This is a genomic window from Methylobacterium sp. J-043, from assembly GCF_022829505.1.
GTDB classification, from domain to species: domain Bacteria; phylum Pseudomonadota; class Alphaproteobacteria; order Rhizobiales; family Beijerinckiaceae; genus Methylobacterium; species Methylobacterium extorquens_A.
In genome coordinates this window covers 57397-114236 of sequence record NZ_JAKSYB010000074.1, presented here as the reverse complement: position 1 = coordinate 114236, position 56840 = coordinate 57397, and the positions used below count along the sequence as shown (strand labels likewise).

Below are 56840 nucleotides of genomic sequence, written 5' to 3'. Positions count from 1 at the left end.
CCGGCGCGCCCCTTCCGGCTGCGCCTGATCGACGCCGTGACCCTGGCGGCGATCGGGCTTCTCGTGCTCAAGCTCACCGCGCTGGTCGCCGCAGACGAGCCGGTGCCCGGCGCGCCGCTGCCGGATTTCGCCCGTGTGCTGGCCAAGGCACGCACCAATTACGAGCCGACGGACCCGACGACCACGGGCTCCGTCTCGGCGCCGCCGAAGAAAGCGGAACCCGCCCCGCCGCCGGTCTACCAGCCGCAGGTGCCTGAGCCGGTGTCGGACAGCGAGCGGGCGATCCTGGAAAAGCTCGCGGCGCGACGCGACACCCTCAAGCAACGCCGTGACGAACTCGACCTGCGCGAGCAGATGCTCAAGGACGCCGAGCGCAAGCTCGAAACCGGTGTCGCCGACCTGAAGGGGGCCGAGGACAAGGTCGGGTCCGAGGGGACCAAGCGCGCCGAGGCCGAGAAGGCCGGGATGAAGGGCATCGTCCTCATGTACGAGACGATGAAGCCGAAGGACGCAGCTCGGGTCTTCGACCGCCTGAACCTCGAAACGCTGGTGCCGATCGTGCTGGCGATGAACCCGCGCAAGATGGCCGAGGTGCTGGCCCTGATGGGCTCGGACCCCGCCGAGAAGCTGACCGTGGCACTTGCCAACCGCGCTCGCGGCGTTGAGGCGCCGCAGGCGTCCGCCGCGATCCCTGGCCTCCCCCCCGGCGAGTTGCCGGCGATCGATCCGGCGCGGGCGGGGCGTTAAGGGTTACTCACCCGCCTCCGCCAGGGCCCGCTCGATCGCACCGTCCAGGGCCTCGGGCTTCGTGGACGGCGAGAAGCGGTCGATCACCCGGCCGTCCCGGCCGATCAGGAACTTCGTGAAGTTCCACTTGATGGCTTGGGTGCCGAACAGGCCGGGCTTCTCGCGCTTGAGATCGACGTAGAGCGGGTCGGCGCCGGGGCCGTTGACCTCGACCTTGGCGAGGACCGGAAAGGTCACGTCGTAGGTCAGCGAGCAGAACTGCTCGATGGCGGCGGCATCGCCCGGCTCCTGGGCGCCGAACTGGTTGCAGGGCAGGCCGAGTACCACGAGGCCGCGGGCACGATGGCGCCGCCACAGGGTCTCGAGGCCCTGATATTGCGGTGTGAACCCGCATTTCGAGGCGGTGTTGACCACCAGGACCACCTTGCCGCGGTATTGCGACAGGGGATGGGGGATACCGCGCGCATCGCGCGGGACGTGATCGTAGAGGCTGCTCATGACCGTTCCCAACGCCATCGATTGCTCAATAGTCCCACCCTCAGATGCGATATTGTCCTGATTTTTGTGGAATCATTCCAGGCTCGACCGCAAAGTCCATTGTCGCAGTGCTGTGCGGCGTTCATGCAATTGCATCCTCGGGCAAGCGGAGCTAGAGCGCTAGCCGCCGAAGTGGATACGGTTCGGCACAAGAGAGCACGATAAAACAAGGGCTTAGTGGTTCTCACGACCCGCCTGCCGCGCCGCTGTCCCCGCAAAGGAGACGATCGGTGCTGTAGCATTTTGTGAGGTACCCCCAGAGCCCCGGACGACACTCGCAGGAGCTCCACCATGCCGTCCCTGTCCCGCGGAACCGCGTCCTCCACGGCGCTTCTGCTCGCCGGATTGATGGCCCTGGTCGGGCCGGACATGGCCGTCGCTCAGGATGGCGCCGCCGAGACCACTCCGGAGGCCGCCCCCGCCGAGCCGGCCGCGCGACCGAAGCCGCGCCCGCGCAAGCCGGCCCCGAAGAAGGAAGAGGCGAAAGAGCCGGCGAGCACCGCCCCCTCCGGTACGGTGCTGGAGCCCGCGGCCGCCTCCGGATCGGCCCAGTGGCCCCCCGGCGCCAGCTCGGTCAGCGAGAGCTACGGCGATTGGACGATGAACTGCAACCGCGCCGAGGCGCGCACCGATTGCGTGATCATCCAGTCGCAGGGCGATCGACGCACGGGCAAGCGGCTGTTCAGCCTCGAGTTGAGGCCGCCCAAGGACGGGAAGAGCGAGGGGCTGATCCTGATGCCGTTCGGCCTTCAGATCGAGCCCGGCGTCTCGTTCAAGCTCGACGACCGGCAACTCGGCAAGGGTGCGCCCTACTCGTTCTGCGTCAGCGACGGCTGCCTCGTGCCGGTCAGCCTGCCGACGCTGGCCACCGACACGATGAAGACGGCGACCAGCCTCACCATCTCGGCGACGAAGCCGGACGCCAAGGAGCCGACGATCATCACCGTGCCGCTCTCCGGCTTCGCCGCCGCCTTCGCCCGGGCGAGCGCCTTCGGAAGCTGACGCGCCCGGCCTCGCGATCGGCCGGAGAAATGGTTAAGGCTGCCCCGATGCAGCCCTCTGCCAAAGCGCTCCTTCTCGCCACCGCGATCCTCGCCGGGCCGATCCCGGCGCGGGCCGAGGCACCGACCGATCCGGCGCCGCCGGATTTCGCGCGCTGCCTCGGTGAATTGAAGACGCTCGCCGAGGAGCGCGGCGTGCCTCGGACGGTGACCGAGCCGGCCCTGTCGGGGGTCGCACCCGATCCGGCCGTGGTGCCGGCGACCCGATCGCAGGCCGAGTTCGTGAAACCGGTCTGGGAGTATATCGAGGCGAGCGTCACGCCGGAGCGGATCGCGACGGGCCAAGCCAAGCTCGCCCAGTGGTCCGAGGTTCTCGGGCGGATCGAGCCGGCCTACGGCGTCGATCGGCATGTTCTCGTCGCCTTCTGGGGCGTCGAGTCGAATTACGGGGCCGCCCTCGAAGGCTCCGGCATCCGTCCCGTCGTGCCGGCGCTGGCGACGCTGGCCTGCGGCGATCCCGCCCGGCCCGGCCTCTGGCGCGACGAACTCGTCGCGGCCCTGAAGATTCTCGCCGACGGCGATGCCGACACGGAACGGATGCGCGGATCCTGGGCCGGCGCCATGGGCCATACCCAGTTCATGCCGACCGCCTTCCTGCGCCACGCGGTCGATTTCGACGGCGACGGCCGGCGCGACATCTGGCACTCGGTGCCCGACGCGCTCGCCTCGACCGCCAACTTCCTGAAGCAGTCCGGCTGGCGCGCGGGCGAGGGCTGGGGCTCTGAGGTCCTGCTGCCGGACGGGTTCGATTACCGGCTCGCCGACGAGACCACCGAGCGGCCCTTCTCCGAGTGGCGGACGCTCGGCCTTAAGCCCACCAACGGCGCCTTCCCGGACAATGTGGAGCGCCGCGCCGCCCTGCTGCTGCCGACGGGGGCGAAGGGGCCGGCCTTCCTGGTGGAGCCGAACTTCCGGGTGATCCTGCGCTACAACACGGCGCTCGCCTACGCGCTCACCGTGGCCCATCTCTCCGACCGGCTGCGCGGCGCGCCCGGTTTCAGCCGCGACTGGCCGCGGAGCGACCGCATGCTCACGACCGAGGAGCGCACCGACCTCCAGACGAGGCTCACGACGCTGGGCCATCCAGCCGGCGGCGCCGACGGCAAGATCGGCCCCAAGACCCGCACCGCGATCCGCGCCTTTCAGGAAGCGAAGGGCCTCGTGCCCGACGGCTACGCCGATGCCGCGCTGCTCGACCGGGTGCGGACGGCGGACGCGCCGGCCCCGTAACCGATGCGCGTCCTGCTGGTCCATTGCCATCCCCGCCGGGACAGCTTCAACGCGGCGCTGCGCGACACCGCCGCCGCGGCGCTCGAAGCGGCGGGCCACCGGGTCGAACGGCTCGATCTCTACGAGGAGAACTTCGATCCGCGGCTGAGAGCGGAGGAGCGGGGCGCCTATTACGACGAGGGCGCCGAGCGGCCGGACATCGCCGGCCATGTCGCCGCCCTGCGCCGGGCCGAGGCGTTGGTCCTCGTCTACCCGACATGGTGGTTCGGGCCGCCGGCGATGCTGAAGGGCTGGTTCGACCGGGTCTGGCTACCCGGCGTGGCCTTCGCGCTGGGTGGCGCGAAGGTGCTTCAGCCGCGCCTCACCAACATCCGCAGGATCGCGGTGGTGACGACCTACGGCTCGCCGCGCTGGCTGCTCTGGCTCGTCGGCTGGCCCGATTGGCGGCTGTTCCGCTTCGGCATCCGCCCACTCTGCGCCCGGCGCTGCTGGCTCGACTGGATCGCCCTCACCGGCATGGACGGCGCCACGGAGCCGATGCGCGCGCGTTTCGTCGAGCGGGTTCACCGACGGCTGCACGCGTTCTAAGCGACCTCAGCCAGCCGGAAACCGCTCGAAGCTCGGCAGCCGGTGCGCCTCCTCCATCCAGGCGAGGCGTTCGGCCACCTGGATATGCACCTGCGGCGGCAGGGCTTCGGGCGTGTCGAGGGTGCCGGTCAGCACGTCGATCATGCCCGGCAGCATCTGCTCGTTGACGTAGAACAGGCTGGTCCCGCATCGCCCGCAGAAATGCCGCCGTCCGTGCTCGGAGGAGGCGTAGACGGAGGGCTCGCCGGAGATCGTCACGCGCTCGGCCGGCACCATCGCCCAGCCGACCATCGGCGCACCGGAATGGCGCCGGCAATCCGAGCAGTGGCAGAGCGCGCTATGGGCCACCTCGGTCGGCATCTCGTAGGTGATGGCCTCGCAATGGCAGCGTCCCTTAAGCATGAAACCTCCCTAAATCGCGGCGCAGTGCCGCGACGCGCCGGTCTATAGAGCCTGGGGTGTGTCTCGAAAAGCGAGAAACCGCGGCAGCCCTATTCCGGCTGCCGCGGCTCCCATACCGGACGAAGGACGCAGGACGGTGCGCCCTCCTGACCGGATCACTCAGCCGGCTGGAGGACCGGGGCGAGGGCCGCCTCGGCGATCGGCTTGCCACCCAGCGCGGCGTGAAGCTTGGCCTCGTCGACCTCACCTTCCCAGCGGGCGACGACGATGCAGGCCACCGCGTTGCCGATGAAGTTGGTGAGGGCGCGGCACTCCGACATGAAGCGGTCGATGCCGAGGATCAGCGCCATGCCGACGACCGGCACGGAGGGGACGACGGCGAGCGTCGCGGCCAGCGTGATGAAGCCCGAGCCGGTCACGCCCGCCGCACCCTTCGAGGAGAGCATGGCAACCAGCAGAAGCAGGATCTGCTCGCCGTAGGTGATCGGGGTGTCGGTGGCCTGGGCGATGAACAGCGCCGCCATCGTCATGTAGATGTTGGTGCCGTCGAGGTTGAACGAGTAGCCGGTCGGGACCACGAGGCCGACGACGGGGCGCGAGCAGCCGGCCTTCTCCATCTTGTCGATGAGCGAGGGCAGGGCCGACTCCGAGGAGGAGGTGCCGAGCACCAGCATCAGCTCTTCCTTGATGTAGCGGATGAGCTTGAGGATGGAGAAGCCGTTGTAGCGGGCGACCGCGCCGAGCACGCCGAGCACGAAGATCGCCGAGGTCAGGTAGAAGGCGCCGACGAGGTAGGCGAGGTTGGCGAGCGACGAGATGCCGTACTTGCCGATTGTGAAGGCCATCGCGCCGAAGGCGCCGATGGGGGCGACCTTCATGATGATGTTGACGACGCCGAAGATGGCCTCCGACATCACCTTGATGATGTCGAGCACCGGCTTGCCGCGCTCGCCGAGAAAGGCGAGGCCGAAGCCGAACAGCACCGAGAAGAACAGAACCTGGAGGATCTCACCGCCCGCGAACGCGCCGACCGCCGTGGTCGGGATGATGTTCATCAGGAAGTCGGCGATGTTCTGCTCCTTGGCCTTGCCGGCATAGGTCGCGACCGCCTTGGGATCGAGCGAGTTCGGGTCGATATGCAGGCCGTGGCCGGGCTGGAGGATGTTGGCGACGATGAGGCCGACGATCAGCGCCAGCGTCGAGAAGGTAATGAAGTAGACGAGCGCCTTGCCGCCGACGCGGCCGACCTTCTCGAGGTTCGTCATGCCGGCAATGCCGGAGACCACGGTGAGGAAGATCACCGGCGCGATGATCATCTTGACGAGCTTGATGAAGGCATCGCCGAGCGGCTTCATGTCGGCGCCGAGCTTCGGGTAGAAATGCCCGAGGGCAATGCCGATGGCGACGGCGACCAGCACCTGGAAGTACAGCGTGCGGTAGAGCGGCTTGGGTGCGGGCGGCGCGTGAGGCGCGGTCAATGGGGACGGCACGGTGGCCATGGGCGTTGCTCCCTGTCGGACGATGGACGGTCCGTCGGATCGGTTCGTCGAACGCCTCCCGAGGAGGATTCCGGTACCGTCCGCTCTTGTTTTTGGCCTCTCGGCACACAGCTCTGCAGTTCAGTCATGGCTGCGTTACGATCAGGGAATGGCAACCGGCATGCCAATTCTTCGGCGGTGATAACTTTTTGTTAAAGCACTGAAATGAATGATATTTCACGTTCGCACGCACAAGGCGTCGGAAGGCCGGTTGCGGTGAACCGCACGCAGGGTCCCGGATCGTTCCGGAATTTCGGACTGGATTGGCCGCGGTGATCGTCGCCGCTCCGCTGTCCGCAAAGGATTACCGCCGCGCGCTCGTGGTGGTGGCAGGGCTCGCCGCTCTGGTGCTGGTGGGCTGGCTCGGCGGGCGGGTGGCGGAGCGGTGGGCGCTCGCCGATCTGAGGCGTTCGGCCTCCTCGACCCTCGGGCTCCAAGTCGCAGCGCTTCGGGCCGAGATGCAAACGCAGAGTTCACTGCCGCTCGCGCTCGCCGCGGACCCCGAAATCTCCCGCGTCGTGGAACCCACGCCCGAACGCAGCCTCGTGGAGGGGGTGAACGATCGCCTCGCGCAAATCGCCGAGGCGACCGGTGCGGCCGTGATCTACGTGATCAGCGCCGACGGCGTGACGGTCGCCGCGAGCAACGCCACGACCGAGAAGAGCTTCATCGGCCGCGACTACGGCTTTCGCCCGTATTTCAAGGAATCGATGGCGACCGGCTCCGGCTCGCAATTCGCCCTCGGCACGGTCAGCGGCCGGCCGGGCTACTATCTCGCCCGCCGGCTGCCCCGCGCAGCCGGCGTCGTCGTCGTCAAAATCGAGTTCGACGCGATCGAGGCGGCGTGGCGTGCGAGCCGCGAGAGCGTGTTCGTCACCGATGCCCGCGGCATCGTGCTGGTGGCGAGCGAGTCGAGCTGGCGCTTCAAGGCGCTGCGCACCGTCGATGAGGCGGAGCGCAAGCGCATCCGCGAAGCGCTCGAGTTCGGCGAGGCGCCGCTCTCGCCTCTGCCGCTCTACGCGGCCTCGGATGCAGGTGACCTCGTGCGGGTCGGCAGCGGCGCCAAGCCCGCTTGGCCGGCGCTGATGCTCGACGCCCCGATCCCCGGCACGGAATGGCGCCTCCACACCCTGACCCCGATCGCCGCCGCGGTTCAGCGCGAGCGGGCGCAGGGGCGGTTGATCGCCCTGCTGACGACGAGTCTCGCCTGGGCCGGGCTCGCCATGCTGATGGGCCGGCGGCGGCGGATGCGGACCCGGCTTGCCGAGGCCGCCGCCCGGCGCGAAGAGCTGGAGGCGCGGGTGGCCGAACGCACGCACGCGCTCAGCGAGGCCAACCGGCAGCTTCTCGCGGAAATCGAGGAGCGCCGCCGCGCCGAGGCCGAGCGCGAGCGCCTCGGCCGCGAACTGGCTCAGGCCGGGCGGCTCGCAGCACTCGGGCAATTCGCGGCCAGCATGGCTCACGAGATCAACCAGCCGCTCGCCGCGATCCGCTCCTATGCCGACAACACCGCGATTCTCGTGCGCCGCGGGCGCATCGAGGATGCGGCGGAGAACGTCTCCGCGATCGGTCGGCTGACCGAGCGCATCGGCACCCTGACCCGCCAGCTCAAGGGCTTCGCCCGCCGGGCCTCGGGCCGGCGCGAGCCGGTGCGCCTCGCCGACATCGTCCGCGGAAGCCTCGAAGTCGTCTCCTGGCGCGCCGCGCAAGCCGGCATCGCCCTCGATGCGCCGCCGCCTGCGCCCGATCTCGCCGTGCTCGGCGACGGGCCACGCCTGGAACAGGTCGTCGTCAATCTGCTGCAGAACGCCCTCGATGCCGTGACCGGCCGGCCGGAGCCGTGGGTCTCCCTACGGGTCGAGGCCGGCGAGGCGCGGATTGCCGTCGAGGTCGCCGATAACGGACCGGGCATTCCGGAAGCCGTGCGGGCGCAGGTGTTCGACCCGTTCTTCACCACGAAATCCGAAGGGCTCGGGCTCGGTCTGGCGATCTGCCGCGGCATCGTCGAGGAGTGCGGCGGAACGCTCGGGCTGCGCTCGGGCGTCGAGGGCACGACCTTCCGGATGGAGTTGACCCGCGCCCCCGCCCCGGCGGACGAGTCGGGCGACAAGCGGGACGCAAAGCCGGTCGGGAGCCTGGAGGCGATATGAGCAACGAGCCGGACGGCGCCGCCGAGCGGATCGTCTTCATCGACGACGAGGAGGATGTGCGGCGCGCCAACCGCCAGAGCCTCGAACTCGACGGTTTCCGGGTCGAAACCTTCGAGGCGGCCGAGCCCGCGCTCGCGGCGATCCGGGCCGAACCGCCGGGGGTGGTCGTCACCGACGTGCGCCTGCCGGGCCTCGACGGGCGCGCCCTGTTCGAGCGAATCCGGGCCGAGGACCCCGATCTGCCCGTGATCCTCATCACCGGGCACGGCGACATCTCGATGGCGGTCGCCGCGATGCGCTCGGGCGCCTACGATTTCCTCGCCAAGCCCTATCCGGCCGAAGCGTTGATGGGTTCGGTGCGCCGCGCCCTCGACCGCCGCCGGCTCGTTCTGGAAAACCGCCGGCTCATCGCCCGGCTCGACGCGGCGATCGAGGAGGATCCCGCCTTCCTCGGCATCTCGCCGGAGATCGTGCGCCTGCGCCGCCTCGTCCGCGACGTGGCCGGTGCCGACGTCGATGTGCTCGTCCTCGGCGAGACGGGCTCCGGCAAGGAGGTGGTGGCCAACGCCCTGCACCGCTGGAGCCGGCGGGCCTCGAAGAACTTCGTCGCGATGAATTGCGGCGCGCTGCCCGACAGCGTGGTGGAGAGCGAACTCTTCGGCCACGAGGCCGGCGCGTTCACCGGAGCGCTCAAGCGCCGGGTCGGGCGCATCGAGCACGCGCAGGGCGGCACGCTGTTCCTCGACGAGATCGAGAGCATGCCGCTGGCGCTTCAGGTGAAGTTGCTGCGGGTGCTGCAGGAGCGGGTGGTCGAGCCGCTGGGCACCAACGAGCAGCGGCCGGTCGATATGCGGGTCGTTTCGGCCACCAAGGTCGATCTCGGCCAGGAGGCCGCCGCCGGCACGTTCCGCGACGACCTCTTCCACCGGCTCAACGTGGTGACGGTCGTGATCCCACCCCTGCGGGAGCGGCGGGAAGACATCCTGCTGCTGTTCCAACACTTTCTGGCCCGCGCCGCCGCCCGGTTCGGCCGCGAGGCGCCCCCCGTGACGGCGGCGGTGCGCGACCACCTCCTGCGCCATTCCTGGCCGGGCAACGTGCGCGAACTCGATCATTTCGCCGAACGCTGCGCACTGGGCCTCGCCGGCCAAACCGCCCCGGAAGCAGCGCCGACGGCGGTCCTCAGCCTGTCCGACCAGGTCGAGCGGTTCGAGCGCGGCCTGATCCGCGAGGAGCTGATCATGGCCGGCGGCGACGTGCGGCTGGCCGCCGAATCCCTCGGCGTCCCGCGCAAGACCCTCTACGACAAGATCGCCCGCTACGGCCTCGCGCCGACCGATTTCCGCTAGAGCGTCATCCCGAAAGGTGGTCCCCGGCTTTCGGAAAGAGACGATGCAAAGTCAGAAGGCTCGAGCATCGGCCCCGGATCCGATATCCAGGACGATGCTCTGATTGCCGCGAGACCTCACGTGACCGCGGCCCGCGGCGTCGGGCAGACGCGGTCGCGGCCGGTCCGCTTGGCCTCGTAGAGCGCGCGGTCGGCCCGCTCGATCACGTCGCGGGCGGCCTCGCCCGGCCGGTATTGTGCGACGCCAGCCGAGATCGTGACCTGTGCCAGGACATCGCCGGTGCCGCGCTTGACCAGCCGCTGGCCCCGCAGCCGGCTGCAGATCTCCTGGGCGAGCGCGACGCCGGCACCGATGTCGGCCTCGCCGAGCACGATCGCGAATTCCTCGCCGCCGTAGCGCGCGGCGAGGTCGCGATCCGTCGTCTTCGCGCTGAGCAACCGTCCGACGAGGCGCAGCACCTGATCGCCGAAGCGATGGCCGTGCCGGTCGTTGAGACCCTTGAAGTGGTCGATGTCGAGCATGAGCAGGGAGAAGGTGCTGCCGGAATCGATCCGGGTCCGGGCGATCGAGTCGCGCAGGAACCCATCGAAGGCCTTGCGGTTGGCAAGCCCCGTCAGCGCATCGGTCGCCGCCGCGCGCTGCGTCTCGACGAGATCCTTGTGCAGCTTGGCGATGTAGGCGGCGGAGGCCGAGAGCTGCTCTTCGAGCAAGTGGTTTCGGGTCTGCGCCTGCTCGGTCTCGCCGATGAGCGCGACGAGCGCCGTCATCAGCTCATCGGCGGTCGGACGCGCATTCAGGCGGCCGGACCAATGGGTCAGGGCGTCACCATAGCCGGCAAGCGCCCTCCGGCTGCCCGCGACGCGTTCCGCCAGGGCACCGGCCGCCTCCGCGAGCCGGCCCGCCCCGTCGAGCACGGAGGCCTCCGACGCGGTCGCGGCGATGCAGGTGTCGTAGAGCGCGCTCGCCTGCTCCTCGGTCAGCGTCCCACCGGGTGCAAGGCAGGGCGCGAGGCGTTCACTCAGCGGTGGATTGGCACCGGTGAAGAAGACGTGCAGCAATTCGTAGTTCCGCGGGGAGGGCGGCAGGGCATGCTCCCGGAGCGCCTCCCAGGCGCGGTGCGCAGGAGCCAGGGCGCGGTCGAGGTCCGGATCCGCCTGCTGCATCTGTCCCGGCATCACCGCCCCTCGAGCGCTGTCCGACGAAGCGGGTCCCGGTTCGTCGAAAGAAAGCGCGGCAAAACAAGAGGATCGAGCGGTGCCCGGCCCAACGTGGGCGGGCACCGCTCTCACCCGCGACGTCACGACTGAAGGGATAGCCGATTACTCTTAAATTTCAGCCTTTCCCGTCGACGTACCGGTTCGCTCTCCGCTGAGGACTTACACACATCCGTCCTCGACAGGTACCGCCGTCGAGCCTCCTCGCGCATCGGCTCACGCCGCCGCCCACTCCGCGACGAGGATCATGGCCTCCGCGGCGGGCAGCGGCCGGCCGAGCAGGAAGCCCTGCACCTCGGTGCAGCCCTTGCGCCGCACCCGCGCCAACTGCTTCTGCGTCTCCACGCCCTCGGCGGTGATGGCCATGCCGAGACGCTCACCCAAGCCTACGACCGCCCGCACCACGGCCGCCGCCACGGGCTCGTCGATGTCGCGGACGAAGGAGCGGTCGATCTTGATCTTGTCGAAGGGGAACCGGCACAGGTAGCTCAGCGACGAGTAGCCGGTGCCGAAATCGTCGAGCGCGATCCGCACGCCCATGGCGCGCAGGCGGTGGAGGCAGCCGATCACGGCATCCGCATCCTGTATCAGCACGCTCTCGGTGATCTCCAGTTCGAGCCGGTCGGCCCGCAGGCCCGAGGCCGCGAGCGCGCGCACGACGCTCTGCTCCAGCCCGGGCTTGCGGAACTGCACCGCCGAGACGTTGACCGCGACCCGCAGATCGCCCGGCCACGAGGCCGCCTCGCGGCAGGCCTCGTGCAGCGCCCAGGCGCCGAGTTGGGTGATGAGGCCGGTCTCCTCCGCCAGCGGAATGAAGGTGCCCGGCGAGACCGGCCCGCGCACCGGATGATCCCAGCGCAGCAGCGCCTCGAAGCCCTGCGCCGCCCCGTCCGCGAGGGCGAAGATCGGTTGGTAGTGCAGCGCGAATCCGCCGGAGCGGATCGACTCGCGCATGTCGATCTCCAGCAGGTTGCGGGTCGCGACCGCGAGATCCATCCCGCTCTCGTAGAAGCGGAAGGTGTTGCGCCCGGAATCCTTGGCCCGGTAGAGCGCGATGTCGGCGTTCTTGAACAGGGTGTCGGCGCTGTCGCCGTGCTTCGGCCAGACCGCCACGCCGATGCTGATGCCGACGGTGGCGGCGGGGCCGCCGAGATCGACCGGCCGGCCGGCGGCCTGGGTCAACCGGCGGGTGACGGCGGCGATGCGGCGGGGCTCACCCCGGCCCGGCAGGATGATGGCGAACTCGTCGCCGCCGAGCCGGGCCACCACGTCGTCATCGCGCAAGGCACCGCGGAGGCGGCCCGCAACGACGCGGAGCAAAGCGTCGCCCGCGGGATGGCCGAACGTGTCGTTGACCGCCTTGAAGCGGTCGAGGTCGCAGCACAGCACCGCCACCCAGCCGCCGTCGCGCCGGGCCCCGTCGATCTCACGGCTCAGGGTTTCCTGGAACAGCCGGCGATTGGGCAGCCCGGTGAGCGCGTCGTAGCGGGCCATGTGCTCGATCAGCGCCTGGGCGCGCTTGCGCTCGGTCGCGTCGGCGACGGTGCCCTCGAACCAGACCGGCTTGCCCTCCGCGTCGCGCACGACCCAGGCGGTCTCCGCGACCCAGATGCGCTCGCCACCGACGTGACGGCGCACCTCGGACACGAAATCCTCGACATGGCCCTCCGCCTCCAGAGATTTCAGGAATGCGGCGTGCCGGCCCGGCTCGACATACCAATCGTGGTTGAAGCCCTCGGCCGGCGCGAGCCCGCCGTCATAGCCGTGCAGCCGGGCCAGCGCCCGGTTGGCCTGGATGATGCCGCCGTCGAGCCGGGCACGGTAGACGCCGATCACCGCGTTCTGGAACAGGGACTGGTAGTCGGTCTCGGCCGAGCGCAGGGCCGCTTCGCCCTGGCGGCGCTCGGTCAGGTCGGTGTAGGTGCAGACGAGGCCGCCGGAGGCCATCGGCGCGAGCCGCGTCTCCAAGATCGTCCCGTTGGGCCGCGTGCCCTCGTAGCTCTGTATCCCGGACGGAGGCGCACCGCGTTCCAGCCATTCCCGGGTTTCGGGCGGGGCCGTGCGGAACTCGCCGCGCTGCGCGAAGTGACGCCTGACCGCCTCGAAGGACGCGCCCTCGTGCAGAACCTCGTCCGACAGGTCGAGAAGGTCGCGGGCGCGCTGGTTGTGGACCTGGACCCGGTCGTCCGGGCCGATCATCACGAGGCCCTGGTCCATCGCTTCGAGGGTGGCGCGCATCGCCTCACCCGTCTGGCGCAGGCGCTGCTCGGAATGGACCAGTTCGGTCACGTCGAGGCAGACGCCGAAGATCGAGACGAGACGACCGGACTCGTCGTGCTCGCCGAGCCCGTGCACGGCCACAACCCGCACCTCGCCGTCGGGACGGAGGAGGCGGGAGCGGTGCTCGTAGCCTCCGCTGGAGCTCCGGCCGCGACCGGCGAGCGCCGCATCGATGGAAGCCCGGACCCGCACGAGGTCGTCCGGATGGTAGAAGCCGAAATGCGTTTCGAGCGGCAGCGTCGCGAGTCCGGCGTTGCGCCCGAAGATCCGGGCGATCCCTTCCGACCAAGCGATGGTGCGGCCGGCGACGTCGATCCGCCAGTGGCCGAAGGCGGCAATGCGCTCGGCCATGGCGTGCGCCGCCTCGGTCACCCGCAGGCGCGCTTCCCATTCCACGAGACGCGCCTCCGCCTGCCAGCGTTCCGCCGCTTCGGCCTCGCTCGCCAGTCGGGCTTCTTCCAGTCGGAGATGCGCCTCGGCGACGAGCGCCAACTCCCGCAGGATCCGCACTTGGTCGGGTGAGAAGTCGTGCCGCGGCACCCGATCCATCAGGCACATCGTGCCGATGGCCCGGCCCGCCTCTGAAGTGATCGCCAGACCCGCGTAGAAGCGGGCATACGGCGCGCCGACGACGAGGGGAGAGCGGACGAAGCGCTCGTCGCGGATCAGATCCGGCACCACGAGGGCGTCGCCGCGCTGCCGCCGGATCGTGTGATTGCAGAAGGCGCCCTCGCGGTCGATGCCGTCATCCTCGACACCGTAGCGGGCGCGGAAACGGAAGCGATCCTCGTCGACGAGTGCGATCGCCGCCATAGGGACGGCGAAGAATTCGGCGGCGGAGCGGCACAGAGCCTCGAGACGGCTCTCCAGGCCGGTCGCCCCCGGTACGCGCCGCACGGGTGCGGCGGCTCCACGGTCGCTGGGTGGCACCGGACGGGACGCTGTCATCGCTTGGCTTCCCCACAGGCGCCGGACCAAAACCGGCACCCGAGGCTGGTGGAATGAAGCGAAACGTCTCAGCTCGAGGTTAAAGGACGTTCGATGGCCGATGCTAATCCCGGAAAGGTCTTTTTCCCCGCCCAGGCGTCCTGACGCGGTCCTGATCGCCCGCCGCCAACCGCAAATTTCTTCGGCGGCGACCCGAAATCGCTATTTGCCGCGTAATCCCACGCGCGATTAGGCTCCGGCCCTACTCGATACCGAGCTTGTCCTTCAGCAGCGCATTGACGGCCGCTGGATTGGCCTTGCCACCGGTCGCCTTCATGGTCTGGCCGACGAACCAGCCGAGCAGGGTCGGCTTGGCCTTGGCCTGCTCGACCTTGTCGGGGTTGGCGGCGATGATGGCGTCCACCGCCGCCTCGATGGCTCCGGTATCGGTGACCTGCTTCATGCCGCGGGTCTCGACGATTTCGCGCGGGTCGCCGCCCTCGGACCAGACGATCTCGAACAGATCCTTGGCGATCTTGCCCGAGATCACGCCGTCGCCGATCAGATCGACGATGCCCCCGAGCTGCTCGGCGGAGACCGGCGTTTCCTCGATGCTGCGCCCTTCCTTGTTGAGACGGCCGAACAGCTCGTTGATGACCCAGTTCGCGGCGGCCTTGCCGTCGCGTCCGCGGGCCACCGCCTCGAAGTAGTCGGCCGAGGCGCGCTCGGCGACGAGCACGCCGGCATCGTAGGCGCTGAGGCCGAAATCCTTGATGAAGCGCGCCTTCTTGGCGTCCGGCAGTTCCGGCAGGCCCGAGGCCAGCGCATCGACGTAGGCCTGATCGAATTCGAGCGGCAGGAGGTCGGGATCGGGGAAGTAGCGATAGTCGTGCGCCTCTTCCTTCGAGCGCATCGAGCGGGTCTCGCCCTTGGCCGGGTCGTAGAGGCGCGTCTCCTGATCGATCTTGCCGCCATCCTCTAGGATCGCGATCTGGCGGCGCGCCTCGGTCTCGATGGCCTGGCCGATGAAGCGGATCGAGTTGACGTTCTTGATCTCGCAGCGCGTGCCGAGCGGCTCGCCGGGGCGGCGCACGGAGACGTTCACGTCGGCGCGGAGATTCCCCTTCTCCATGTCGCCGTCGCAGGTGCCGAGATAGCGCAGAATCGTGCGCAGCTTCGTCACGTAGGCCCTGGCCTCCTCCGAGGAGCGCAGATCGGGCCGGGAGACGATCTCCATCAGCGCCACGCCGGAGCGGTTGAGATCGACGAAGCTCTTGGTCGGATCCTGATCGTGCAGGGACTTGCCGGCATCCTGCTCGAGGTGCAGCCGCTCGACGCCGACCGTGATCGACTCGCCCTCGGGCAGATCGACCAGCACCTCGCCCTCACCGACGATCGGGTCCTTGTACTGCGAGATCTGGTAGCCCTGCGGCAGGTCCGGGTAGAAGTAGTTCTTCCGGTCGAAGACCGAACGAAGGTTGATCTGCGCCTTGAGCCCGAGGCCGGTGCGCACGGCCTGGGCGACGCATTCCTCGTTGATGACCGGCAGCATGCCGGGCATGGCCGCATCGACCAGCGAGACGTGGTCGTTGGGCTCGCCGCCGAAGGCGGTGGAGGCGCCGGAGAACAGCTTGGAGCGGCTCGTGACCTGAGCGTGGATCTCCATGCCGATCACGACCTCCCAGTCGTGCAGGCCGCCCTTGATGAGCTTCTTCGGATCGACGCGCTCGGTCATTCTCTTCGACTTCAGTGCCGGCACCGCCGGATCGGCGCCTGTCCGAGTGTGTAGGGAGCCCGTGCCGGACGGGTCAAGCGGGTGAAGCGGCGCCGGGCCGCTGCGCGGCAAGCGTCACGGCCGGGCCGTTCACGAAGTCGGGGTCGTCGGCGATGATCGTCGTCTCGGTCAGCCCGTGATGGGCGAGCACCCGGATGAGGTCGGGCAGCTCGATCCAGCGGGTCCGGCCCTGGTTGCCGCCCCAGAAGGTGGCGAGCCCGCGGTCGCGATAGGTCAGTTCGTGCAGGGTGAGGCGCAACCCCTCGTGCTCGACGGCGCGCGGCACGTGGCGGCGCAGGCGCGCCTGCGGGGCGTAGTAATGCGTCCAGATGAACAACCGGTCGGAGCGCGCGGCAGCGAGCCGGATCAGTTCGAGCGGGTCGAGCATGTGATAGAGGATGCCGCAGGCGAAGATCAGGTCGTAGCGCGGCCCCGGCGCGGCGAGATGCCGGCTGACGTCGCCGAGCAGGAAGGTCGAACGGTTGAGGCCGGCGATGTTCTTGACGATGAGCGACTTGAGGAAGGCCTCCGAGTTCGACTCCACCGCCGTGACGCTGCCCGCCCCCAGCGCTTCGAGCTGGCAGGTATGGGCCCCTTCGAGGGGCCCGAGTTCGAGGATGTCGTAGCCGTCGAAGCGGCCGTCGCGTCCCAGGATCTCCGCCGCCTGCCGCGGGCGCGGATCGGCACGGAAGCCCGGCAGCCCGCCGCCGACCGGAAGATCGGGCACGAGTTCGCTGAGATCGCTCGCCCAGCGGCCGTCGAACAGGTCGTAGGCGTTGCGGTGGCTCGGTGTGGAGGTGAGAAAGACCCGCTTCATGAGGGTCCCTATAACCGGGCGACGGGGCCAGCGTCTCGCCCGAAGCCGGCTTCATACAATATCCACGGGATCCCTTCGGGATGGCGGATGTCGACTTCGCTCGAGCGCCGCGCCGGCTGCATTACGACCTCTGCTTCGATCGAGCGGAAACCGTCTCAGATCACGGGGACGCCGCGCAGCTTGGCCTGATCGCTCGGCTCGACATGGATCACCACCACCGCGCCCTCGATCCCCGCCTCGATCACCCCCTCCAGCCGGTCGCAGATCGCGTGGGATTCGAACACGGTCATCTCGCCCGGCACGACGAGGTGGAAGTCGATGAAGGTGGCGCTGCCGGCATGGCGGGTGCGCACGTCGTGGGCCTCCAGGGCGCCCTCGCTGTGAGCCGAGATCAGGGCGCGGATGCGCGTGACCATTTCGGGTGAGGCCGCCTGATCCATCAGGCCGTTGACCGAATCGCGCACCATCGTCCAGCCCGACCAGAGGATGTTGAGGGCGACGAGGCCCGCCACCACGGGATCGAGCACCGGCGTTCCCGTGGCAAGGACGAGCCCGAGGCCGATCAGCACGCCGCCGGAGGTCACCACGTCGGCGAGGATATGGCGGGCATCGGCCAACAGGGCGGGCGAGCGCAGCCGCCGGCCGTGCCGGAACAGCAGCATCGCCCAGACCGCGTTGATGACGGTGGCGACGCCGTTGACGGCGAGACCCAGCGCGGGCGCGTCGAGCGGCTTCGGGTCGAGGATGCCGAAATACGCCTCGCGCAGAATCAGCAGGGCGGCGACGATGACCAGCGCGCCCTCGATCACCGCGGAGAAGTACTCCGCCTTGTGGTGTCCGTAGGGGTGGTCCTCGTCGGCCGGCTGCGCGGCGACGCGCACGGCCAGGAAGGCACAGGCCGCGGCCACGACGTTGATGATGCTCTCCAGCGCGTCGGAATAGAGCGCGAGGCTGCCGGTGAGCCAATAGGCGGCGAATTTCAGCGCCGTGACGAGCACGCCGACGGCGGCGCTCGCCAGGGCAGCCTTTTCGGTTCCTGTCATGCAGCTCAAGGGGGTGGGGAGGGGACGACCCCGCCCTTACGATCCGTGGCCCCGGAAGGCCACGGCAAAGGTTTTAGCTCGGGCTATCGCCGTCCCGATCGGCCGCTTGCGCGGGTGCGGGCAGGCGACCGCGGGCGACCTCCTTGGCACGGCTGCGTTCGGCCTTTTCGCGGGCACGCTGCGCCCGGCGGGCGTAGTTGCGGCTGATCCAGCCGAAGCTCGACCGCGCGGCCAGCTCGTCGAAGCGAGAGGCCTCCCGCTCCCAGTAGCGCACGAGTTGCGCGTCGAGCGTCTCGTGCGGCGGTTGTCTGCCGGTTTCGGTCATGGCGCGACGATCCCTGTGGCCGGCGGCACGGCTCACGCCTCCGGTGTGGGCGGCGTGTCGGTCTCCTCGACCACCAGCGCCTCCGCATCACCCCGGAAGCTGCCGGGTCCGGCGTCGCCGGTGGGGTGGCCCGGCGTGCCGAAGGGCTTGCTCGGATAGGCCTCCTCGAAGCGGCGGCGGGCATCATCCGCATTCTCGGCCTTGAGAGTGATCCGCGGCGTTTCCGGAAGCGGCCAGCGCGGATCGGCGGGATCGCGCGGGCTTATGGCAAACCAAGTCATCGTGGGCAGCGTCCTTACGTCGAATCGGGCCCTCAACGCGCGAAGAGGCACCTCGGCTGCACTGGGTTCAGGCCGATCCCAATTCTTTCAGGTAGTGCGCCGCGGCATCCCGGTCGGCGGCGGCAGCCGCAAGGCCGACATACCCGTCGGGGCGCACCAGATGCAGGCGCCCCGGCTCAGGGTTCGTTCGCGGGACGGGCTGAACCAGACCGGGGAAGCGGGCGGCGAGCGCCGTGCCGCGCTCGGCATCCGCCGCGTAGAGAACGAAGCGCGGGTCGGCGCCCGCGCCCGGCGGCGGGCCGGCGGCATCCTCCGGCCGCCAGCGCCGGCCGGCGCCGGTGCCGACCGAGAGCGGCGAGGAGGGATAGCCGATCGCGATCTCGCTCATCGTCGCCGCCATCCGCCGCCGCACGGCGTGAAGGCCGAGGAGCCAATGCAGCGCGCGGTTGCGGACGGCCTGGGCGAGGGGGTGGGTGAGCGTCGCCATGGCGGTGAGCCGCCCGGCATTGCGCAGGACGATCTCGCCGACGGCGTTGCGCTCCGAACTGTAGCTGTCGAGGAGCCTCGGCGCGGCCGCGCCGCGCCGCACCAGGGCGAGCTTCCAAGCGAGGTTCACCGCGTCCTGCATGCCGGTGTTCATGCCCTGGCCCCCGGCCGGGCTGTGGATATGCGCGGCGTCCCCCACCAGGAACACACGGCCCCGGCCGTACTCCGAGACCTTCCGCTCGTGGATGCGGAAGCGGCTGAGCCAGACCGGATCGGACACCCGGATGCCGGGCCCGGCCCGCGCGGCGACCAGGGCCTGCACCTCGGCCAGCGTCGGATCGGGCCGCGGCTGGCCGTCCGCGCCTCCCACCGTGGCGACCACCCGCGCCCGGCCGCCGGGGATCGGAAAGATCACGAACGGCCCGTCCCGGTGGAGATAGACCGCGATCCTGTCGTTAGAGCCGTGCCCGACCACGTTGGGTCGGATCACGCCTCTATCCTCTTGTTTTGAGGCGCTTTCTTTCGACGAACCGGAAACCGCTTCGTCGGAAAGCGCTCTAGGCGGGGCGCCTGCGCCGTCGAGGCGGATATCGGCGAGCAGCCACTCGTCGCCCTGCGCCGTGCCGCGGAAGGGCAGGCCGAGCCCATGGCGCACGACGCTGTGGGCGCCGTCGCAGCCAATCAGGAAGGCCGCCGCCGCCCGCTCCTCGCGCCCGTCGGCGTGGGAGAGCCGTGCCTCCACCCCGTCGGGCGTCTGCGAGAAGACCGTGAGTTCGACCTCGCGCTCGACCGCGACCCCGAAGCCGCGGAGGTGCTCGGCCAGCAGCCGCTCGGTGTCGCTCTGCGGGATCATCAGCCCGAAGGCGTAGGGGCTGGCGATGTCGGAGAAGTCCGGGCCGCCGAGCACTCGGCCGCCGCCGCGCAGGGTCGCACCGCGGGCGCGCAGACCCGCCGCGAGGAACGCCTCGGTGCAGCCCATCCGGTCCATCAATTCGAGGGTGCGCGACCAGACGACGAGGGCCTTCGAGGTCTGCGTCGCCTGTGGCGCGCGGTCGATCAGCCGGACGCCGACGCCGTAGCGTGCCAGCTCGCAGGCGAGCGTCAGGCCGACCGGCCCGGCGCCGACGATGAGGACGTCTGCCATTGGCGGTGCCTCCGGTGTCATGCTGCTCCGGCCGGCTCCTGCGATCAATCCGCCATTTGCGTCGGGCGCCCATCCGTGCTGATGGCCCTGGGATGCGTGTGGACCTGTTCGATTTCGAGTTGCCGGAGGCGGCGATCGCCCTGCGGCCAGCGAGCCCGCGCGACGCGAGCCGCCTGCTCGTGGTGCGCCCCGGCGCACCTCTGGCGGATCGCGGCGTGCGCGACCTGCCCGCCCTCCTGAGCCCCGGCGACGCCCTCGTTTTCAACGACACGCGGGTGATCCCCGCGCGCCTCTCCGGCATCCGCCATCGGGCCGGCGGCTCGGGGCAGCGCTGCGAGGCGATGCTGCATCTGCGCGAGGCGCCCGACCGCTGGCGCGCCTTCGCTCGGCCCGCCAAGCGCCTCGCCCCCGGCGACCGCATCCGCTTCGGCAGCGAGGGCGCCAGCCAAGGAGCCGGCGAAGTCTGCGCTCTAGCCGGGCTCGACGCCACGGTGGAGGAGCGGGGGGAGGGCGGCGAGATCCTGCTGCGCTTCGACCTGTCCGGGCCGGCGCTCGACGAGGCCATTGCCGGGCTCGGCGCCCTGCCGCTGCCCCCCTACATCGCCGGCAAGCGGCCCACCGACGCGAGGGACACGACCGACTACCAGACCGTCTATGCCCGCGAGCCCGGGGCGGTGGCCGCCCCCACCGCCGGCCTGCATTTCTCGGACGGGTTGCTCGCCGGGATGGATGCGGCAGGGGTCGAGCGGGTCCACGTCACCCTGCATGTCGGGGCCGGCACCTTCCTCCCCGTGAAGGCGGACGACACCGACGCCCACCGGATGCACGCCGAGATCGGCCTCCTCGATGCCGCGACCGCCGCGCGGCTCAACGCCGTGCGGGCGCGGGGCAACCGGGTCGTCGCCGTCGGCACCACCGCCCTGCGGCTGCTGGAGAGCGCGGCCGGGCCCGACGGCACGATCCGCCCGTTCTCCGGGGCCACCGACATCTTCATCACGCCGGGCTACCGCTTCCGCGCGGTCGATGCCCTGGTGACGAACTTCCACCTGCCGCGCTCGACCCTGTTCATGCTGGTCTCGGCCTTTGCCGGCCTCGACACCATGCGCGCGGCCTATGCCCACGCGATCCAAACCGGCTATCGCTTCTACTCCTACGGCGATGCCAGCCTGCTGTTTCCGGAGCGCGCACCATGAGCAGCCGGCGCCCGCCGCTCCGGGTCGATGTCGCCCGCACCGTCGATCGCTTCCTCGGCCTGATAGCGAGCGAGGGCGGCCCCAGGCTGCGCGGGCTCTACCTCGTCGGCTCGGTGGCGCTGGGCGATTTCCGGCCCGGCCGCAGCAACATCGATTTCGTCGCCCTCCTCGACGGCCCCCTCAGCGAGGCGGAGACGGACGCGCTGGCGCGGGTCCACGCCGCCCTGGCGCGCGCCGGCGGGCCGCCTTTCGACGGGTTCTACTTGGCCGTCGAGGCCCTGCGGCACCCACCGGAACCCGACGCCGTCGTGCCCTTCAGCCTGGACGGGCAGCTTCGCAGCGGCGAGCCCTGCCGCGGGGTGAACCCGGCCACCTGGCGCTGCCTCGCCCGGTCGAGCCGACCGATCCTCGGGGCGACGCCGGCGGCGCTGAACATCGCCGACGACGACGCGACGCTGCGCGCCTACGGCCTCGCCCACCTCGAAACCCATTGGCGCCCCTGGCTCGCGCATCACGAGACGGCGCTGGCCGGCAAGGCGCCGGACGATGCCGGCGATGCGGGGTCCCTCGAATGGGGCGTGCTGGGGGTGGGCCGCATCATCGAGACCCTCGCCAGCGGCCGGATCGTCTCGAAGACCGAGGCCGGACGCCGCCTGACGGCCCTGCTGCCGAAGCCCTATCACGAGGCGGTCGAGGACGCCCTGGCGGCCCGTTTCGGCGACTTGGAGGAGGTGTCGCAGGCGACGATGCGAGCGGGCCTCGATGCGATGCGTTTCCTGATCGATGCCGCACCGGGCTATCTCGCCCGCCCCGAGCCTCCCACATCCCCGGACCGATGACCGAACCGCTCGCTCCCCCGACCGACTTCTCCTTCACGGTCTCCGCCGCCGACGGCCAGGCCCGCACGGGACATATCTCAACGACGCGTGGAAGAATCCGCACGCCGGCCTTCATGCCGGTGGGCACAGCCGCGACCGTCAAGGCGATGTACGCGGATCAGGTGCGCGATCTGGGTGCCGACGTGGTGCTCGGCAACACCTACCACCTGATGCTGCGCCCCGGTGCCGAGCGCATGGCGCGGCTCGGCGGCCTCCACCGCTTCATGCGCTGGGACGGCCCGATCCTCACCGATTCCGGCGGCTTCCAGGTGATGTCGCTCTCCGCGCTCCGGAAGATCGACGAGGAGGGCGTCACCTTCCGCTCGCATATCGACGGCACCGCCCACCGGATGAGTCCGGAGCGCTCCATCGAGATCCAAGGCCTGCTCGGCTCCGACATCCAGATGCAGCTCGACGAATGCGTGCGCCTGCCGGCCGAGCGGCCGGAGATCGAGAAGGCGATGCACCTGTCCCTGCGCTGGGCCGAGCGCTGCCGCGTCGCCTTCGGCGAGCAGCCGGGCAAGGCACTGTTCGGCATCGTCCAGGGCGGGGACGTACCCGAATTACGCATAGAGAGCGCGCGGGCGCTGACCGATCTCGGCCTCAAGGGCTACGCCATCGGCGGGCTTGCCGTCGGCGAGCCGCAGGCGGTGATGCTGGCGATGATCGAGACGGTGGAGCCGCATCTGCCGTCCGCCAAGCCGCGCTACCTCATGGGCGTCGGCACCCCCGACGACCTGATGCAGTCGGTGATGCGCGGCATCGACATGTTCGATTGCGTGATGCCGACCCGCGCCGGCCGCCACGGCCTCGCCTATACGAGGCACGGCCGGATCAACCTGCGCAACGCCCGCCACGCCGAGGACACGCGGCCGCTGGACGAGGCCTCGGACTGCCCAGCGGCGCGGGACTATTCGCGCGCCTATCTCCACCACCTCGTCCGCTCCGACGAGATTCTGGGGATGATGCTGCTGACCTGGAACAACCTCGCCTATTATCAGGCGCTGATGGCCGGCATGCGCGCGGCGATTGCGGCCGGGCGGCTCGCGGATTTCGTCGCCGAGACCAAGGACGGCTGGGCGCGGGCGGAGGCCGCCGCAAAGGGCTGACGATGCTCAAGTTTTCTGTTTTGACGCGCATTCTTTCGACGAACCGGTGACCATTTCGTCGAGGTGCGCTCTGAACCGAGCCCGTCGCCGGCCTCAGCGGAGGTCGGCGCGCTTCTGGGCCTTGTTGTAGCTGGTGATGGCCGCCTGGCAGCCCGGCGAGAGCTTGGCCTTGTTCTGCTTGAAGCAGGCGCGCACCTCGGTGCTGTCGGGCGCGAACTCGCCGCAATAGCTCAGGTAATCCCCGGTGCAGTGCTGCCGCAGGGCGTCGCGGTCCCCCGCCGGTGACGCCGCCGGGCCGGCCAGAGCCGCGCTCGTGGTGATCATCAGGGCAATGGCTGTGCGTGCGATCATGGGACTCTCTGCAACTCCGATATCATGGCTCCCGTTCGCCTCCGCTTTCGGGGCGGGCGCGGCAGGAGGACGACCCGGCATGGCTGGGCCGCGGGGTGTAGAACCTGCCGATCGGGCGAGAGTGCGGCCGGCTCGTGGCAGGCCAAGCCACACGGGCCAAGCCACTTATCCGCCACCGAGAACCACCCGTTCCGGGGCGCGGTTCATCGATTTTTCGGCCAAGGCGGCGTCCTGCTCCGGCCTACGGAGCGTGCGCCAGAACCCGGTAGGTGCCCTCGGGATCGTCCCGCCCGCTCGCGTGGGCCGCCTTCAGGCCGGCCACGATCCGGCCTGCGATCGGCAGCCGGTAATGCAGCGGATCCCAGTAGTTCGCGTCCTGCGCCGTGATCGGCGACGGGATGCGGAAATCGACCACGGTCGCGCCGTGCGCGGCGCCGATCCGCGTCACCTGCGTCTTGCAGGCGGCCTCTCGCGCCGCGGCGAGTGAGCCGGGCGCAGCCTGCTGCGAGACGTGGACGGGCGGGAAGACCAGAAGCGTCCGGGTCTCGGGCGGGGCCTGCGCCAGGAGCGCGTCGAGCCAGCCGAGTGCCGGCATCGGCGCGTCGGCGGGCGTCGGCCGGTAGTCCGGCGCGGCCTCGGCGGCGGCCTGGATAGCCTGCGCGTTCCGGATATGCGCCTGCGCGCGGGCCGCGTCGTACAGCGCCTCGGGCGGGGTGAAGACCGCGTAGCCGTTGCCTGCAAGCCGCGCGCGCACGAACCCGAGCCGGTGCAATGCGCCCTCGACGGCGATGCCGAGGCTCTGCCAATTCACCTGCCGCAGGGCGTCCCACAGGGTAATGCGTTCGTAGAGCCACGCGGGAAAGGCGCGGAATGTCAGGCGGCGCTCGGCCGCATCCGGCTCGCACCAGGTCGGGTCGATGCCGAACAGCAGCGTCGTCGGCCGCTCGTGGCGCAGGTAGAGCCGGGCCAGCTCGCTCTGCTCGTAGGGGGTCGCCGCATTCATCGACAGGTTGGCGAAGCGCCCCGCGAAGGCGCGGCCAAGATCCGCCGGGTCGAGCAGGCGCAAGGTCGAGGTACCGAACACCGCCGCGTCGTAGGCGCCGCTACGCGCGATCTGCGGGTACATGAAGCGCTGGTTGCCATCCATCAACGGCCCCTGCACCCGCCCCGGCCCGGCCCGCAATCCGTAGGGGTCGAGGGCGGCCACGAAGCCGATGCAGACAGCGCCGAGAACCGCCGCCACAGCCAGGAACAGCAGGACGAAACGACGCCATTCCGGCGGCGCACCCGCCGGGTTCGCTCTCGTCATCGGGTTTCGCATCTACTCAGCGGTTGGCACCATGCGGAAGCCGTGTTGACCCTCCCGGCCCGACCCCCTATTGCGAGCCCCACGCCCCGAGCGCAACCGGCCCGCCCCACGGCGGCCCTGCGCGAACCGGGTGCGAGCGCGTAGCTCAGTTGGTAGAGCAACGGACTTTTAATCTGTAGGTCCTGGGTTCGAGTCCCAGCGCGCTCACCATTCTAATCAATAGGTTAGACGCAGTTCGTTTGACTCCCGATTAGGCCGGGTAACCCTGGGGGTAACCCGATCAGGTGCGACTCCCTGAAATGACGCATTCTTCTCAGAGCCCCCACCCGCCTTTCATTTACAGCGAGTTAAATTTCAGCATAAATTGTGACCGCGGCTCACGCCTCGGGATGGCATGCAGCTATTGCAATCCGTAAGCTCGTCATTTTTCAGTATTACCCAATAAGAGAATACAAAAATATGGCCAGACAGATTGGAAGAAACGCCTGGTCAATCGATGTTCATAGCGAGCCTGCAATTATACGTTCGTATAGGCAGAATTTATTAGTATTTGCTGATGACCTGTCTGCACAGGTCATCCGCCTCAGAAATTCCTATCAGGGCAATGCTGGAAAAAAAGTTGGCTCTACGCGAAAATTCCAAATATTTATCGAGCATTTTCGGCGGCAATATAAAAATTCTCGTCGACAGCGGGGATGACATTCATCTTGTGCTTGATTTTTTTGCTCGCGAGGCAGAAGAGTCAAACAAATCGCAGCAAAAGATCAGTTTTTAAAGAGGCCGCTTAGCAAGGACACTATTGGGGATCGCATCCTGCGGATCGTAGATGACATCAGAAATATCTATGCGCTCGTTTCTCACCAATATAGCCTTATAGAACAAAATAAAACATCTATTCCGAATGTTCCTGATCAGCAGCCCGCCCCGATCAAAGTCAACATCACTGATAACCATCTCTACCTAATATCATCTCAAACACAAATTGGGACAATATCTGCTGGTTCTCTAGAAAATCTTCGAGCGGCAATTCAAAATTTATTATCAAGAACTATAGATCAGATCGCATCCAACTCCAATGTTGATCCTAGGCTCGCCCCAAATCTCAGGGGCCTGAACTCTTATCTAGAATATAGAATGGACGCAATGCCAATTGAGGCACTGGGTTTGAATTATCAATTTGCACGCCGCAGCTTCGCTGCTACACGGGACACAGTACCGGATCTGGTGGTTGAGCAAATAGATCAAATATTATCTACAGTTAATGTAATTCTTAATCAATATGACGAGTGGCGTCTATATATTGCCACAGAAACTGCTCTGAACTTACCTCCATCTTCTATGCAAGCTGTCATGGAGATCGGCCAACAAGTAGAGGAGTTTTTCGAAGACAATGATGAATTGGTTGAACCAAAACTAATCAATAGGCTCAAGGAAATCACTGATGCCTATTCACAAGGCTTAGTAAACCTCAAGTCGGCTGCCGTCCCATTGATAGAAAGCCTCGGAAATATTTTTTCAGAGTTGTCACGCTTTATCATAAGCAACTCGCCAGTGGCACTAGATACCATTGGGTCATCAGGAACTATTATATTATTTCTTGGATTTGCCATAAAATCAATTGAAACTTTCACGCCAACTCTTTCGAGCTTTCCACCCTTAAGCTTCCTCATTGATGTTCAAAAGTTCGCACATAAACAATTCTCTCTTCTCAAAGACGATCTACCAAGTCAGGGCTAGGTTGGGGAGCGAACTACCCCTGCTACATCGAGATACTGATCGAGATTTATTTCCAGGTTCGCACAGCAGGCTAGCCGTAGGAGTCGGCTGCCACCATGAAGCAGACTAGATTCGATCGCCGGCCGGGAGCCGTCTGAGCTCTGCCACTGATGGGGCGAGGCGTGGAGGCGCCACAGGCCTACTGCCACCGTTTCAGGATCTTCGTGGAGATTCCCGCCCGGGTGAGCGTGGTGAGCTGGCAGAACTTGCCTGCTGCCAAATCTCCGCCCTGCGCAGGCTGGCCATCCTCGATATGCTCGAACAGGTGTCCACGTTGCGTCTCCATGACGTGGACGGCCAGAGTTGCCGGGTATTTGCGCAAGTCTTCCGCGTAGATCTCACCGAGTTTTAACTGAAAATTTGCATCACTTGGGGTGACAAGCAGGTTTTCTATTTTTGTCAGGCGCCAGGAAGGGATGCTATCCCATACAAAACTGGAGATGGTGCAAGCCTCCAATTGATCCCACTCGGACGAAAACCCTGCAATGATGAAGCGAGCGCGCCGCGGAGATTTGTCGCCGGATTTTTCCGCTACCTCCCAATACCGGTGGCACACGGCCTTTTAATCTGTAGGTCCTGGGTTCGAGTCCCAGCGCGCTCACCATCGATCTTGCTTCGCCATGGCCTGATCGTAGGGCCAATGCGATCAATCCAGGCATTTCTCGAAGTAGATCTGCCGGATGCGCTCCTTGTCGTCGAAACCGGCACTGCGGGAGCTGAGGAGTTCCGGCCCATCCGGCACCCGGCCGAAGCTTTTATCGGACAGATCGACCACGAAGCCGCGTTCGCCCGTGTAGAGCCCTTCTCTGTTCTTCACGTTGACCGACCCGCAGATCAGGGATGCGCCACTGCGGCGCAGCACCGTGACCTTCGCGTCCGGGTTCTTGAGATGCTGTTCGATCAGGCCAATCACCGTTCGGGTACTCTCGGCGCCGATCGCCTTGTCGGTGCCGTCCTCCACCGTCACGGCGCGGGCCTCCCCAGGGGCGAGCAAGAAGCCGCCAGCAGCAGCGGCCAAATAGATGACAGCATAACAGACTGAAGCTGATCGCAGTGCCCATGCCGCCATAACTGTGTCTCCCTGCTTATTATGTTTCGCTCAACGTCGCGGCAATGCTGCTCTGACTGATTGAGACGCATGGAAATCCCGCCGAACGTTACGATGGCACGTCTTTCGGAGGCAGGAAATGTCCCGAGAGATGCCTGGGGACGGCATGAAGCCGGTTCCGTCGCCCCCTCCCTTGAAGGCGCTTGATCGCCGGCCGCCGCGCGGTCATCCCGGCGGGAAAGCTCCGCGCGAGATCCCTATGAACACCCCACCGCCCCCCACGCTGCACGCACTCCGCCGCGGCCACTTCGCCGGGGCCAAAGTGCTGCGCCTCAGCGGAAAACTCGAAGAATTCCCGCCCGAAATCTTCGGCCTCGCCGACACTCTGGAACTGCTGGATCTGAGCGATTGCGGCCTCACCGAACTCCCGGATGACATCGGCCGGCTCAAGCGGCTGCGCGTCCTGTTCTGCTCGGGCAACCGCTTCGAACGGCTGCCGCCCGCCCTCGGGGATTGCCCGGCGCTGAGCCAGGTCGGGTTCCGCGCCACCGGCTTGCGGGAGGTGCCGGGCGAGGCGCTGCCGCCGGCCCTGCGCTGGCTCACGCTGACCGATAACCGGATCGCGCATCTGCCCGACGCCCTCGGCCGGCGCCCGCACCTGCAGAAGCTGATGCTGGCGGGAAACCGGCTGGAGGCGCTGCCCGCCTCGCTCGAAGGCGCGCAAAACCTCGAATTGCTGCGCCTCTCCGCCAACTGCTTCGACGCGCTGCCCGCGTGGCTGACGGCGCTGCCGCGGCTCGCCTGGATCGCCTGGGCTGGCAATCCTCTCGACGGCGATCCGGCGCCGGCCCGCGTGCCGCAGGTGCCGTGGGAGGCGCTGGCAGTCGGCCCGTGCCTCGGCGAGGGAGCCTCGGGGCGGATCCACCGGGCGCTGTGGCGTCGGCCGGACGGGGAGGCGGCGGTCGCGGTCAAACTGTTCAAGGGCCGCATGACCAGCGACGGGCTGCCCGAACAAGAGATGGCGGCCTGCCTCGCCGCCGGCCGGCATCCCCACCTCACCGGCGCGCTCGGGCGGATCGAGGGGCATCCGGACCGGGTGCAGGGGCTCTTGATGCCGCTGATCCCGGAAGGCTGGCGGGTCCTGGCCGGATCGCCGAGCCTGGAAAGCTGCAGCCGCGACGTCTACGCGCCGGACTTCGCCCTGCCGCCGGAGACGGCCCTGCGGATCGCGACCGGCGTGGCGCAGGCGGCCGCCCATCTTCACGGAAGCGGCGTGCTCCACGGCGACCTCTACGGCCACAACACCTTGTGGGACGGGGGTGCGGGCGAGGCGGTGCTGAGCGATTTCGGGGCCGCCTCCGTGCTGCCGCCCGGCGAGGCCGGCGCCCCCTGGCAGCGGATCGAGACCCGCGCCTGGGGCCTCCTGCTCGGCGAGTTGCTCGACCGCTGCGCGACCGAGCCCGCCGACATCGCAGGTTTGCGCGCGCTGGAGCAGGCCTGCCGGCAGGCCGATCCGCGGGCGCGGCCGTCGATGGCGGAGGTTGTGCGCACCATATCCCCGCATCTGTCGCTGGATCGTCACATGGATGCGTGATCCATCGCGGGTTCCGCCGCGTTGTGCCTGTCCCGGACGATGCGGCAGGATGCAGGCTCGCATCCGCCACAACCCTTACGAGGAGCAGGACGAAACCGCATGAGCGACCCGCGCGAGATCGAGCTGAAGCTGGAATGCGAGCCCTCCGACCTCGCCGTCCTGCAGGATCATCCGCTCCTGCGGGAGGCAGCGGTGCAGGGGGAGGCCGCGCTCGCCTCCGTCTATTTCGACACGCCGGACCGGCAGTTGCACGCATCCGGCCTCGGCCTGCGAGTGCGCGAGAGCGAGGGGTGCTTCGTCCAGACCCTCAAGGCCGAGGGTGACGGCCTGTTCGACCGGCCGGAATGGGAGCAGCCGGTCGCGGGCTCCGAGCCGGACCGGGCGGCGCTCGCCGACACGCCGTTCGCGCGCCGCATCGCGGCCGACGCCGCGCTGGAGCCGCTCTTCACCACCCGGATCACCCGGCGGACCTACCTCGTCGAGCAGGGTGAGTCCCGTATCGAGGTCGCCCTCGACACCGGCCGGATCGAGGCACCCGCCGTCGGCGACCGCATCCTGTCGATCTGCGAGATCGAGCTCGAATTGAAGGCGGGAATCGCAAGCGACGTGTTCGCCCTCGCCTACGCCGTCGCCGCCCTCGTGCCGGTGCGGCTCGGGGTGCGCAGCAAGGCCGAGCGCGGCTACGCGCTGGCCGCCGGCAAGATCGACCGAGTGCGCAAGTCGGAGCCTGTGCCGCTGCGCGACGAGATGAGCGCGGCCGACGCGTTCCGCGCCGTCGCCCATGCCTGCCTGCGCCACATGCGCATCAACGAGGATATCCTGCTTCAGAGCCGCGACGCCGAGGCGCTGCACCAGATGCGCGTCGCAATCCGGCGTCTGCGCTCGGCGTTTTCACTGTTCGGAGACCTCGTGGACGACCCGCTCGGCGTTCGCATCCGCGCCGAATTGAAGGCGATGACCGAGCCGCTGGGCCGGGGGCGCAACCTCGATGTCTTCCTCGCCACCATTCTGCCGGCCGAGCGCGAGCGGCATCCCGACGAGACCGGGCTGCTCGGCCTCGAGCGGCAGCTCGAAGACGAGCGCGCGAAGGCTTATGACGACATCGCCAAGCTGCTGCGCTCCGATGCGTGGCGGATGCTGCTGCTTGACCTCATCGGCTGGATCAATGCCGGCCCCTGGCTGCGGGACGAGAGCCCCGGCCGCGTCGCCCTGCGCGCGGAGCCGGCCCGCGTCTTCGCCGCCCGCGAACTCGACCGGCGGCGGCGGCAGGTGAAGCGGCGCGGGCGCCATCTCGACGACCTCGACCCCGAGGAGCGCCACCGGGTGCGCATCGCCGCCAAGAAGCTGCGCTACGGCGCGGAGTTCTTCGCGCCCCTGTTTCCCGGCAAGAAGGCGGGCAAGCGCCACGGCGCCTTCGGCAAGGCGCTCTCCGACCTGCAGGACCATCTCGGCGCGCTCAACGACATCGCCACCGGCCACGAACTGATGCGGGACCTGACGGTCGAGCCGACCGGCGCCACGACGCTGTTCGCCGCCGGGATGACGGCGGCCGATATCGAGGCGCGCAGCCGCAAACTCCTGGAGGAAGCGGCCGAGGCGCACGAGGATCTCGTCGACACCAAGCCGTTCTGGCGTTGAGGTTACCCCGAATCGCGAGAGGGCGATACGCGGGAGGCGATGGCGCTCAACCTGTGAGTACCGTAAGGCGGGGCGACGGAAGGGGGCGGGGAGACATCCCGCCGCCAGGATCCTTTTGTATCGATGCGTTTCAAGGTCGAGCGAAAATTCCTCGTGGCCGATGACGGCTGGAAGGCGGGCGTCGTCAGCCGGCGCCGGCTGACCGACGGGCTGATCGGGCAGTTCGACACCGGCAAGGTGCGGGTTCGGCTCGACGAGGACCGGGCGTGGCTCACCATCAAGGGCGCGCGCGTCGGCCTCGGCCGGCCGGAATACGAGTACGAGATTCCGCGGGCGGACGCGGAATCGATGATGAGCCTCGTCTGCGACACCTGCTTCATCGAGAAGACGCGCCATTGCGTGCCGCATGCCGGGCTCGTCTGGGAGGTCGATGTCTATGGCGGGAGTCTGGCCGGGATGGTCCTGGCCGAGGTGGAGCTGGAGCACGAGGCCCAGGCGTTCGAGCGACCGGCCTGGCTCGGCCGCGAAGTGACCGGGGACCCGCGCTTCCGCCAATCGGCGCTGCTGCGCCGCTTCGGCGAGGCTGGGCGCGGCGTCACCTTGGACGAGGTGCTGGCCGCCCCGCCGTAAGGGGCGGGCGACCATACGATTTCGTTGCCGCCTCGGACCGCGCTATGAAGGCTGCGGAAGAGTCTCTCAAGCAAGGGAGCGGGGGTGGTGGGGCAGGCGGCGCGTCCGGGCTTTGGCCGCATCCTCCGTCTGCGCCGGCCCACTTGGCCCACCTTCCGTCAGCTTCGTCTCGGCAGCGGCCTCGTGCTGTTCGCCTATGTCCTCACGCACCTGCTCTGCCATGCGCTGGGCAACATCTCGCTCGATGCGCTGGAGACCGGGCTCGCGGTGAAGGTCGCGCTCTGGCGCACGCCGCCCGCGCTGATCCTCCTCTACGGGGCGCTTCTCCTCCACCTCGTCCTCGGGCTTCACGCCTTCTACGAGCGGCGCTTCTACCGGGTGCGGCCGGTCGAGACCGCGCAGCTTCTGCTCGGCCTTGCCGTCCCCTTGCTCCTGCTCAGCCATGTCGTCGGCACGCGCCTCGCCTGGAGCGTGGAAGGGCTCGACCGGGGCTATGCGCAGATTCTCTACGCCACCTGGGTCGCCGCACCGGGCCAGGGGATGATGCAGGCGGCGGGCCTTGTCGTGGCGTGGCTGCACGGCTGCTTCGGGCTTTACTTCTGGCTCAGGCTGAAGCGCGGCTTTCCCCGCGCCGCGCCCTGGTTGCTCGCGGGCGCGGTGCTGGTGCCGGTGCTGGCGCTCCTCGGTGTGGTGCAGGGTGGACGCAGCGTCGCGGCACTTGCCGCCGATGCCGCATGGCGGGCGCAGGAACTCGGGCCGAACCATCTCGGCCTGGCCGAGCAGACCGAACGGCTGGGGGCGATCCGGCGCGGGCTGTTCTCGGCCTACCTGGCCGCGCTCGCCCTCGTCCTGCTCGCGCGCGGCGCCCGCACCCTCGCCGAGACGCGGGGTGGCTTCGTGCGCATCGGCTATCCCGACGGGCGCACCGTCCGCATGCCGCGGGGGAGCAGCGTCTTGGAGGCGAGCCGGCGCGGCCGCATCCCGCATGCGAGCGTCTGCGGCGGGCGCGGCCGCTGCTCGACCTGCCGCATCCGGGTCGTCGATACCGAGCGCAGCCGACCCCTGCCGGAGCCGGAACGGGCGGAGCGCCTCGTCCTCGACCGCATCGGCGCGAGCCCCGGCATCCGGCTCGCATGCCAGCTTAGGCCCGACCGCGACCTCACCGTCGCGCCGCTGTTCACGCCTCAGGCCCGCGCCGCGTCCGCGCGTGATCCGGAGCGGGCCGCGACCGGCGAGGAGCGGTTCGTCGTCGTGCTTTTCGCCGACCTGCGCGGCTCGACCCGGTTCGCGGAGGAGCACCTGCCCTACGATACCGTCTTCGTCATCGGCCGCTTCCTCGGCGCGGTCGGCCGGGCGGTGCGCGAGGCGGGCGGCTCGGTGAACCAGCATCTCGGCGACGGGCTGATGGCGATCTTCGGCCTCGATCGCGATCCGAAGCACGCGGCCCGCGATGCCCTGAAGTCCGTCGACGGCATCGCCCGCCACGTCGAGCAGCTCAACCGCATGCTCGCCGCCGATCTCGGTGAGCGCCTGCGCTACGGCGTTGGCCTGCATGCGGGCATGGCCATCGTCGGCGAGTTCGGGGACGAGACCGAATCTCGCTTCACGGTCCTCGGCGACACGGTCAACGTCGCCGCCCGGCTCGAGGGTCTAACCGGGCCGATGCGGCAGGTCGCGATCGTCTCGGAAGCTGTCTACGAAGCCGCGGGCCTCAGCCCCGACACGCTTCAGGAGCTGACGCTGACGGGGCGCGCTCAGCCGCTCAGGGCGCGTCTGATCGGCGCCGACGCGTCGGCCGCGCTTCAGGACGGCTGATCGGTCCAACCTCTACGCGCGCAGGAACGCCAGGAGATCCTCGGTCAGCCGGTCCTTGTGGGTGAACGGGATGGCGTGCGGCGCGCCCGCGTAGACTTCGAGATGGGCACCGGGAATGGCATCCGCCGCGGCCTTGCCGCTGATGTCGAAGGGCACCGTCTGATCGCCATCGCCATGGATGACCAGGGTCGGCACCCGGAACGCCACCATGTCGGCGCGGAAATCCGTTCCGCCGAAGGCGCGCACACAATCGACTGTCGCCTTTGGCGAGGCGCGCATCGCCAGCAGCCCCGTCCAGGCCATCAGCTCCGACGACGCCGGGGAGGAGAGCAGCCCGGCGCCGAAGAAGCTCTTGACGAAGTTCGACCAGAAATGCGGCCGGTCCTTCTCGATCGCCTCGATCATCCCCTCGAAAACGCTGGCATCGACGCCTTCGGGATGATCGGGCGTCTTGGCAAGCATCGGCGTCACCGCGGAGACGAGCACCGCGCGCGCCACTCGTGCGCCGCCATGGCGCGAGAGGTAGCGGGCGATCTCGCCGCCGCCCATCGAGAAGCCGACGAGGGTCACCTCCTGAAGGTCGAGCCCGTCGAGCACGGCCTTCAGGTCGTCGGCGAAGGTGTCGTAGTCGTAGCCGCTCCAGGGCTGGTCCGAGCGCCCGAACCCACGCCGGTCGTAGGCGATGGTGCGAAAGCCTGCCTGAGTCAGGGCCGGCTGCTGATACTCCCACATGTCGGCATCGAGCGGCCAGCCGTGGATCAGCACGACCGGAGGCCCGCTGCCCCAATCCTTGTAGAAGAGGCGCGTCGCGTCCCTAGTCTCGATGAAGGGCATGCCGGGCTCCTTGAACGAGGGACGCGGACGCGCCCCCCTTTGGTCCGTCGGGGTCGGAGAGGATCGGCTCAGCGGGCCGGGGGCGCCTTGGTCGAGCCGGTGGCGTCGGAAGCGGGCGGCTTGATCGCCCACAGCTCCGTCGGCAGGCTCAGCGGCGCGCCGGGCTTGTAATCGACCGAATCCTGGATATGCGAGGTGGTGACGTAGATCGTCCCGTCCGGTCCTTCGCTGAAGGTGTCGGGCCAGCGCAGGCTCGGGTCCTGCACCAACGTCGTCAGGCCGTCCTTGCCGCCGGCGAGGTCGCGCACCTTCACCGCGTTGTCCTGGGGCGAGGTCACGTACATCCGCCCGTCGCGGCGGGCGATCAGCAGGCCGTCGGCAACGCCGTTCTCGCCGACCTTCGCCACCTTGCCCGAGAGGCTCTTGTCGGTGAGCGTGTCGGGCACCATCGAGGCGGCGGCCCAGCCGGTGAGCGCATCGGTCGGCAGGCTGTAGAGCGTCTTGCCCTTGATCGCCTGCCAGTAGAGCGTCTTGCCGTCGTTCGAGAGGGCGATGCCGTCGGCGGAGAACGCCACGCCGCGCCCGTCGGGACGGCGCAGCGGCTTGCCGTCGTAGCTCACGGTCACCGAGGTGTCGGGCATGGTCGAGGGATCACCCGAGAGAATGCGCTTGGCCGAGCCGCTGTCGAGATCGACGACGATCAGCGCGCCCTCGGCACCGGAATCGGTGAGGTAGGCGGTCTTGCCGTCCGGCGAGATCCGAACGTCGTTGAGGTAGGAGGCCTGGAGCACCGTGCTGGTGTCGAAGGGAATCGTCTTGATCACCTTGTTGGTCTTCAGGTCGATCCCGACGAGTTTTGGGCCGTCCTTGATCACATGCGCCATGGCGGGGGCCGCAGCATCCACCACCCAGAGCCGGTCCTGCCCGTCGGCGACGACGCTCTGCACGCAGACGAAATGGTCCTTCGGCGAGAGTTCGTCGGCCCGTGCGTTGCGCCACGCGTTCCATTGGTCGTCGGGGAAGGGGACGGGCTTGCCGTCCTTCAACTCAGCCACCGAGACCGGCGCATCCTCACTCCAGCGCGGGAAGTTGACGAAGATGCGCCCGTCGCGGGCCACCGTGATGCCGGTGACCTGATGCTCGAAGCTGGCGACCTTGGTGAGCGCGGCTTTTCCCTCCTGCGCTCGGGCGGGGAGGGGGCTCGCCATCGTGCCCGCGAGGAGGGCTGCGGCAAGGGCGGTCAGGGTTCTGGTCATGGTCGGGCAGCCTTAGGCGAAAACATCGGTCGCAATCACCCGTCGGAACCCCGGCCCGGCCGGCCGGGGTCCTTCACGAAACCGTTGCCCCCGTCAGGCCGGCACCTCCTCGATCGAGCCCGGCTCCGCTTCCGGCACGCGGTTGCGCTCGTGGCGGAAGCGGGAGAGGGCCTGATAGGTCTTCAATCGTGCCCGCATCAGCGAACCGAGGGGACGGTGCGCCGCAAGGCTGTGGGCAGGGCGGAAGGAGAGCACGTCGTCGGCGTAGTGGCGCCGCGCCTCGCTGAACGCGTCCTGCGCCGGCAGAACGAGGCGGGCGACGGTGCGGTAGGGGCTCAGCGCCTCGTCCCAGCGCTTCGAGGCGTCCTCGACCGGCATGTCGTCGAGGTTCAGGCAGAGTTGGACGCGGATTTCGAACACCGCCTCGCGGCCTTCGAGATAGCTCAGCACCGCGTGGCGGAAGACGTTCCCGTCCTCGCTGCCGGTGTCGAGCCGCTCGTCGGCGAGCGCCGCCTGGGCCGGGGAAGCGGGAAAGGCCGCGAGCTTGGCAACGTGGTCGCCGTAGCGGAGCGCGGCCTGCGAGTAGTACGGCTCGGCCAGTGGATGGTGCGGCACGTGGCCGAAGAAGTCGAGGAGCGGCGAACTCTCGCCCTTCACCGATTTCACCACCCCGTCGAGCACCCGCGCGCCCTGTGAAACCGCCGCTTTCACCCCTTCCGGCGCGGAGGTTGCGGCCTCCAGCTGCTTCATGCTGCCTAAGAAACCCTTGGCATCGGGATTGGGAAAGACCGGCCCGGTGGCGAACACGAAGTCCTGGGTCGGCGCATCGTGGCCGGGCAGCTTGTCACCCTCGACGCCGAGCACCTTGATCGCCATGCCGCGGTGGGTCGAGACGCGGTCCTTCAGGAGTTCGCCGGCCCCTTGCGCGAAGCGCACGATGACGGAATGCGTGCCGGCCTTCGCGAACAGGCCTTGCGCCAATTCGGGCGGAAGGTTCGGGAGAATTTCCAGCTCGCCGACGGCAACGCCGCTGATCTTGGCGTGCGACGCCCGCACCGCGTGCCCGTAGCGCTCGGCGGTGATCTCGCTCTCGTGGGTCATCGAGGCGATGATCCGATCGATGATCTCGTTCTCGTCGGGGCTCGGCGTCTCGATACCGTCGTGGTAGCGAATCGGTGCAGCGCTCATGGAATTTCTCGCGTCTCAGCAGATCTGAGAGAGCGAACCGGGGGAACGCGTAAAAGTTCGGACCGAACCCCGGCCTGCAACTTCTCATCGCGTATCTTTGATGAACCGGGCGGTGGCGCGAGTTCCGACCCGGAGTTCGCTGGAACGGTTCAGGTTCGCTCGCCGTTACAGGCGCAGATTTATCCCAATCGGAGGATTGTCATGCGCAAATCCCTTCTCGCTGCCGCCGCTCTCCTGACGCTCGCCGGGGCCTCGGGCGCCGTGGCCCAGACCACCGTGATCGAGCGCGACGCGCCGGATCGGGTCGTGGTGGATCGCGCGCCCAGCAGCTCCTCGACCACCGTCGAGCGGCGCGAGCATTCGGACGGCTGCTCCAGCAAGACGGTGACGAAGGAAAACGACATGGGCGACCGCAAGACGGTCACCAAGGAGAACTGCGACTGATTCGTTCGGAGTTTCGGTCCTGAAAACGAAGAACCCGCCGCGGAGGACCGCGGCGGGTTCTTCGTTTGCGATGTTCGGGTTCAGGCGTGCGCGAGCACGGCGAGCAGAAGCAGCGCGATGATGTTGGTGATCTTGATCGCCGGGTTCACGGCGGGGCCCGCCGTGTCCTTGTAGGGGTCGCCGACGGTGTCGCCGGTCACGGCCGCCTTGTGCGCGTCCGAGCCCTTGCCGCCGTGGTGGCCGTCCTCGATGTACTTCTTGGCGTTGTCCCAGGCGCCGCCGCCCGACGTCATCGAGATCGCGACGTAGAGACCGGTCAGGATCACGCCGAGCAGCGAGGCGCCGACCGTGGCGAAAGCCTGCGACTTGCCCGCGATCGCCTGGATCACGAAGAAGATCACGATCGGCGACAGCACCGGCAGGAGCGAGGGGAGGATCATCTCCTTGATCGCCGCCCGGGTCAGCATGTCCACCGCGCGGCCGTAATCCGGCCGGTCGGTGCCCTGCATGATGCCGGGCTTGGCCCGGAACTGGCGACGCACCTCTTCGACCACCGCGCCGGCGGCACGCCCGACCGCCGTCATCGCCATGCCCGCGAACAGGAACGGGATCAGGCCGCCGAGCAGCAGGCCAACGACGACGAAGGGGTTGGAGAGCGAGAAATCGACGCTCACGCCCTGGAAGAAGCGGTACTGCGTCGGGCTGGCATTGGCGATGAAGTAGTTCAGGTCCGAGGTGTAGGCGGCGAACAGCACCAGGGCGCCGAGACCCGCCGAGCCGATGGCGTAGCCCTTGGTGACGGCCTTGGTGGTGTTGCCGACCGCATCGAGCGCATCCGTCGCCTTGCGTACGTCCGGGGGCAGGCCCGCCATCTCGGCGATGCCGCCCGCGTTGTCGGTGACCGGACCGAAGGCATCGAGCGCCACGATGAAGCCCGCCAGCGCCAGCATCGCGGTCACCGCGATGGCGATGCCGAACAGGCCGGCGAGCGCATAGGTCGCGATGATGCCCGCCACGATGACCAGGGCCGGCAGCGCCGTCGATTCGAGCGAGATCGCGAGCCCCTGGATCACGTTGGTGCCATGCCCGGTGACGGACGCCGTGGCGATTGACTTCACCGGCCGGAAGTTCGTGCCGGTATAGTACTCGGTGATGACGACGATCAGCGCCGTGATGACGAGGCCGAGCACCGCGCAGGCCAACAGTGCGCCTGAGGTGAAGGTCACGCCGGTATTGGTGGTGAAGCTGGTCGAGAAGCCGCCGAACAGGGCGAAGTTCACCGCGGCGATGGCGGCGATCGAGAGCACGCCCGCCGCGATCAGACCCTTGTAGAGCGCGCCCATGATCGACTGGTTGGCACCGAGCTTCACCGCGTAGGTGCCGGCGATCGACGTGACGATGCAGGCCGCCCCGATGGCGAGCGGGTAGATCATCATCGCTTCGAGCACGGGCGCGTTGCCGGCAAAGAAGATCGCGGCGAGCACCATGGTGGCGACCACGGTCACCGCGTAGGTCTCGAACAGGTCCGCGGCCATGCCGGCGCAGTCGCCGACATTGTCGCCCACGTTGTCGGCGATGGTGGCGGGGTTGCGCGGATCATCTTCCGGAATGCCGGCTTCGACCTTGCCGACGAGATCGCCGCCGACATCGGCGCCTTTGGTGAAGATGCCGCCGCCCAGCCGCGCGAAGATCGAGATCAGCGAGGCGCCAAAGCCCAAAGCCACCAGCGCGTCGATGACTTCGCGGCTTCCCGGCGCCAGCCCGGCGCCGCGGGTGAGGAACAGGTAGTAGAGAGCGACGCCGAGCAGCGCGAGGCCCGCCACCAGCATGCCGGTGACCGCGCCGGACTTGAAGGCGACCTCCAGCCCGCCGCCGAGCGACTGCGTGGCGGCCTGCGCCGTGCGGACGTTGGCGCGAACCGAGACGTTCATGCCGATGAAGCCGGCTGCGCCCGAGAGCACCGCGCCGATCAGGAAGCCGATGGCGACCTTGATGCCGAGAAAGTAGGCGAGAAAGACGAAGAGGACGACGCCGACGATCCCAATCGTGGCGTATTGGCGCCTGAGATAAGCCTGCGCACCCTCGGCGATGGCGCCTGCGATTTCCTGCATGCGCTGGGTGCCGGCATCGCGTCGCATTACGTCACGGATAGTCACGACACCGTAGGCAACGGCGCAGAGCCCGCCCACGATGATCAGCAAAAGTGCGGTCATGCGTGCGTCCTTAGATTTTTGATTGTGGTTTGCCGAGCCCGGCCGGAATGGCCGTCGGACGTTGCTGCGACGTTGCTCGGCTTCAGGCGCCCTCCCTGGAGAACCTGAACTTAACTGCCAAACTTCGGCGTCCAGCGCAAATGCCTCGTGCCGTTGAGAACCTTTCGAAACGGCCAAGACGCAAAATAATGACAAGTTTCGTGTTGTTGCAGTGCAATCGCTGCGGCGCCAGTCACGAAAACGGAACCGCTTCCACGTTCCTTCCGGACAGGTCCGACGCGGATCTTTCCCTCTGTCGGCGCAGAGTATCGGGGGCCGGGAGCGCCTCGGAGGCCGCCCGGTTTCGGCTCAGCTCGTGAAGCCGGAGGCATCGACGGTCAGTGCCGACGATGAGCCGCTTTCAGCCACCTGCCGGCGCAGATGCCGGTTCTCGTCCTCGAGACGCGCATGAGCCTTTTCGCCGTCGCGCAGCGTCGCTAGGAGGTGATCGTTGAGCACCATCGTTCGCTGCCGATCCCCGACGGCGATCGACACCTGAATGAGGGCGGCCTCACGCTCGGCGACGAGCCTCTCCCGATCCTGTAGGAATCGGCGCATGGCCCGCACCGCCGTCCGGTTGCTGCTCTCGAGGATCGCCAGCCGATGGTCGGCCACCGCCAGCCGGCGCTGCGTTTCGCGCAACAGCGCCTGGATCGCCTCGCAATCGGTGTCGGACGTCACGACGGCTCCTGCGGCCTCATCCGTCGTCGGAATCCGCGTGAGGAGGGCACGCCCCCGCTGAAGCAGGTCACGCAGCGGCATCGGAGCCCCCCAGCGACGCGCGCATCGGCGGCGATGCATCGAGATCGCCCTCGTCCGCGCGGCGTGTCCCCGGCGTCAACGTGCCGGCGAGCCGGCTCTCGAGACGACCGATCTGCGCGGCATGGTGGCGATACTCCGCCGACGCGCGCAGCCATGTCAGCAGCGGCGCCATCTCTGCGGGCGCGCGCGGCGTCTCAATGACGGACAAGGGTTCCTCCAGACCGAGCCATTCGTGACGAGCCGCGGCCTCGATCCAGTTCGATGCGAGCGGGGCGTCCTCGTCCATGAACAACAGGCCGGACAGGAACAGGACCCGCTGTATCATCACGGTCGAGATCTCGACATGGCATTCGCCGACGATCTCCGGATAGACGCGCCCGCCGAAGCTGCCGGTCGCGACCGTCTCACCGCCCCTGCGATAGGAGCTGTGCGAGGCGAGACAACCCAGAGCGGACATGCGCGCGACCTGACGCGCGATCTTCTCGGGAACGAAGACATCCGGGGCCATCAGCAATGCGACGTAGGCGCCGCGGGCCGCCGTGAGCCCAAGGCGAAGGCGGCCGGGAAGCCGCGGCTCCGGCGTCGGCCGCAGCACCCGGTCACAGCCGCCTCGGCCGAGGGCGGTGAGGACCGAGGGGTCTCCGACCAAGATCATCTCGTCCGGCGGCCGGGTCTGGGCTTCCACGCTGTCGATCGTGCGGCGTGCGGCATCAAGATCGGTTCCGACATCGATGACCACCGAGACCGAGGCCTCCGCAGCACAGCTGCGCGCCATCCGGTCGGCCCGATCGGCGACCCGTCGGTTCGGACTCCGGTAGCGCAGGAAGCCGCCGGTCCGCCTCAGGAAGCGTTCCCGGCTTCCGTCCACCACCGCGGCCTCGACCTCGCTCGTCTCGTCGAGCACGTCGCTCCAGAAGGCGCTGTTCTCGGACAGGGCATCGCGGCGGTGGGAGCCCTGATCCGGATGGAGCCGCGAACGCAGGAGGCAGTGAGGAACGTGGACGAAATGGGCCTCGCGGGTCAGCCTCCACCACATCCGGTAGTCCTGGGTGTAGGGATAGCGCGTATCGAAGCCGCCGACGCGCAGAAGCAGATCGCGGGCAATCAGGATCGTGCAGCCGTTGATCAGTCCCTCGTAGAAGGCGAGGCGCGGGTTGAGCGCCAGAGCGGCGGGGTCGAGCCGCTGCTCGCCGGTGATGCAGCCCGCCGCGTCGATCCAAGACAGATCGGAGAACAGGCAGACGTCTTCACGGTCGAGCGTGTCGAGGATCCTGACCTGCCGCTCGGTCTTCCCGGGCTCGAACAGGTCGTCGTGCGACAGCCAGGAGAACAGGCGGCCGGAGGCGTGGGCAAGGGCGGTGTTGAGCGCGACCGCCACCCCCATATTGGGCTGCTGCAGGGTGCGGATGCGGTCGCCGAAGGCGCGCGCGACGGCCAAAGTCTGCCCATCGTCGTCGGAGCCGTCATCGACGACGATGATCTCCGTCTCCGGATGGCTCTGGCACAGTGCGCTCTCGATCGCCTCGCCGAGATAGTTCGCGCCGTTGTGGACGGGAATCGCGATGGTGACGCTGCGGTCGCCCAAGCCTACCCCTCTTCCGTCGGGGCCGGCGCCCGGCGCGTCCGATCGAAGGTGCTGGTCAGTTCCCCCCCGAGCTCGACCGCCTCGAGAATCAAGGCCGGCACGTCGATCACGGCCCGCTCGTTGAAGCCGAAATCGGTGAAGCTCTCGTAGGTCGGAACATGGTACCGGCGCGGCGGGGCGCGGCCGGTGACGAGAAAGATGGTGTGGGAGCCGATGGGACGGACGAGGCAGGTCCCGTCGTTCAGTTCCGGCCCCATCGTGATCGACGGAATGTCTTCACTGAAGATGAGATCGTCCGCCCCCGCGAACAGGGCTTGGTAGACGCTCGGACTCGCGACCCGGTGCCGCCGGCCTCCGAAAACCAGCCAGACATCCGGACTGTCCGGCGCCGACAAGCGCAGGCCATCGAGGTCGTCACGCAACGTGTACACGACGTACCTCGCAAGCCTCGCACCATGCCCACCGAGCGCCGACGGCGGACCGGAGGCTCGCCTCGGCCCGACCGACTCGGCTGCCTTGATCGCGGCCGCGGGACCGGATCCGGCCCGCCTGTACGGTCAGGCTCGCGTTGATTCGAAAGGCTGGTGCGAGTTGCATGACCGATCGGAAAGTGTGGGAGATCGCTTCACTGCCGCCGGGATGGTGCCGGCCCGATCGGCTGCGATCACGATCGGGGAGATAGCGGAGTCGTGCCGGCACCTCAAGTTTCATAGGTTAGTACGAAGGTATCCTGAAAGCCTCATGGCCGCCGACGGCTCACAATTTCGAATAGATATCAGGTTTCATCCGAACTTTCCGACATAACACTGAAGACACTTTATCGATCCGCTTACATTATGCGATACGGATGAAAGACGCTATTGCCGCAAATGACGCGTGATCGAAGATTGCGTGGAATCGGTGATGTCCGACAAAGTGGAGGCTCGAACATACCTTCTGGTTGCCCAACTTTGCTTCGTGGCCTGCAGCCACCAAGAGCAAGGGCAATTGTCGCCAAGGGAACAGGTGCCGCAACAAGCAATACCCTCGCCGGCACGCGCCGACCTTCGGCTCTTCACAAAGAAGCGATGAAGCCGATCTGACGCGGTCAGGCACAAATGACCGGAAATTCGGAAATCGCCGTTGATACCTGTCCCCGATACCCGGCCAAAAACGTTATCGAAATCGGCGTAAAGGACTTGGCGCAGCGCATTCTCGGGACATTCGCGCCGGATCCTCGGCCGCAGACACTCTGTCAGAAAGGTACGACCGAGGGGATGCACGAGCGCGTTTCCCGCGCATCTCCCGACGGCCGGCTCAGGAGAAAGCATCTCGATCCCAGACCGCGTGCGACCTGCCCCTCGTGGAGAACGCCGCGCGCCCGGCTGCATTCGGCCGGATCGTCAGGCGGGCGCCTCGAGCAGGCACCTCAGCGCAGCGGCGGAGCCCGGTAGGCGGGCGCCAGGACGTAGCCGTCCGAGGCACGGCGCGGACCCTGCGGCGTCGCGATGAGAACGTTGCCGTAATAATCGTTGCCGGTGAGCCCGAAACCGCCGCCATTCATCACGGTCGGCACCGGCACGGCACCGATGGCGCGCAGATCCTGACCGTCGGTGCTGATCGGCGGGCCCCGGAAGCGGCCGCTCTCGGGATCAACCTCGTACACCGTCGGCCCGCGCGCATCGCCGTAGGGGCGATCCTGCAAGCTCTGCGCAGCAGCCCCCTGGGCGACGAGCCCGATAAGGGAGGCGGCAAGGAGGAGGCGGGCACGGGCCATGGGCTTGCTCCGTCGTCGGCGCGCTCTTCGGACCGGAGCGACGGCCGCTCCGACCCGTGAGAACGCATTAAAACAGGACATGAGCCGATCCGGATTGCCGCGCAATCGGGATCGGCTCGGACTGACGTCTCGAGGGTGCGATCAGACCCCGGAACGTGACAAGGAAACGTTGACGTGCGGACGCCTGTCGCTCCCGGCTCTCGGCAAACGTCGCCTCAGCCCTTCGACTGCAGGACAGCGCGCGGTTCGCGCACCATGGGGCTGCAATCAGACTTGTAGGCGTTCAGCGGGAGCGACGTCGAGCTGCAGGAATAGGCCTCCTCGGGCGAGGGGGCGGGCACGGGATCGCGCGCCACGATCGGGTGGGGCGCACAGGCTCCGACGGCGGCGCCGGCGAGCGCCAGGGCGGCGAAGAGCTTCAGGCGGCGCATGCGGAACCTCGAAACGCGTCCGTCCGCCGGGACAACCGGCGGCAAAACCGGAGACGACCCTGCGGATACGGACGCTGACTGACAAGCTTCCGCCACCCGATGCCCACTCGAACAGGGGCGATTGCCGGGCCCTGTCGCCCCGCCGCAACAACGTCCGGGGCGGCGCGACGCGATACTAGACGGCCTTCTGCAACGGCACGACGTTGTGGAGCGTGCGGTCAGCGTTGTCGAAGAAGCGGCGGACGTTGCGCGCCGCCTGCCGGATGCGCTGCTCGTTCTCGACAAGCGCGATGCGGACGTAATCGTCCCCGTGCTCGCCGAAGCCGATCCCCGGCGCCACGGCGACATCCGACTTTTCGAGAAGCAGCTTGGAGAATTCCAGACTGCCGAGCTCCCGGAATTTTTCCGGGATCGGCACCCAGGCGAACATCGAGGCTTCCGGCGTCGGCAGCTTCCAGCCGGCCTTGCCGAAGGACTCGACCAGGGCGTCGCGACGCTTCTTGTAGGTCGCACGCATCTCCTTGATGCAGTCGTCCGGCCCGTTGAGCGCGGCGGTGGCCGCCACCTGGATCGGCGTGAAGGCGCCGTAATCGAGGTAGGACTTCACCCGCGTCAGCGCCGCGAGCAGGCGCTCGTTGCCGACGGCGAAGCCCATACGCCAGCCCGCCATCGAGAAGGTCTTCGACAGCGAGGTGAACTCCACGGTGCAGTCGATCGCGCCCGGCACCTGCAGCACCGAGGGCGGCGGGTTGTTGTCGTCGAAATAGACCTCGGCATAGGCCAGATCCGAGAGCAGGATCAGCTCGTGCTTCTTCGCGAAGGCCACGAGATCCCGGTAGAAGTCGAGGCTCGCGACATAGGCCGTCGGGTTCGAGGGGTAGCAGACAACGAGCGCCACGGGCTTCGGGATCGAGTGGGCGACCGCCTTCTCGAGTGCCGGGAACATCGCCGGGGTCGGCTCGGCGGGCACGGAGCGGATCACGCCGCCGGCCATCAGGAAGCCGAAGGCGTGGATCGGGTAGCTCGGGTTCGGCACCAGCACCACGTCGCCGGGCGCCGTGATCGCCTGGGCCATGTTGGCGAAGCCCTCCTTCGAGCCGAGCGTCGCCACGACCTGCGTGTCCGGGTTGAGGCTCACCCCGAAGCGGCGCTGGTAGTAGCCGGCCTGGGCGCGGCGCAGGCCAGCAATGCCCTTGGAGGCGGAGTAGCGATCGGTGCGCGGCTTGCCGGCGGTCTCGACGAGTTTCTCGATGACGTGGCGCGGGGCGTCGAGATCGGGATTGCCCATGCCGAGATCGATGATGTCGGCGCCGCGGGCTCGGGCGGCGGCCTTGATCCGGTTCACCTGCTCGAAGACGTAAGGCGGAAGGCGCTTGATGCGGTGGAAATCGGTCATGGCGTCGGTCTGTCCGGTGTCGCGGAACTGATCCTCCCGCAAGGATGCGTCGGCGGTGAGGAGCCTGCCTGTTTACCATCGACGCGTTCGGGCGCCGACTGAAAAATCGCGATGCCCCGCCGGGATCGGGGCGGAACGCTCACTCAACCGGGTTGGGTGCGAGCCCCTGGGCGGCATTCTTGGCTGCCCCTTCCGCCGCGCGTCCCTTGGACTCGTTGCGGTTGCGCGCACCCTCCAACTCGGCCTGCAGGGCGCTCTGTCCGGCCGAATTGCGGGCGCGGACGGCACGACGGGGCGCCGATTCGCCCACCGGCATGTAACTCGCATCGCTCTTGCGGGATTGCGCCACGAAATCGGGCGCCTCCACCGGCTTGATGCCGGACCCCGCACCGACCATCGCCGCCTTCAGCGGGTTCACGTCGGCCGAACAGCCGCCGGTCGCCGCCGCGGCGGCAAAAACCGGCAAGGCGATCGCAATGGCGCGGACGATGCGGCGCACGGTCATGACAACGGTCTGAAAATGGAGCCTGGGGCGGGCGACATTGGCTGGGTGGAGCGTTAATTTGTCGGAAACGAGGCTCGGACCGTCCCAAGGGGCGGGATGCGGGCGGACCTTGGGAGGACGTGTCGCGTGGCCACGGAGCGGACGAGGCCGGCAACGCCGGATTTCGAGACCATCGCGCACAACGCGAATCAACTGGCGGAGGTGTTCAGGCAATCGGCCGCCGCCTCGCTGAAGCCGTTCGAGCAAGCGGGCCAGGGCGCCTTGCTTCCGGGCGCGAAACTTCAGGGCGCCGACGAGATCGACGAGATGACCCGCACGCTCACGCGGGTCGCTGAGACGTGGATGAAAGATCCCGAGAAGGCGCTCCAGGCCCAGACCAAGCTCGGCCAGTCCTTCGCCGCACTCTGGGCCTCGACCCTGACCCGAATGCAGGGTGCCGTCACCGAGCCGATCGTCCAGCCCCCACCCACGGACAAGCGCTTCGCCCACGCCGATTGGAGCGCGAACCCGGTCTTCGACCTGATCAAGCAGAGCTACCTACTGCTCGGCCGCTGGGCCGAGGAGATGGTCGAGACGGCCGATGGCATCGACGAGCACACCCGCCACAAGGCCGAGTTCTACCTGCGCCAGTTGCTCTCGGCCTATTCGCCCTCGAACTTCGTGATGACGAACCCCGAGCTCCTGCGCCAGACGCTGGAGGAAGGGGGCGCCAACCTGATGCGCGGCATGAAGATGCTGCAGGAGGATCTGGAAGCCGGCGGCGGCCAGCTTCGGGTGCGGCAGACGGACCTTTCCGCCTTCACCTTCGGCAAGGACGTGGCGGTGACCCCCGGCGAGGTCATTTTCCGCAACGACCTGATGGAGTTGATCCAGTACGCGCCGGTGACCGAGACGGTCCTGAAGCGACCGCTGCTGATCGTGCCGCCGTGGATCAACAAGTTCTACATCCTCGATCTCAACCCGAAGAAGAGCCTCATCGGCTGGATGGTGTCTCAGGGGATCACGGTGTTCGTGATCTCCTGGGTGAACCCGGACGAGCGCCACCGCGACAAGGACTTCGAGTCCTACATGCGTGAGGGCATCGAGACCGCCATCGACATGATCGGCGTGGCGACCGGCGAGACCGATGTCGCGGCGGCGGGCTACTGCGTCGGCGGCACCCTGCTCGCCGTCACCCTGGCCTACCAGGCAGCGACGGGCAATCGCCGGATCAAGAGCTCGACCTTCCTCACCACGCAGGTCGATTTCACCCATGCCGGCGACCTCAAGGTCTTCGCCGACGAGGGGCAGATCAAGGCGATCGAGGAGCGGATGGCCGAGAACGGCTACCTCGAAGGCGCGCGCATGGCCAACGCCTTCAACATGCTCAGGCCCAACGACCTGATCTGGTCCTACGTCGTCAACAACTACGTGCGCGGCAAGGCGCCGGCCGCCTTCGATCTGCTCTACTGGAACGCGGACGCCACGCGGATGCCGGCGGCCAACCACTCGTTCTACCTGCGCAACTGCTACCTCAACAACACGCTGGCCAAGGGGCAGATGGTGCTCGGCAACGTGCGCCTCGACCTCAAGAAGGTGAAGGTGCCGGTCTTCAACCTCGCCACCCGCGAGGACCACATCGCCCCGGCGCTCTCGGTCTTCGAAGGGTCGGCCAAGTTCGGCGGCAAGGTCGATTACGTGCTGGCGGGCTCAGGCCACATCGCCGGCGTCGTCGCCCCGCCGGGCCCCAAGGCCAAGTACGGCTTCCGTACCGGAGGCCCGGCCCGGGGCCGGTTCGAGGATTGGATCGAGACGGCCACGGAGCATCCCGGCTCATGGTGGCCCTACTGGTTCAAGTGGCTCGAAGAGCAGGCACCCGAGCGCGTGCCCGCCCGCATTCCCGGAGAGGGGGCGCTGCCCTCCCTCGCGCCGGCACCGGGCACCTATGTCCGCATGAAGGCGTGACGGATCGACGGGAACCGTGCACCCGCAGCATCGCCGTTGCGGACACGGGACCGTGATTTGCCTTATCTGATCCTGGGGCCGGCTCCGTCCCCAGGAGGACAGAAGCGCGTTGCAGCACGCCACCGAACTCATCTCGATCATCGCGCTGGGGCTGGTCTGCGCGTTCATCGGCGGCATGCTGGCGCAGCGGATGCGGCTTCCGCCGCTCGTTGGCTACCTCGTCGCCGGCATCGCCATCGGACCGTTCACGCCGGGTTTCGTCGGCAACCCGGCGCTGGCGAGCCAGCTCGCCGAACTCGGCGTCATCCTGCTGATGTTCGGAGTCGGGCTTCACTTCTCCATCGGTGACCTGCTGGCCGTCCGCACCATCGCCCTGCCCGGCGCGGTCGTGCAGATCACGGTGGCGACGGCCATGGGCGCCGGGCTCGCCTGGGGCTTCGGCTGGGGGGCCGGGGCGGGCCTCGTCTTCGGGCTGGCGCTCTCGGTGGCGAGCACCGTCGTGCTGCTGCGGGCGCTCGAAGGGCAGGGACTTCTCGATTCGGACAAGGGCCGCATCGCCGTCGGCTGGCTGATCGTCGAGGATCTCGCCATGGTGGTGGCCCTGGTGCTGCTGCCGGCGCTGGCGCCCTCGCTCGGCGGCGAGGCGATGCAGGCCGCCGGTCATCACGGCCCGCCCGAGCACGGTCTGTGGGTGACGCTCGGGTTGACCCTCGCCAAGGTCGGCGTGTTCGTCGCCGTGATGCTCGTCGGCGGGCGACGCCTCATTCCCTACCTGCTGGGGCTGGCCGCCCGCACCGGCTCGCGGGAGCTGTTCACCCTGGCGGTGCTGGCGAGCGCCGTCGGCATCGCCTACGCCTCCTCCGAGCTGTTCGGCGTCTCCTTCGCCCTCGGCGCTTTCTTCGCCGGAATGGTGCTCGCCGAATCCGACCTCAGCCATCAGGCAGCGGCGGATTCCCTGCCGTTGCAGGACGCCTTCGCGGTGCTGTTCTTCGTCTCGGTCGGCATGTTGTTCGATCCGGGCATCGTCCTGCGTGAGCCGCTCTCGATCCTCGGCGTGGTCGGCGTCATCGTGCTGGGCAAGTCGCTCGCGGCCGTCGCCATCGTGCTCGCCTTCGGCCACCCCGTCGGCACGGCGCTCACCATCGCCGCGAGCCTCGCGCAGATCGGCGAGTTCTCGTTCATCCTCGCCGGCCTCGGCATCTCGCTGAAGCTGCTGCCGGAGGAGGGGCGCGACCTGATCCTCGGCGGCGCGCTGCTGTCGATCACCCTCAATCCACTGTTCTTCGCGACATCCGCCCGGGTGTCGCGCTGGCTCGGCGAGCGGCCGGAGCTGCGCCGCCGCCTGGAGCGCCGCGCCGCCGGGCCGCTGCCGATCAATGCGGCCGCGTCCGGCCTGAGCGGCCACGCGGTGATCATCGGCTACGGTCGTGTCGGAAGCGCCATCGGCAAGGCGTTGCAGGATTGGAACCTGCCCTTCGTGGTGGTGGAGCGCGACCGGCGCCGGGTCGAGGAGTTGCGCGCCCAGGGCGTGCCGGCGGTGTTCGGCGACGCCACGGCGCCCGGCATTCTGGAGGCCGCCGACATCGGCTCCGCCCGCCTCGTCGTCGTCGCGACGCCCGACCCGCACCAAGCGCGGCGGCTGCTCGCCAAGGCACGGGCGACCAATCCCGGCATCGACAGCGTGGTGCGAACCCACAGCGACAGCGAGCGCCGCCGGTTGGAGGAGGACGGCGTCGGCCTCGTCCTCATGGCCGAGCGAGAGCTGGCACTCGGCATGATGACCTACGCCCTGCGCAGCCTCGGCGTGCGCGAGGGCGAGGCGCGGCTGTTCGTGGATTCGAGCCGCTCGGAGAGCCAGGGCACGCCGGTCGCCGAACCGGAGCAGCCCGCCCCCGAACTGCGCCAGCGCCGGGACGAGCCGGAATAGGGACTCGCTCGTTAAAGCATCATCCCGAAAGCTGGTTGCCGGCTTTCGGAAGAAGATGATGCAAAAACAAAAGGCTAGAGCATCGTCGTGGATCCGATATCCAGGACGATGCTCTAGAGACTGTCGAGGCGGGTGATGAACACCGCCAGCTCGCTCTGCCGGCGGATCGCGAGCTTGCCGTAGACCGCCTTGAGCTGGCTGCGCACCGTGCTCTCGCCGACGGCGAACTGCTCGGCCACCTCCCGCGGCGCCGCACCTCGGCCGACCAGGGCCGCGACCCGCGCCTCGGCTCGGGTGAGACCGAGTTGTTCCAGCATCGGTTCGATCGGACGCGTGCTCGGCGCGAGCAGGTCGCGCAGGAGCAGGACCATGCCGCCCCCGAGCCCGGCGCCGGCCACCGGAAACGGATCGCGGCCACGCAAGGGGAGCGCTTCGACGTAGAGCGGGCGCCCGCCGCCCCTGCGGCGCAGGAGGAGCGTATCCTGCCGCCGCCAAGTGCTTTCCGACAATGTGCGCTCCGGCACAACATCCGCCAGGAAGTGACCGAAGCGTGCGCTCTCGGCAGGCTCCGCCGCCGCCGGCACGGTGCCGGTGCGCAGGGCGAGGTAACCTGCCGCCAACCCTTCCGCCGCCGGGCTGACGAGCCGGACCCGGCCGCGGGAATCGAGGACGACGATGCCCGCCCGCATGCGCTCCAGGGCGGAGGACAGCCCCTCCGCCTCCCGGCGCATGTCGGCGACGAGCGCCGTCAGCCGGAAGGCGCGGATGACATGCGGGCCGACGAGCCCCAGCCGCTCGATCTCGACGCCCTCGAATGGCCCCCTGCGCACGTCGCGTGGGGCGCTGAACGACAGGGTGTGGCGGTCCATCGGGTCGGCGCCGACATAGGCGCAGAGGTTACCGAGGCGATGCCGGTCGATGAAGTGCTGGAAGAACGGATCGGCGCGCTTCTCCTCCTCCGTGAGGTACATCTCATCGCAGGTGACCGTGCCCGGCCGCATGATGCCCCGCTCCCGGCCGAGGCGGATGCGCGTGTCGTGCTGCCACCAGCCGCCGACGCCGTAATCGAGGTTCACGTCGGCGATCCGCTCGGAGGCCAGCGTCTGCGCCGTGCGCGCGGGATCGTGGGAGACGATCACCGCACCGCGCGCCCCGACCGCATCGGCGATCCCGTCAAGCGCGCCGGACCACGTCTCGGGGTCGAGGGCGGCCGCATAGCACGCGTCGATCAAGGCAAGAGGCTCGAAACCCGACATCGACCGGCACTGCGTGGACACTGCTCAAGTTTGAAGCACGTTTCGACCCGAACGGTCGTTGCCCGCGAGCAACAATCCGGCAGCTTGAGCATGTTTTGGCCGCTCGACACGCGACCTCAGGTTATATCACCGCAATTCAACCGGACGATTTTCGTCAGCAAGGCCCGTGACCGTGATGCGAGAACCGCATTTGGTCACAGCAAAGCGATCGACGACGATTTCGATCACGGCGCAGCGGCACCCTTCAAGGCGCCGCTTCCCCCGAACCGGGCAAGACCCGTTTGCGCATGCGCGATGACGACCGGCGCGCGGGACTCGACATCCGACGCCGGAGGCCAAGCCTCGCCGGTCAGCCTTCGATGCGCGAGAAGTCGGCCACCTCGCGAGTGGCCGCGCGCAGTGCGTTGAGGAGCAGGAGCCGGTTCCTGCGCAGGGCCGGATCGTCGGCGTTGACGGTGACCCCTTCGAAGAAGGCGTCCACCGGCGCCCGCAGCCGCGACAGCGCCCGCATCGCCCCGGCGAAATCCTCGGCCGCCACCGCGGCGGACGCCTCCTGCCGCGCCTCGGCAAGCGCCTCGGCGAGCGCGCGCTCCTCCGGCTGGCCGGAGGCCGCGAGACCCGCATCGGGGGTCTCGTCGTAGGCGCGGCCGTCCTTCTTCTCCTCGATGCGCAGGATGTTGGCCGCACGCTTGTAGCCCGCGAGCAGGTTCCGTCCGTCATCCGTGCTCAGGAACGCGCCCAGCGCCTCGACACGGCGGACGACGAGCAGGAGATCGTCCTGACCGGGCAGCGCGAACACCGCATCGATCAGGTCGTGGCGGGCGCCCTGGTCGCGCAGGTAGACTTTGAGACGGTCGGCGAAAAAGGCGAGGAGATCCGCGGTGCGCTCGTCGCTCCCGCTCGCGAACCGGCCTCGCAGCAGAGGGGCCAGCGATAGCCGCAGCGACCGTTCGATCACGGCGCGGATCACGCCCAAAGCCGCCCGCCGCAACGCGAACGGGTCCTTGCTCCCCGTCGGCTTCTCGTCGATCGACCAGAAGCCCGCGAGGGTGTCGAGTTTGTCAGCCAGCGCCACGGCGATGGAAACCGGATCGGTCGGCACGCGGTCGCTCGGACCGACCGGCTTATAATGCTCCTCGATGGCCGCGGCGACGCTGTCGTGCTCGCCCTGGAGCGCCGCGTATTTGCGGCCCATCAGGCCCTGCAATTCCGGAAACTCGCCAACCATCTCGGTGACGAGATCGGCCTTGGCGAGCCGGGCCGCGCGCTCGGCGAGCGACGGGTCGGCGCCCACCAGCGGTGCGATCTCCTTGGCGAGCGCGGCAATGCGGGCGACGCGCTCACCCTGTGTGCCGAGCTTTTCGTGGAAGACGATCGAGTCGAGCTTCGGGAGGCGGTCCTCAAGCTTCGTCGCCTTGTCGGTCTCCCAGAAGAAGCGTGCGTCCGAGAGGCGGGCCCGCACCACGCGCTCGTTGCCGGCGGTGATCGCCACGCCGCCATCGGAGGCGACGAGATTCGAGACCAGCACGAAGGCCGGCGCCAGCTCCTCCGAGCCGGATTTGCGCAGCACGAAGCACTTCTGGTTGGCGCGGATCGTCGCGCGGATCGCCTCTGCCGGGATCTCGAGGAAGCGCTCCTCGAACGAACCCATCAGCACCACGGGCCGCTCCACCAGCCCGGCCACCTCTTCCAGCAGGCCCTCGTCCTCCACGAGATCGAGGCCGCGGGCGAAGGCGAGATCCTTCGCGTCATGCAGGATGATGTCCTTGCGCCGGTCGGCATCGAGGATCACGTCGGCGCGCTCCAGCGCCGGCACGTAGTCGTCGAAGCGGCGCACCTCGAACGGTTCGGGCGCGAGGAAACGGTGGCCGCTCGTGACCGTGCCGGCGGTGATGCCATCGACCGAGAACGGCACGACCTCCGGCGTCTCGGTCTCGGGGCCGAAGGTGGCGACGATGGATTGCAGCGGGCGCACCCAGCGCAAGCTTCCGGGCTGCGCCGAGGCCGCGCCCCAGCGCATCGACTTCGGCCAGGGAAAGCTTTTGATGATGCCCGGCAGGATCTCGGCCAGCACGTCCAGCGTCTCGCGGCCGGGCCGCTCGATCACCGCGAGGTAGAACGCGCCCTTCTTCGGATCGGTGACGGTGGTGGCCTGATCGAGGCTCGCGAGCCCCGCGCTCTTCAGAAAGCCCTGCACGGCGGCTTCCGGCGCGCCGACGCGGGGGCCGCGCCGTTCCTCGCGCACCGCTTCGCCGCGGGCGGGCAGCCCAGCGACATGCAGCGCCAACCGCCGCGGCGTCGCGAACGCCTTGGCGCCCTCGTAGAGGAAACCGCGCTCGACCAGCGCGTCGGTGACGAGCTTCTTCAGATCCTCGGCCGCACGCCGCTGCATGCGCGCGGGGATCTCTTCGGAGCGGAGTTCGAGCAGAAGGTCAGGCATGCGCGCGGGAATAGCCGCCCGCTCGGGCCGCGTCGAGACGGGAGATGGGCTCGGTCTGTCACCGCCGTTCGTTCGTCATCACGAGCATCCAAAACGCGATCCAGAGCGCGACCGCTCCGAGATCGTGCGGAGCCCTGGATCGCTTGCGCCGAGCCTCGCGATCTCAGCCCCGTTACCCGATCCGCCCGCCCCCCGTCCGCCGCACCGCCACGACGGACGGCCGCGGCGGCAGGTCCGGCGTGAAATCCGGCCAGCGGGTCGAGGGCTTTTCGTAAGAGCCGAGCGCGCCGTCCTCGTCGGGCTCGCCGGGATGCTGAACGGCGACGAAGAAGGTCTCGTCGTCGGGGGTGAAGCAGGGGCCGCACATCTCGGCGCCCACCGGCACCCGCAGGAAGTGGCGCGCGGTGCCCCGGCGCGGGCCTTCCGTCTCCACCGCCCAGATGCCGTCGGCCCGGCCGGTGGCGCGGCGGTTGTTGCCGTCGGTGGCGATCCAGAGGCGGCCGCGCCCGTCGAAGGTGCAGTTGTCGGGCATGCCGAACCAGCCGCTCTCGGTGGTGAGCGCGGAAAAGCTCGCTTTCACTTCGGGCTTGGCCGGATCGCCGCAGCGCACCAGTACCTCCCAGCGGAAGGTCTCGGCGCCGTGGTCGGTGCCGTCGGGGGCCATCTCGATGACGTGGCCGAAGGCGTTGGGGCCACGCGGGTTGGCGGGCTCCTCCTGATCGGCGGTGCGCTTTCCGTTGTTGGTCAGCATCACGTAGACGCGGCCGGTGCGCGGGTTGGCTTCGATGTCCTCGGGACGGTCCATCGGCGTGGCGCCGAGTCGTTTGGCGGCGCGGCGGGTCTCGATCAGCACGTCGGCTTGGGCTTCGAAGCCGTTGGCGGCATCGAGCCCGTTCGCCCCGTGTACCAGCGGCAGCCAGCGGCCTGTGCCGTCGGGTTCGAACCGGGCGACGCTGAGGGTGCCCGTATCGAGCAGGTCGGCGTTGGCGCCGCGCTCGGCCTGCACCCGGCCCTCGCTGACGAAGCGGTAGACATGCTGGAAGCGCTCGTCGTCGCCGAGATAGACGACGTAGCGGCCGTCGAGCGTGCGGGCACCCGCCGCGCCCTCGTGCTTGAACCGGCCGAGCGCGGTGCGCTTCTTCGGGGTCGAGCCCGGATCGAACGGATCGATCTCGACCACCCAGCCGAACCGGTTCGGCTCATTCGGCGCCTGGGCGAGGTCGAAGCGGGGATGGAAGCGGCTCCAGGCATATTGCGGGTTGCCGAGGCCGATCGCCTTCGCGTTGCCGGCCTCGGCATGTCCCGGAGGAAGCGCTCCGGCAAAGTAGTAGTTGATATTCTCCTCGCCCGAGAGCCACGTGCCCCAGGGCGTGACGCCGCCCGAGCAGTTGTTGATGGTGCCGAGCACGCGCCGGCCGCTCGGGTCGGCCTCGGTCGTGAGGCGGGGATGGCCGGCCGCCGGGCCGGTGAGATCCATCGGGGTCTGCGCCGTGATGCGCCGCGTGTAGGGTGAGCCGATCACCGGGCGCCACGCTTCCGCCTCGCGAACGATCTCGACCACCGAGCCGCCATGGGCCGCCATCTCGACCGCGACCTGTTCCGGGCTCAAGGCTGCGATCACGCCCTTGCGGTCGCTGGCACCGAGACCGGGAAACATCAGCTCGGCATTGGTGTATTCGTGGTTGACCACGAGCAGACCGCGACGGCCGTTTTCGTTGAGCGGAATGAAGCCGACGAAGTCGTTGTTGTAGCCGAACTGGCGCTCCTGGGCTCGGGCGTTCTGCTTCCTCGGGTCGAAGGCCGGCGCGTCGGCAAACAGCGGGTCGCCCCAGCGCAGCAGGGGTTTCGCCTCGTAGCCCTCGGCCACGTGCAGGTGCTCATCGACGCCGGCGGCGAGTTCGGGGAAATCGAAGGCCGAAGCGTCGGCGGCAAGCGCCTGCGGCGCGATTCCGCCGGCGAGCGCGGCGGCCAGCGAGCCGCGCATCAGGTCGCGCCGGGAGAAGCGGTGGGCGATCACCGCGTCGAGGGTCGGGGCGTCGGGCGTGTCGGACATCGGGCGCGTCTCATCAGCCTTCGAGAGGCGGCGCGCCTACGCCCCTCCGATGTCGCTTCGATGACGGAACGGTTTCGTATGCGCGGCGGAGCGCTATTGAAGCGGCGCGGAGAGGAGGGTGACGAGATCCCAGGTCTCGCCCTTCAGCGAGCGGACGTTGGCGATCTTCCACGTGCCGGCCTCGCGCACGAGGTTGTAGCGCAGCTCCTGCGACCCGCCGTTGCGGAAGGTCGCCCGCACCTCGGCCCGGTCGCCCTCGTTGGCGAGCGGCGCGAGCGTCAAGGACTTGGCGAAACCCGGCTCGGTGTCCTGGCCGTTGACGTGAAAGGCGAAACCGAGCCGTCCGACCTCGCCCACCGCCTCGCGCTGGTCGCGCTCATAGAGCACGCGCAGACCCTTCGCGTAGAAGCGCACCGCATTGATGTCGTCCGCCGCGTAGAAAGCTTGCACCGTCGCGACCGGATCGATCGCGGATTGCGCAAGGACCGGACCGGCGAGAAGCCCGAGGGCCAGAGCCAGGATGGCGCGGCGGCGCACCGTTCAGGCCGCAGCGGCGCGATCGCCGGCAGGGTCGCCGGAATGCCCGCCGGCCTCGGTCTTCAACCACGCGGCGCCGCAGGCCTTGGCCAGTTCGCGGACACGCAGGATGTAGCTCTGACGCTCGGTGACCGAAATCACGCCGCGGGCGTCGAGCAAGTTGAAGACGTGGCTCGCCTTGATGCACTGGTCGTAGGCCGGCTGCACGATGCGGTGGCGCGCGCCCTCGGACTCGGGCGCGCCGGCTTCGAGATAGAGGCGGCAGGCCTTCTCCGCGTCAGTGAAGTGGCGGAACAGCATCGCCGTGTCGGCGGCCTCGAAGTTGTGGCGCGAATATTCCTGCTCGGCCTGGAGGAAGACATCGCCATAGGTGACCCGCTCGTCACCCTCGCCGCCGTTGAAGTTGAGATCGTAGACGTTCTCGACACCCTGCACGTACATGGCGAGGCGTTCGAGCCCGTAGGTCAGTTCGCCGGCCACCGGCGCACACTCGAAGCCGGCGACCTGCTGGAAGTAGGTGAACTGGCTCACCTCCATCCCGTCGCACCAGCATTCCCAGCCCAGACCCCAGGCGCCGAGCGTCGGGCTCTCCCAATCGTCCTCGACGAAGCGGATGTCGTGGAGCTTGAGATCGACGCCGATCGCTTCCAGCGAGGCAAGGTAGAGCTCTTGGAGGTTCGGCGGGTTCGGCTTCAGGATCACCTGAAACTGGTAGTAGTGCTGCAGCCGGTTCGGGTTCTCGCCGTAGCGCCCATCCTTCGGCCGCCGCGAGGGCTGCACGTAGGCTGCCTTCCAGGGTTTCGGGCCGAGGGCCCGCAAGGTCGTGCCCGGGTGGAAGGTGCCGGCGCCAACCTCCATGTCGTAGGGCTGGAGGATCACGCAGCCTTTGGCCGCCCAGAAGCGCTGCAGGGTGAGGATCAGGCCCTGGAACGAGCGTGTGGGCGAAAGGTCGGCGTCGCTCGGCATGGAAGGTCCGACAGAAGGGAAGCTGCCGGACCGTTTAAGAGCGGGGGGCGGGGTGTCAAGCGAGGTCGCTGCCG

The 56840-nt window shown here is 68.4% G+C and carries 48 protein-coding genes and 1 tRNA gene (1 of these 49 running past the window's edge); 18 read left to right on the top strand and 31 right to left on the bottom strand.

Annotated features, from left to right (window positions below; all coding sequences use genetic code 11):
• Positions 1-747 carry the 3' portion of a MotE family protein gene (locus MKK50_RS23120; protein ID WP_499025529.1) on the top strand. The gene continues 42 nt to the left of window position 1, outside the view, so the window shows 747 of its 789 coding nt (coding positions 43-789); its start codon lies off the left edge, out of view; the stop codon is at positions 745-747.
• Positions 748-750: 3 nt separating this feature from the next.
• On the opposite strand, the gene MKK50_RS23115 is transcribed toward MKK50_RS23120, so the two are convergent.
• The gene (locus MKK50_RS23115; RefSeq protein ID WP_499025527.1) at positions 751-1245 is read right to left on the bottom strand and encodes a glutathione peroxidase; all 495 of its coding nucleotides are present in this window, start codon (positions 1243-1245) and stop codon (positions 751-753) included.
• Between the two features lie 330 nt (positions 1246-1575).
• Between MKK50_RS23115 and MKK50_RS23110 the strand changes: the two genes are divergently transcribed.
• Genes MKK50_RS23110 through MKK50_RS23100 form a run of 3 tightly spaced genes read left to right on the top strand, consistent with a single transcriptional unit; the run spans position 1576 to position 4163 of the window.
• Complete coding sequence (locus MKK50_RS23110) at positions 1576-2286, top strand: invasion associated locus B family protein (protein WP_499025526.1); 711 nt, start codon at positions 1576-1578, stop codon at positions 2284-2286.
• 47 nt (positions 2287-2333) lie between these two features.
• Positions 2334-3575, top strand: coding sequence for a lytic murein transglycosylase (locus MKK50_RS23105; RefSeq protein ID WP_499025525.1), 1242 nt, complete (start codon positions 2334-2336; stop codon positions 3573-3575).
• A gap of 3 nt (positions 3576-3578) precedes the next feature.
• Positions 3579-4163 carry an NAD(P)H-dependent oxidoreductase gene (locus tag MKK50_RS23100; protein ID WP_499025524.1) on the top strand — a complete coding sequence of 195 codons (585 nt, stop codon included), beginning with the start codon at positions 3579-3581 and terminating at the stop codon, positions 4161-4163.
• 6 nt (positions 4164-4169) lie between these two features.
• Here MKK50_RS23100 and MKK50_RS23095 read toward each other — a convergent pair whose 3' ends face one another.
• Together MKK50_RS23095 and MKK50_RS23090 are read right to left on the bottom strand one after the other, a co-directional pair.
• Complete coding sequence (locus MKK50_RS23095; protein ID WP_253371292.1) at positions 4170-4565, bottom strand: GFA family protein; 396 nt, start codon at positions 4563-4565, stop codon at positions 4170-4172.
• A gap of 155 nt (positions 4566-4720) precedes the next feature.
• Complete coding sequence (locus tag MKK50_RS23090) at positions 4721-6064, bottom strand: dicarboxylate/amino acid:cation symporter (RefSeq protein ID WP_253371290.1); 1344 nt, start codon at positions 6062-6064, stop codon at positions 4721-4723.
• A gap of 311 nt (positions 6065-6375) precedes the next feature.
• Between MKK50_RS23090 and MKK50_RS23085 the strand changes: the two genes are divergently transcribed.
• Both MKK50_RS23085 and MKK50_RS23080 read left to right on the top strand, forming a co-directional pair.
• Positions 6376-8253, top strand: a complete 1878-nt coding sequence (locus MKK50_RS23085; RefSeq protein WP_499025522.1) for a sensor histidine kinase — start codon at positions 6376-6378, stop codon at positions 8251-8253.
• Positions 8250-9602: a sigma-54-dependent transcriptional regulator gene (locus tag MKK50_RS23080; RefSeq protein WP_499025521.1), complete on the top strand. Its 1353-nt coding sequence runs from the start codon at positions 8250-8252 to the stop codon at positions 9600-9602. Before MKK50_RS23085 ends, MKK50_RS23080 begins: the two co-directional genes overlap by 4 nt.
• A 116-nt stretch (positions 9603-9718) precedes the next feature.
• Here MKK50_RS23080 and MKK50_RS23075 read toward each other — a convergent pair whose 3' ends face one another.
• The 8 genes from MKK50_RS23075 to MKK50_RS23040 all read right to left on the bottom strand — a co-directional run bounded on the left by MKK50_RS23075 (position 9719) and on the right by MKK50_RS23040 (position 19893).
• The gene (locus MKK50_RS23075) at positions 9719-10777 is read right to left on the bottom strand and encodes a GGDEF domain-containing protein (protein ID WP_499025519.1); all 1059 of its coding nucleotides are present in this window, start codon (positions 10775-10777) and stop codon (positions 9719-9721) included.
• Between the two features lie 255 nt (positions 10778-11032).
• Positions 11033-14044: a bifunctional diguanylate cyclase/phosphodiesterase gene (locus tag MKK50_RS23070; protein ID WP_499025517.1), complete on the bottom strand. Its 3012-nt coding sequence runs from the start codon at positions 14042-14044 to the stop codon at positions 11033-11035.
• A gap of 241 nt (positions 14045-14285) precedes the next feature.
• The gene (gene gatB, locus MKK50_RS23065) at positions 14286-15758 is read right to left on the bottom strand and encodes an Asp-tRNA(Asn)/Glu-tRNA(Gln) amidotransferase subunit GatB (protein WP_499025515.1); all 1473 of its coding nucleotides are present in this window, start codon (positions 15756-15758) and stop codon (positions 14286-14288) included.
• A 73-nt stretch (positions 15759-15831) separates the two neighbouring features.
• On the bottom strand, positions 15832-16614 hold the full coding sequence (locus tag MKK50_RS23060) for a class I SAM-dependent methyltransferase (protein ID WP_253371278.1): 783 nt from the start codon (positions 16612-16614) through the stop codon (positions 15832-15834).
• Positions 16615-16769: 155 nt separating this feature from the next.
• On the bottom strand, positions 16770-17657 hold the full coding sequence (locus MKK50_RS23055) for a cation diffusion facilitator family transporter (RefSeq protein WP_499025513.1): 888 nt from the start codon (positions 17655-17657) through the stop codon (positions 16770-16772).
• A 73-nt stretch (positions 17658-17730) separates the two neighbouring features.
• The gene (locus MKK50_RS23050; RefSeq protein ID WP_499025512.1) at positions 17731-17982 is read right to left on the bottom strand and encodes a hypothetical protein; all 252 of its coding nucleotides are present in this window, start codon (positions 17980-17982) and stop codon (positions 17731-17733) included.
• A 32-nt stretch (positions 17983-18014) separates the two neighbouring features.
• Positions 18015-18263, bottom strand: a complete 249-nt coding sequence (locus tag MKK50_RS23045) for a hypothetical protein (RefSeq protein ID WP_499025511.1) — start codon at positions 18261-18263, stop codon at positions 18015-18017.
• A 67-nt stretch (positions 18264-18330) separates the two neighbouring features.
• On the bottom strand, positions 18331-19893 hold the full coding sequence (locus tag MKK50_RS23040; protein ID WP_499025510.1) for an FAD-dependent monooxygenase: 1563 nt from the start codon (positions 19891-19893) through the stop codon (positions 18331-18333).
• Positions 19894-19985: 92 nt separating this feature from the next.
• On the opposite strand from MKK50_RS23040, the gene queA reads away from it, so the two are divergent.
• Genes queA through tgt form a run of 3 tightly spaced genes read left to right on the top strand, consistent with a single transcriptional unit; the run spans position 19986 to position 23073 of the window.
• Entirely contained in the window at positions 19986-21086 is a 1101-nt protein-coding gene (gene queA, locus MKK50_RS23035; protein WP_499025508.1) for a tRNA preQ1(34) S-adenosylmethionine ribosyltransferase-isomerase QueA, read from the top strand.
• Positions 21083-21925 (top strand): nucleotidyltransferase domain-containing protein, encoded by an 843-nt coding sequence (locus tag MKK50_RS23030; protein ID WP_499025507.1) that lies wholly within the window; start codon positions 21083-21085, stop codon positions 21923-21925. Before queA ends, MKK50_RS23030 begins: the two co-directional genes overlap by 4 nt.
• Positions 21922-23073 carry a tRNA guanosine(34) transglycosylase Tgt gene (gene tgt, locus MKK50_RS23025; RefSeq protein WP_499025506.1) on the top strand — a complete coding sequence of 384 codons (1152 nt, stop codon included), beginning with the start codon at positions 21922-21924 and terminating at the stop codon, positions 23071-23073. The genes MKK50_RS23030 and tgt overlap by 4 nt, the downstream gene beginning before the upstream one ends.
• 93 nt (positions 23074-23166) lie before the next feature.
• Here tgt and MKK50_RS23020 read toward each other — a convergent pair whose 3' ends face one another.
• Both MKK50_RS23020 and MKK50_RS23015 read right to left on the bottom strand, forming a co-directional pair.
• A complete protein-coding gene (locus tag MKK50_RS23020) occupies positions 23167-23424 on the bottom strand; it encodes a hypothetical protein (protein ID WP_499025504.1) in 258 nt (85 codons plus the stop codon).
• 241 nt (positions 23425-23665) lie between these two features.
• Positions 23666-24733 carry a hypothetical protein gene (locus MKK50_RS23015; protein ID WP_499025502.1) on the bottom strand — a complete coding sequence of 356 codons (1068 nt, stop codon included), beginning with the start codon at positions 24731-24733 and terminating at the stop codon, positions 23666-23668.
• Positions 24734-24867: 134 nt separating this feature from the next.
• Here MKK50_RS23015 and MKK50_RS23010 point away from each other — a divergent pair.
• Positions 24868-24943: transfer RNA gene (locus tag MKK50_RS23010), tRNA-Lys, on the top strand.
• 924 nt (positions 24944-25867) lie between these two features.
• Positions 25868-26470: a hypothetical protein gene (locus tag MKK50_RS23005; RefSeq protein WP_499025500.1), complete on the top strand. Its 603-nt coding sequence runs from the start codon at positions 25868-25870 to the stop codon at positions 26468-26470.
• 178 nt (positions 26471-26648) lie between these two features.
• Here MKK50_RS23005 and MKK50_RS23000 read toward each other — a convergent pair whose 3' ends face one another.
• Together MKK50_RS23000 and MKK50_RS22995 are read right to left on the bottom strand one after the other, a co-directional pair.
• Positions 26649-27065 (bottom strand): hypothetical protein, encoded by a 417-nt coding sequence (locus tag MKK50_RS23000; RefSeq protein ID WP_499025498.1) that lies wholly within the window; start codon positions 27063-27065, stop codon positions 26649-26651.
• Between the two features lie 90 nt (positions 27066-27155).
• Entirely contained in the window at positions 27156-27476 is a 321-nt protein-coding gene (locus MKK50_RS22995) for a hypothetical protein (RefSeq protein WP_499025496.1), read from the bottom strand.
• A gap of 340 nt (positions 27477-27816) precedes the next feature.
• Here MKK50_RS22995 and MKK50_RS22990 point away from each other — a divergent pair, with 340 nt between their 5' ends.
• From MKK50_RS22990 to MKK50_RS22975, 4 genes are all read left to right on the top strand, one after another.
• Entirely contained in the window at positions 27817-29151 is a 1335-nt protein-coding gene (locus MKK50_RS22990; protein WP_499025494.1) for a leucine-rich repeat-containing protein kinase family protein, read from the top strand.
• 99 nt (positions 29152-29250) lie between these two features.
• The gene (locus MKK50_RS22985; RefSeq protein ID WP_499025493.1) at positions 29251-30789 is read left to right on the top strand and encodes a CYTH and CHAD domain-containing protein; all 1539 of its coding nucleotides are present in this window, start codon (positions 29251-29253) and stop codon (positions 30787-30789) included.
• 123 nt (positions 30790-30912) lie between these two features.
• Positions 30913-31419: a CYTH domain-containing protein gene (locus tag MKK50_RS22980; protein WP_499025492.1), complete on the top strand. Its 507-nt coding sequence runs from the start codon at positions 30913-30915 to the stop codon at positions 31417-31419.
• Between the two features lie 87 nt (positions 31420-31506).
• Positions 31507-33234: an adenylate/guanylate cyclase domain-containing protein gene (locus tag MKK50_RS22975; RefSeq protein ID WP_499025490.1), complete on the top strand. Its 1728-nt coding sequence runs from the start codon at positions 31507-31509 to the stop codon at positions 33232-33234.
• Between the two features lie 12 nt (positions 33235-33246).
• On the opposite strand, the gene MKK50_RS22970 is transcribed toward MKK50_RS22975, so the two are convergent.
• The 3 genes from MKK50_RS22970 to MKK50_RS22960 form a co-directional block, all read right to left on the bottom strand.
• Positions 33247-34068, bottom strand: coding sequence for an alpha/beta fold hydrolase (locus MKK50_RS22970; protein WP_499025488.1), 822 nt, complete (start codon positions 34066-34068; stop codon positions 33247-33249).
• Positions 34069-34136: 68 nt separating this feature from the next.
• Positions 34137-35324 (bottom strand): L-dopachrome tautomerase-related protein, encoded by a 1188-nt coding sequence (locus tag MKK50_RS22965; protein ID WP_499025487.1) that lies wholly within the window; start codon positions 35322-35324, stop codon positions 34137-34139.
• Between the two features lie 93 nt (positions 35325-35417).
• Positions 35418-36512: a catalase family protein gene (locus MKK50_RS22960; RefSeq protein WP_499025485.1), complete on the bottom strand. Its 1095-nt coding sequence runs from the start codon at positions 36510-36512 to the stop codon at positions 35418-35420.
• 201 nt (positions 36513-36713) lie between these two features.
• Here MKK50_RS22960 and MKK50_RS22955 point away from each other — a divergent pair, with 201 nt between their 5' ends.
• Positions 36714-36956, top strand: a complete 243-nt coding sequence (locus MKK50_RS22955) for a hypothetical protein (RefSeq protein WP_253371244.1) — start codon at positions 36714-36716, stop codon at positions 36954-36956.
• Positions 36957-37036: 80 nt separating this feature from the next.
• Here the strand turns inward: MKK50_RS22955 and MKK50_RS22950 are convergent, their stop codons facing one another.
• The 8 genes from MKK50_RS22950 to MKK50_RS22915 all read right to left on the bottom strand — a co-directional run bounded on the left by MKK50_RS22950 (position 37037) and on the right by MKK50_RS22915 (position 45643).
• The gene (locus MKK50_RS22950) at positions 37037-39169 is read right to left on the bottom strand and encodes a sodium-translocating pyrophosphatase (RefSeq protein WP_253371242.1); all 2133 of its coding nucleotides are present in this window, start codon (positions 39167-39169) and stop codon (positions 37037-37039) included.
• 348 nt (positions 39170-39517) lie between these two features.
• Positions 39518-39970: a hypothetical protein gene (locus tag MKK50_RS22945; protein ID WP_499025483.1), complete on the bottom strand. Its 453-nt coding sequence runs from the start codon at positions 39968-39970 to the stop codon at positions 39518-39520.
• Entirely contained in the window at positions 39957-41555 is a 1599-nt protein-coding gene (locus MKK50_RS22940; protein ID WP_499025482.1) for a glycosyltransferase, read from the bottom strand. Before MKK50_RS22940 ends, MKK50_RS22945 begins: the two co-directional genes overlap by 14 nt.
• A gap of 2 nt (positions 41556-41557) precedes the next feature.
• The gene (locus MKK50_RS22935; protein ID WP_499025480.1) at positions 41558-41986 is read right to left on the bottom strand and encodes a hypothetical protein; all 429 of its coding nucleotides are present in this window, start codon (positions 41984-41986) and stop codon (positions 41558-41560) included.
• Between the two features lie 977 nt (positions 41987-42963).
• Entirely contained in the window at positions 42964-43311 is a 348-nt protein-coding gene (locus MKK50_RS22930) for a hypothetical protein (protein ID WP_499025479.1), read from the bottom strand.
• A 215-nt stretch (positions 43312-43526) separates the two neighbouring features.
• Complete coding sequence (locus MKK50_RS22925) at positions 43527-43742, bottom strand: hypothetical protein (RefSeq protein ID WP_253371233.1); 216 nt, start codon at positions 43740-43742, stop codon at positions 43527-43529.
• 175 nt (positions 43743-43917) lie between these two features.
• Positions 43918-45138 carry an LL-diaminopimelate aminotransferase gene (locus MKK50_RS22920; RefSeq protein ID WP_253371231.1) on the bottom strand — a complete coding sequence of 407 codons (1221 nt, stop codon included), beginning with the start codon at positions 45136-45138 and terminating at the stop codon, positions 43918-43920.
• Between the two features lie 139 nt (positions 45139-45277).
• Complete coding sequence (locus MKK50_RS22915; protein ID WP_499025478.1) at positions 45278-45643, bottom strand: hypothetical protein; 366 nt, start codon at positions 45641-45643, stop codon at positions 45278-45280.
• A 126-nt stretch (positions 45644-45769) separates the two neighbouring features.
• Here MKK50_RS22915 and MKK50_RS22910 point away from each other — a divergent pair, with 126 nt between their 5' ends.
• Both MKK50_RS22910 and MKK50_RS22905 read left to right on the top strand, forming a co-directional pair.
• Entirely contained in the window at positions 45770-47587 is a 1818-nt protein-coding gene (locus MKK50_RS22910) for a PHA/PHB synthase family protein (protein ID WP_499025477.1), read from the top strand.
• Between the two features lie 109 nt (positions 47588-47696).
• Positions 47697-49514 (top strand): cation:proton antiporter domain-containing protein, encoded by a 1818-nt coding sequence (locus MKK50_RS22905; protein ID WP_499025476.1) that lies wholly within the window; start codon positions 47697-47699, stop codon positions 49512-49514.
• 113 nt (positions 49515-49627) lie between these two features.
• Here MKK50_RS22905 and MKK50_RS22900 read toward each other — a convergent pair whose 3' ends face one another.
• From MKK50_RS22900 to MKK50_RS22880, 5 genes are all read right to left on the bottom strand, one after another.
• Positions 49628-50746, bottom strand: coding sequence for a helix-turn-helix transcriptional regulator (locus MKK50_RS22900; protein ID WP_499025474.1), 1119 nt, complete (start codon positions 50744-50746; stop codon positions 49628-49630).
• 373 nt (positions 50747-51119) lie between these two features.
• A complete protein-coding gene (gene glyS / locus MKK50_RS22895) occupies positions 51120-53210 on the bottom strand; it encodes a glycine--tRNA ligase subunit beta (RefSeq protein WP_499025473.1) in 2091 nt (696 codons plus the stop codon).
• 172 nt (positions 53211-53382) lie between these two features.
• Positions 53383-55263, bottom strand: coding sequence for a PhoX family protein (locus MKK50_RS22890; protein ID WP_499025471.1), 1881 nt, complete (start codon positions 55261-55263; stop codon positions 53383-53385).
• A 93-nt stretch (positions 55264-55356) separates the two neighbouring features.
• On the bottom strand, positions 55357-55800 hold the full coding sequence (locus MKK50_RS22885; protein ID WP_499025470.1) for a DUF3828 domain-containing protein: 444 nt from the start codon (positions 55798-55800) through the stop codon (positions 55357-55359).
• 3 nt (positions 55801-55803) lie between these two features.
• Positions 55804-56766, bottom strand: a complete 963-nt coding sequence (locus tag MKK50_RS22880; protein ID WP_499025469.1) for a glycine--tRNA ligase subunit alpha — start codon at positions 56764-56766, stop codon at positions 55804-55806.
• Positions 56767-56840: the final 74 nt, after the last annotated feature.

Excerpts from the sequence above, each read along its gene's own strand:
- MKK50_RS23115 (WP_499025527.1), bottom strand. The coding sequence starts at position 1,245 with ATGAGCAGCCTCTACGATCACGTCCCGCGCGATGCGCGCGGTATCCCC.
- MKK50_RS23110 (WP_499025526.1), top strand. The coding sequence starts at position 1,576 with ATGCCGTCCCTGTCCCGCGGAACCGCGTCCTCCACGGCGCTTCTGCTC.
- MKK50_RS23105 (WP_499025525.1), top strand. The coding sequence starts at position 2,334 with ATGCAGCCCTCTGCCAAAGCGCTCCTTCTCGCCACCGCGATCCTCGCC.
- MKK50_RS23100 (WP_499025524.1), top strand. The coding sequence starts at position 3,579 with ATGCGCGTCCTGCTGGTCCATTGCCATCCCCGCCGGGACAGCTTCAAC.
- MKK50_RS23095 (WP_253371292.1), bottom strand. The coding sequence starts at position 4,565 with ATGCTTAAGGGACGCTGCCATTGCGAGGCCATCACCTACGAGATGCCG.
- MKK50_RS23090 (WP_253371290.1), bottom strand. The coding sequence starts at position 6,064 with ATGGCCACCGTGCCGTCCCCATTGACCGCGCCTCACGCGCCGCCCGCA.
- MKK50_RS23080 (WP_499025521.1), top strand. The coding sequence starts at position 8,250 with ATGAGCAACGAGCCGGACGGCGCCGCCGAGCGGATCGTCTTCATCGAC.
- MKK50_RS23075 (WP_499025519.1), bottom strand. The coding sequence starts at position 10,777 with ATGCCGGGACAGATGCAGCAGGCGGATCCGGACCTCGACCGCGCCCTG.
- MKK50_RS23070 (WP_499025517.1), bottom strand. The coding sequence starts at position 14,044 with ATGACAGCGTCCCGTCCGGTGCCACCCAGCGACCGTGGAGCCGCCGCA.
- gatB (WP_499025515.1), bottom strand. The coding sequence starts at position 15,758 with ATGACCGAGCGCGTCGATCCGAAGAAGCTCATCAAGGGCGGCCTGCAC.
- MKK50_RS23060 (WP_253371278.1), bottom strand. The coding sequence starts at position 16,614 with ATGAAGCGGGTCTTTCTCACCTCCACACCGAGCCACCGCAACGCCTAC.
- MKK50_RS23055 (WP_499025513.1), bottom strand. The coding sequence starts at position 17,657 with ATGACAGGAACCGAAAAGGCTGCCCTGGCGAGCGCCGCCGTCGGCGTG.
- MKK50_RS23050 (WP_499025512.1), bottom strand. The coding sequence starts at position 17,982 with ATGACCGAAACCGGCAGACAACCGCCGCACGAGACGCTCGACGCGCAA.
- MKK50_RS23045 (WP_499025511.1), bottom strand. The coding sequence starts at position 18,263 with ATGACTTGGTTTGCCATAAGCCCGCGCGATCCCGCCGATCCGCGCTGG.
- MKK50_RS23040 (WP_499025510.1), bottom strand. The coding sequence starts at position 19,893 with ATGGCAGACGTCCTCATCGTCGGCGCCGGGCCGGTCGGCCTGACGCTC.
- queA (WP_499025508.1), top strand. The coding sequence starts at position 19,986 with ATGCGTGTGGACCTGTTCGATTTCGAGTTGCCGGAGGCGGCGATCGCC.
- MKK50_RS23030 (WP_499025507.1), top strand. The coding sequence starts at position 21,083 with ATGAGCAGCCGGCGCCCGCCGCTCCGGGTCGATGTCGCCCGCACCGTC.
- tgt (WP_499025506.1), top strand. The coding sequence starts at position 21,922 with ATGACCGAACCGCTCGCTCCCCCGACCGACTTCTCCTTCACGGTCTCC.
- MKK50_RS23020 (WP_499025504.1), bottom strand. The coding sequence starts at position 23,424 with ATGATCGCACGCACAGCCATTGCCCTGATGATCACCACGAGCGCGGCT.
- MKK50_RS23015 (WP_499025502.1), bottom strand. The coding sequence starts at position 24,733 with ATGACGAGAGCGAACCCGGCGGGTGCGCCGCCGGAATGGCGTCGTTTC.
- MKK50_RS23005 (WP_499025500.1), top strand. The coding sequence starts at position 25,868 with ATGGACGCAATGCCAATTGAGGCACTGGGTTTGAATTATCAATTTGCA.
- MKK50_RS22990 (WP_499025494.1), top strand. The coding sequence starts at position 27,817 with ATGAACACCCCACCGCCCCCCACGCTGCACGCACTCCGCCGCGGCCAC.
- MKK50_RS22985 (WP_499025493.1), top strand. The coding sequence starts at position 29,251 with ATGAGCGACCCGCGCGAGATCGAGCTGAAGCTGGAATGCGAGCCCTCC.
- MKK50_RS22980 (WP_499025492.1), top strand. The coding sequence starts at position 30,913 with ATGCGTTTCAAGGTCGAGCGAAAATTCCTCGTGGCCGATGACGGCTGG.
- MKK50_RS22970 (WP_499025488.1), bottom strand. The coding sequence starts at position 34,068 with ATGCCCTTCATCGAGACTAGGGACGCGACGCGCCTCTTCTACAAGGAT.
- MKK50_RS22965 (WP_499025487.1), bottom strand. The coding sequence starts at position 35,324 with ATGACCAGAACCCTGACCGCCCTTGCCGCAGCCCTCCTCGCGGGCACG.
- MKK50_RS22960 (WP_499025485.1), bottom strand. The coding sequence starts at position 36,512 with ATGAGCGCTGCACCGATTCGCTACCACGACGGTATCGAGACGCCGAGC.
- MKK50_RS22955 (WP_253371244.1), top strand. The coding sequence starts at position 36,714 with ATGCGCAAATCCCTTCTCGCTGCCGCCGCTCTCCTGACGCTCGCCGGG.
- MKK50_RS22950 (WP_253371242.1), bottom strand. The coding sequence starts at position 39,169 with ATGACCGCACTTTTGCTGATCATCGTGGGCGGGCTCTGCGCCGTTGCC.
- MKK50_RS22945 (WP_499025483.1), bottom strand. The coding sequence starts at position 39,970 with ATGCCGCTGCGTGACCTGCTTCAGCGGGGGCGTGCCCTCCTCACGCGG.
- MKK50_RS22930 (WP_499025479.1), bottom strand. The coding sequence starts at position 43,311 with ATGGCCCGTGCCCGCCTCCTCCTTGCCGCCTCCCTTATCGGGCTCGTC.
- MKK50_RS22925 (WP_253371233.1), bottom strand. The coding sequence starts at position 43,742 with ATGCGCCGCCTGAAGCTCTTCGCCGCCCTGGCGCTCGCCGGCGCCGCC.
- MKK50_RS22920 (WP_253371231.1), bottom strand. The coding sequence starts at position 45,138 with ATGACCGATTTCCACCGCATCAAGCGCCTTCCGCCTTACGTCTTCGAG.
- MKK50_RS22915 (WP_499025478.1), bottom strand. The coding sequence starts at position 45,643 with ATGACCGTGCGCCGCATCGTCCGCGCCATTGCGATCGCCTTGCCGGTT.
- glyS (WP_499025473.1), bottom strand. The coding sequence starts at position 53,210 with ATGCCTGACCTTCTGCTCGAACTCCGCTCCGAAGAGATCCCCGCGCGC.
- MKK50_RS22890 (WP_499025471.1), bottom strand. The coding sequence starts at position 55,263 with ATGTCCGACACGCCCGACGCCCCGACCCTCGACGCGGTGATCGCCCAC.
- MKK50_RS22880 (WP_499025469.1), bottom strand. The coding sequence starts at position 56,766 with ATGCCGAGCGACGCCGACCTTTCGCCCACACGCTCGTTCCAGGGCCTG.